Here is a 57,322-nt window from a genome sequence, read left to right as displayed (position 1 = left end):
GGAGCTGAACTCCGGGATAAATGAAATTTTTACTGAGCTTTTCGGACAGGACATGAGAAAAAGTGATGCTGAACTACTCATAATAATCCAGAACCAGCATAAAATTCAGGAAAATCTGGAAACTCAGCTTTATGAACTGACATTATTGCTTGGCCAGGATCTCCAAAACCCTGAACTGGCCAAGGTCCAGCATTCAATGATTGAAGGCCTGCACACCATTTTGGCTGTTGCAGCAGAGAGTGCTGAAAAAGCTGACCCACAGGATCTGCGCATGCTGTTGAATATGACTGGTGACAGAAGCGGACTTGTGGCTGGCATGAGAAAATCTTACCTGAGCGGAAGCGAAAACATCTCAGCACATTCCAGGTCAACCTTTCTGCACATGACTAATGTTTATCAGCGTGTTGTCTGGCTGCTTCACAGTTGGACCGAATCCCGGATCAAAGTTGTTGAAATGGAATGAAGATCAAGGGGACGGGTTCATATTGACATATCAGTTATTTATAGCCTGATTTCTGTCCAGGATTTACTGATTGCAAAGATTAAAAACTCGCAACACAGGGGACAGTATATTGCCATTTTAGTTATGTTGTCAGTTCCCTATAGGCAGCTTTACCCCGCCTGATTTTTCATCCGGCTGAAGCGTACGCTTGAACCGGAAGAGCCAAAAACATTCGCCCCTTTCACCAGCCTGAGGCTTTACAGGTGCGGCAGGATTGATGTACTGGAGATAGAAAATGCATCTTTGCCTTGCACCATTGAATAATGTGGGCTGTGCCCACAACCCAATTTAAACAAGGATCGTTAAGTTGGGGCGATAACCGTACTTTTCAGGCTGAAGGCTGAAGGCTGAAGGCTGAAGAATAAGGTTCCTGGCCATTATTGCTCTTTCAAGGTTAAAAAACTTTCTTGTTTTTTTCTACAGGATTGAAACGGTAAGTTACTAACTGGACAGTCAAAAGTTCTTGTGCAACCCCTTGGATTAATGACCATTTTACAAGCTTTAGATATCCAGACGTTTTTAAAGCCTAACCATTTGAAATCATAATGTTTTTTTCTTCAACTGATAACTTTTAACTCTCAAGTTACTAACTTCCAATCTGATTTTCCAGGCTTTCTTGCCTCTTACAGGAGCTTCGCAATGCCTGAGCTCAGGAAAACAAAAAATGCCCGGACTACTTAGAGGTTTTCAGGTGAAGTATTCAGAAATATTCCAGCGCAATATCGGCTTGTTCTCCCAGGAGCAGCAAGGCTGTCTGCAAACAGCTACCATTACCGTGGCTGGCCCCAGATCCCTGTGCTGCGTGGAAGCACTCACCCTGGCCAGATTCGGCATAAAAGATATCAGAATACTTATTCAGCGGGATATTGGCGGCATTCAGCAGGGCAAGATGAGCCTGATGCTGCAATGGCTCCCCCTGGGACAGCAGCGGATGCGAACCATTTTTCCTCCTCAGTGTTACGGGGAAATCGTCTCAACACTTTATAATTGCGTGGAAATACCTTTTTATATTGCAGACCGGAACACTAAAACGAACAGCGAAAAAGATCCTAAACTGCACACCAGCCGTATCCCTGAACTAAACGTAGGCATTCTCGAAATCGAAGACGTGGGGCCCCAATGCAGACAAAGCCTCCAACTGGGTCAAGCTAAATACCAGACGTCTTTGCCGCGAAAAACTGGACACCATCTATCTTTTCCTGAACCTGGAACATCCGGACACACCTTGCATAGCCGACGAATGCGTCCAATCGGGCTATGTCTTTGCAGGCATCTCACCCGATAACTTCCCCATGGCTGATGCCCTTGTCATGCAATATCTCAACCTCGCCGCCAACCCACTTGAGCACCTTTCCACGGAAGGTGAAACCGCCGAACTGCTGCACAGCTTCATCCGCTCTGAATGGAAAAAACGGGAGAATTTTGATTCTTAGCTCTTTGCTTTTATGTCAGGATTACGCTTTTAAGTCCAATTCTGAATCCTCAGAGCGCAGCTCTCTGACGTTAATATCTTTCCAACAGGAGGTACATCTCATGTTTACAAGGTTTTTCTATTTGCGGCTGGTGATCATCTGTCTTGTGTGCTTTTCTTTTTTACTGGTACTTTTCTCATGCGGGGGTGGTTCATCAGGGAAAAGCGATGAATCATATCTGTCATATTCTTTGATTCTGGACATGGGTCAGGAAGCTCTGGAAGCAGACCAGCAAGCAGCAATTTCCATTGCACTGATGTCTGATGGAGATATGCTATGGTCCCAAGAATTCGGTTACGCTGACCAGGCTGCCCAGATTCCGGTAACCAGAGAAACCAGATTCGGCATAGGTTCTGTGAGCAAGGTTTTTACCGCGGCAGCCATAGTGAAACTGGCTGACCAGGGTCTGGTTGTTGATTTGATTGCCAGGCCAATAGGAAGGAAAATTCTGAAACCTGATCAACCGAACAGGGCGTATGATATCATAGAAACAAAATTCAGGCGAGATCCTAAGGGCAATGTAAAAGGCTGGGGACTAAAAGTGTTCCCATAAAAAGCGAAAGGCCCCGGTATTCACCGAAGCCTGACGCCGACCGGGCATTCCCAGTCCACTTGATACATAATAATTTATATCTTGTATAAGGTGTTGTCAACATTTTTTGCCAAATAGCACAAGGCTAATGAAGATTTTAGCTGGAAGTGCCCTTGAAAGTCATACCCTTTTCAGAATTCCCTTGTAATCAACTTAAAACATTGGTTACCTGACCGGAATTTGATTCAAAAGGGCTTTTTTAAAGGCTTTTCTGATAATACCCAGGCAACAGGGTGGATAAGATTCCATTGGGTATATCTGAAAGATTTTACAGCGCCCATATTGAGGGCGGAACAGACGTTTTAAGGCAGAATAGCAGCCTGTTTTGGAGCGTATTATCTAAAAATTCAGTAGATTATCTCGGCATGATCCCAAACACGAATTTTGTTTATCGCTTGCAAATTTCTGTTTGAAATGTAAGAATGCATTGCATTATTACTTTACAAAAGGCGAAACGCATGAAATTTAATGGTAACAAGTTCATACCAAGGCTTCTGGCTTGCCCTGACCATTCCTTTTTTCTCTTCGGACCAAGAGGCACGGGAAAGACAACCTGGCTCAATCAGGTTCTTGGTGATTCCCTGCGCCTTGACCTGCTCGATTCATCGCTTCATCTGGAACTTATGAAGGATCCTCATCGTCTTGAGGCTTTAACCGGTCATCTGAAAACAGGACAATGGGTTGTGCTGGACGAAATCCAGAAAAACCCGGCGTTGTTGGACGAAGTGCACAGAATCCTGGAATCCAGGGGCCTCAGGTTCGCGCTGTGCGGGTCTTCGGCCCGCAAACTTCGAAGGGGCGGGGCCAATCTTCTGGCTGGAAGGGCATTGACCCTTACAATGGAAGGTTTTACAGCCCATGAACTGCGTGACAGGTTTGACCTTAGCCAGGCCCTGAACTGGGGACTTCTGCCCATAGTGTACAGAAACCCGGATCTGGCCCCGGATATACTTTCCGCGTATGTAGATACTTACCTTAAGGAGGAAATAAGGGCCGAGGGACTGATCCGTCATGAACCGCCGTTTCTGCGTTTTATGAGTATCGCCGGGCAGATGAACGCCCAGATGGTCAACTCCCAGGGACTGGCAAGAGATGCGGGAGTAGCCCGCAGCACTATTGATGGATACTTCTCGATTCTTGTGGATACCCTGCTAGGACACTTCCTTCCGGCCTGGCGTCCAGGCTTCAAAGTCAGGGAAACCGCAAGGCCTAAATTTTTCTGGTTTGATCCAGGTGTGGCCCGGGCAGCAGCCGGCTGGCTGCGTGACCCGATTGACAGGACCTGGCAGGGCGCGGCCCTTGAAACACTCGTGTTTCATGAACTCAGAGTTTTTAACCAGGTCAGCCGTAAACACCGCCCCATTTATTTCTACAGGACTCCGGCCGGAGTTGAAGTGGACTTCATTATCGAGACAGCAATACACAGCTCACACTCTTCAGGCCGAGTTGTGGCCCTGGAGGTTAAACGCTCTGACTCGTGGCGCAGGGAATGGGAATCTCCTATGCGCTCCCTGGCAGCTCAGAATAAGATTAAGGTGGAAAAAATGATTGCCGTGTATACAGGCCAGAGAGTTTACAGGTTTGACGGGCTGGATGTCCTGCCCGTTGAAAAATTTATCACCGCCCTGCATAAAGGAGAAATCTTCTGATAAGAAACGAAACTGGGTCATGTACTCTAAAAGAACCTGTATCGGTTTATAATGATGTTTTTGAGGGTAAAATGTTTACCCCACTCGCCGGGTTAAACCCCTAGCCCGTTTAACATTCTTCTTAAATGGGCTTCTTTTGCTTAACTTGGTGTAACAACGCAAAGAGTTCCTGCAAAGTTTCCCCCCTTAAACAGGGTACCCTATGGGTGTTTATGTGGGGCAAGGTTTCATCAGGGGGGCTTCTAAGCTCTGAAAACAGGCTGATTTGGGATATTCACCCGGTGAAATGTCGTAAAACGAGCCTGCCCTGACAGGATTTAACTGGGTTTATCCTGATATTTGAGTATGATGGTTAGGTCCGACCCCGAACACCGACAGATAACGAATAAACTGAGTTTTGCAATTTCCGTTGGCCCTGAGCTTGTCGAAGGGTGCTGGGGGTGCCGGGTAACCAGCATTCACGCTAAAAAATACCTCCCTTTAACAAACAGTTGAGCTGCGGATGAAAGAAAACTGTCCTCCACAAATATTTCAATTGGACACTTGGTCTTTTAAGCCCTGTGCAGGCATAGCATACAGACCGCCCAAGATTGATTATATTCATGCCCATCTCCCGCCTATAGGCAGGTGATGGGCTTTTTTTTTGTCTCATGACACACAGGAGGATCACAGAATAGAAAAGAGTATAGCTACCAATTTTTTGATTCGACTGCAAAAACCCTTTTTTGCAGTCGCAGGAGTCAGGAGACAGGGGTCAGGAGTCAGTAAAAACAAAGATTTATGAAGATACTTTTTGCCGAGTCGCCTCATTTCCTGACTTTTTGCAGGGAAATCTTGTTTGAGGTTGAATGCAAACTTCTGGAAATTGCCTCAATACCTTCCCTGGAAAAAGAATCTGCTTCACTGGCCAGCAATTCTGTTGAACCTACAATTCCAGACATGGGAGACCTAAGGTCATGGGCAATAATGGAAAAGAGCCTGTCCTTCTCAGCATTGTCTGTCTGAAGTATTGATGTTTATCCGTGAAAGAACCCTTGCAGCATTGTATATAGCCTGTAAACATCTTTCAAAAACTCAGGTATAACGTTGCCGATGCGGTCTGTGAACTTTGATATTTCCAGACCACATTGGCAACACAACCCCACTCTCAACATGAGGGTTATAGTCTGGATTTTTTGATTCCAGGGTTATTGGAATTTAACCGGCCCGTGTGGATAATTTTCCATAAAATAGGTGCTTAAAGAGTCTGCAGGTCGCGTAATGCTTTAGATTTTTATGAACTCAACCCTGCGGTTTTGGGCTTTCCCTTCAGGGGTGTTGTTAGGGGCAATGGGCCTGCTTTGACCATAGCCGGTAGAACGTAACCGCTCTTTGGCGATGCCCATTTCAATCATTTTCTCCGTGACCGCCCGAGCACGTTCTTCAGAAAGGCGCTGGTTGAGGTCGGTTGAGCCATCACTGTCAGTATGGCCTTCCACGCTGAAACTAAGCTCTGGATGCTGCTGCATCAACTGGACGATTTCGTTGATAACGCCCATGCTCTCTGGCCTGATAGTGGCTTTGTTCACATCAAAGCGAATACCGCTGGTAACGATTTTGCCGTCGGTAAGGAACTTGTCGTAAAGCGGCACTGCTCCTTTGGCAATGCGGATGTTTTTGATGTAGCCCTGATGCCCTCCGTTGGGATTATGATACGCCATTGTAATACCAAGCGGGTTGTAGTTCATATTTGGAATATTGAGCACCCTTGCGTCATCCAGATAAACTTTAAGTGCCCTTTGGTTGAATGAGATGGAAACGCGTCTCCAGCCCGCCAGCGACATGGTTTCATTTTGGCTGGTGTTTGAATTAAATCCTGGGTAATAGCCATAAGTTGAACCGAATACTGCAGAATTCTGGCTTACCCTTACCCGATCAGTTTGGGCATTACTGCCACGGTTGACATTATTATTTAAACGCCTCTGGTTTTTACCATCATAGAACAACACTCTGTAGGTTCTTCTGGGGCTGTCAAAATAGGCATCAAACTCAATGGTGAACTCATCGGGCAGGTAATCTCCATCACTATTGGCCAGCATTGGGACAATACCCCCATCGCTGTTGGTGTTGGTATTTAAAAACATGATAACGTTTTCGCCATTCAAAACTGCGTTTTCAACCGATCCATTGGCCAGATCCCACTTTCTGGGGAACTCTCCATTGCGTTCACCTTCCTGATTGTCTTCAAAAATAATGATGTCGCCGGGAACAAAATCGAATCGCGACCAGCTCAGTTCCGCCACAGGCGCTGCAACGACCTGATCCCGCACACCTTCAGAGGCAGCCGGATCAAGACGGTCATTACCACTTCTACTGCCAGGTCCTTCTTCAGCTGAATCCAAAACTTCGTTGACCTTCCGATCAATTATTTGATCCAACCGCCGTTCAACATTCCGCTCGGCCCGGTCTTGAGCTCGTTGCAAAAACCTGCCCGGATCCAGAGCCTCCACCTGCTCAGGCAACAGCAGTGCAGCTACAAACGCTGCCGCCAGCAGCCAAAAAGTCATCTTTCCTTTCTGCATGATCAACCCCTAGTGGTAAATAGTATGTGACAACATCTTCACAACACCGTTAAAGTTAACTAACTAAAGATCCGAAAATGGCCACAGGCCAGGGACTAGAGGATGATGGAGGTAATAAGTTGGAAGAACCTCCAGGAGCAAGTTACAAACTTTTGGCACAATAGACCATCATTTGGCTCCTTAGCCCCTGGCCTGAAGCCTATTGTCCCAAAGTTGATTTTACTCTGATGGTCCTTTATGATTTTCCTGCAAAAAGTCGGACAGAAACTTATTCTGCAAAAAACATCTCCATTACTCTTTGTTTAACTGACTTCTGCGACTGCAAACAGGTGTTTTTGCAGTAAAATCCCTTATGGAATAAGGATTGAAAATCAAACACTGATATATGAACAGGGAGAACCATCTATGAACAACTTTCTTTCTAACAGTTTGGTCAAAATTTCAAGCTCATTTATTTCTGCTAAAGGGATTTAACCTGACTCATGAAAAACCCACTGAATGCTCAGATGTAACCCGTTTAAATAAATGGTTGCTTAACCGAAATTTGATAAAACAGGTTTTTTTACTCTGGCTACCTGCTCTTGCAACGCCCATTTTGAGGCCGGAACGGGAATTCTTAGAAAAAATACCGATCTGTTCTGGAAAGTATCATTTGTTTTCAACAAAAGCATTTGCCATCATAGCCAGATCAAAGGGCAAGAGTCTGGACTTTCTGGACAGGCTGATCCAAGAGGATAAACACAAGGCCTACCAGGAAAGAGCTTGTTCTCTAGTCGAGGGCGTGCAGTCATATCAATGCATGGAGAGTGAAAGAGTCAGAGGAAAGCTGGTTCCCAATAGCTTTTCCCAGAAAGCCTGAAGGAAGAGCTCCGCAAGCGGAAGTTCCTTATCTCTGCTCCAGTCAATGTTAAAGTGAAGCTTGTCTGATGGACAACCAGGATTTGTTGGGTTCGACCTCAAACAGCACAGGATTCAACAATAAGCATAAAGGAGAGAAAATGGCAGTTTTTTCAAGCGAGAGAGGGAAAAAGCTTCAAAGTCGTTGCTCCAAGGTAGGCCTTGCCCCAGGAACCATGGTATTTATCGGCGAACAAAAGATCGAGTCTGCGCGCATTAATGTCATTAATTACAAAGGTAACAGCCTGAACGAACTACATGATGTTCCCCATGATCAATGCTGCGACTTGATCGAGGCCTCCGGAGTAACCTGGATCAATGTCATTTATTGCAGGCGTTTACGGGATGAATTTCGAACATATGCCGGAACTAAAGTGGCATTATGGATATTTCCTGGTCTTGGCCGTCATGCTCTCTGCTGCCATCGGCTTGCTCGGTTATTTTAAAATTAAGAAGTGGATATGAAACAGACCCCATGTTGGCGTCCATATTGAAAAGTCCTATTGCCTCTCAGGTAACGGTTGCCATATTGCGAGCATTTGTCTCCATGCACAGATTTGCTTTTACTTATGGCCAGGTTGTGGAAACCAGGGATATCAATAAATAAAATGAGGCTTCTAAGCTCTGAAAACAGGCTAATTTGGGACATTCACCCGGTGAAATTACTCCTTGCGTTCCGGGTTTGCTCGGTTTCACTGGGTTTATCCTAATATTTTAGTATGATGGTTAGGTCCGACCCCAACAACACACAAACGGCGAGATACTGGCTGTCCCTTGACGGAATTACTCCTGCCTTGCTTTGAGCCCAAAGGGTGGCTAAAATGTCGGTCAGGGCTGGTTAATGGGCGAGCCTGTGGGCACGATATTGAGGAACAGTTCTGTTAAGCAATAGATATCCATTGACCCTGAATTATATTGTGCATATACATGTACGTATTTTCAATACAAGGTGGGAGGTAAAGCTATGCCTTTAAGCATTCGAAATCCCCGAGCTGAAAGTCTGGCCCGGGAAGTTGCTGCACGTTGCGGAGAAAACATCACTCAAGCAATCATCAGTTCCTTGGAAGAACGTCTGCAAAGGATTGCTCATGCACAAAAAGGCCCGGACAGGGAAAAAGATATGCGGATCATCGCCGAGCGTTGTCAAACCCTGCCTGACATAGACTTACGGTCAGCAGACGAAATTCTGGGTTATGACGAACGTGGCATATGATTATGGTTATAGATACTTCAGCCATAATTGCCATTCTTTTTGGAGAGCCGGAAGCTGACGACCTGATCCAGGTGATTGCTCAGTCTCAGGAACCCAGGATGAGTTCATTTTCCGTTTTGGAAGCCGGGATTGTCATGCAGGCCAGGAAAGGTGAAGCTGGAAGCAGAGAACTTGATCTTTTCATCCAGAAGGCGGGAATCAAAATTGTTCCTTTAGACCTGGAACAGGCGAACCTTGCCAGGTCTGCATGGGACAATTACGGCAAGGGACGTCATCCAGCCGGTCTGAACATAGGAGACTGTTGTGCCTATGCCCTGGCGAAATGTATGGCCTTGCCCCTGCTTTTTAAAGGTAATGATTTTGACAAGACAGATATTCCGACATTCATATATTGATCACTTGTTCAGGACTCTATGGTGCTTTGAAAAACCTGAATATACGCAGATGCGAATTTTTTCAAACAAAATAGTTTCAAATATTGTCAGATCAGAATCAGGATGGGTGCCGTTAGAGAATTTAAATGAAGTTGCTGAGTAGTTTTCATCTGGCAAGAAAGTCCTTCTGGGTGGAGAAAACGAGTCGGGGTCAGACCCCTTGGGCCAAAAAAGTGCTGTTGTGGTGATACTTTTATCGGGTGGCGAAATAAGCTCTCAGCAGGTTGATATCGCCAAAGCCAAAGAAATTGCCAGGCAACTGGAGGTTTAGGTTATGGCCATTAAAACTACTCGCTGGGATTCAGCAGAGTATCTTAAAACAGACAAAGATATTGAACTGTATCTTGAGGCATGTATCGAGGATGCAGGTGACGATCCCGCATTCATCGTTCACGCGCTGGGTGTCATTGCGCGCGCCAGAAATATGAGTAAGCTTGCAAGGGACACCGGACTGACCCGCGAAGGTTTGTACAAAGCACTGTCTCCTGAGGGAAATCCCACATTTGCTACTGTGGCAAAGGTGGCCAAAGCACTGGGATTGCAGATTACGGTGCAAACCTCACATAAAGAACCTTTTAAACATCAAGCTCAGACGATCAGCTCTTCATGAACGTGAATATGGGTCTGCCTTTTTACCTTGTAATCCCCACAAAAAAATGATTACTTGACCGGAATTTGATTAAAAACAGGCTCTTTTATGATGCACCCGCAAAAATCCGGGAAATGAATAATTCAGAAATAAATAATCTTCGTAAATCTTTGTTTTTACTGCCTGCCCCGTTTAACAAACCGCAGGTATCCGTCGCAGACTGGTTTAACTGGGGACTACCGACCACTGACCTCTGACGTCTGTGACTGCAAAAATGACTTTTTGCAGTCACATCTTTCAAGGCTTTTTTAATAATACCCAGGGAACAGGGTGTGTCAGAATTCCACTGACCACCTGAAGACTCTTACAGTGCCCATTTTGAGGGGGAAACAGGCGTTCTAAGACAAAATAGCAGCCTGTTTTTGGAAAGTATCATTCTAAAATTCAGGGGATTGGTTGTGTCCGACCCCGATGAGATGGAGTAATTACATGTCCTTCTATCATCCTCGCGAAACCCGGATTCAGACCTCAGCCGGCAGTCTATGGCATTGTGTTTATGGTGGGGATAAACCAGGCATACCCTTACTGGTGCTTCATGGAGGTCCCGGTTTTTTAAGCATGCCGGAAACAGTTTGTGAGCTGGGAAATGAACGGCCGGTTCATTTCTACGATCAACTGGGCTGCGGACAAAGCGATAAGGCTTCTGACCCCTCCCTGTATACACCTGAAGGATATGTCCGGGAACTTGCTGATGTGCGCCAGGCTCTGGGTCTGGATGAGGTCTGCCTCATGGGCTTTTCCTGGGGAGCCATGCTGGCCGGCCTGTATCTTCTCAATGAAAAGCCCACAGGAGTCAAGGCTGCCCTGTTCTGCGGACCGCTTCTATCATCTCCGGCCTGGGAACGTGACCAGCGGGCCTATATCAGCCGAATGCCGCAAGAGGTACAGGAGGCCATCTTCAAGGGCGAGGAAAGCCATGATTTCGGATCTGACTATCAGGAGGCCATGATGGCTTACTACCGCCGTCATCTGTGCCGGCTTGATCCCTGGCCGGATTTTGTCGCCGATGCCTTGGAAAAGCTGAACATGGAAATCTATTTCAGACTCTGGGGACAGAGCGAATTCACCATTTCCGGGTTACTCAAGGAGTATGATCTCATGGGACGCCTGCATGAAATTGAGATCCCGGTGCTTTTGACCTGCGGAGATTTTGATGAAGCCGGGGTCGGGACGGTCAGGCACTGCCAGATGGCCATGCCCAATGCCGGCATGGCTGTGCTCCCGGATGCCTCGCACCTGCACCATATTGAAAAGTCCGAACTGTTCCTGATGATTGTCCGGAACTTTCTGGAGGAGAAATTATGATTATTCTGCTCAATGGCACTTCTTCAGCCGGAAAAACCACTGTTGCCAGGATTATGCAGGAAAAATACAGTGATGTGCTTCTTTTGTACGGAGTGGATTCCATGGTCCAGACCGCTTTTCCAGCCAAGTGCGATTATCCGCCCTTTGATCAGAAGGCCATCAGGCTTGAATCCTATGAAGTGGATGGCCATCCCCATGTCAGACTCATGGTCTCGTCTTACATGTACCCGGTGTATACTGCTGCTGTAAAATTTTATAAAATGCTCTCTGAGCAGGGGTACAATCTTATCGTGGATGAACTGCTGTTCGACTCCAACAGGATCAGACCCTATTTTGAGATCCTGGCCAGGGAAAAGGTATATTTCATAGGGCTCAAGCCCGAAAAGGAAGTGGTGCTCAGACGCGAACAGGAACGCGGCGACAGGTTCCCCGGGCTGGCTGCCGGGCTGTACCTGGAGGTGTACAACCCTCTTTTCACTTATGATTTGCTCTTGGACACAGGGAAAATGAGTCCTGAGGAAACCGCCGACAGGATTCTGGAATATATGGACGTCAACAAAGAACCAGCTGGCTTCAACACTTCCGCTGAAAGCTGGCTGCAACGCAGCTGATTGTTTATTTTTGGTTCCCCTGGACCCGGAACAGGGTGCCTTGCTCCTACGCGCCGAAGTCGCCGTAAACCGTGTTGTTTATGCTGGAGAACGGGGTTGTGTTTATCTTCATATTGGCTGGATATGCGGGAATGAAAAATATCTGTACTTTTAGTTTCAGGTTTCAATCAGCAGCCCGAGAATTCATGAATTTCTGGCTTTTTTTTCAGACGGAGGCTGAGACCCTGGCCAGGATTCAACACCTTAATTTCCCTTGTAATCCCCACCAAAAAATGCACCTTACGCGGGTCAGACCCCATGCTGAGCTATGACGCTGTTAAACAGGAATTTCTTGAACTGCCGCCTGAAATGCAGGCCCGTTTCTTCCGGATCGAAGAATTGATTGTTGCTCATGAGCTGCACAATGTAGGCATGCCTTACCTGCGTCATATCCAGGATGATATCTGGGAAATGAGGCTGGCAGGAAAAGACCGGATTGGCCGCGGCCTTTATGTGGCAGTGGAAGGAAAACGGGTGGTGATCCTGCGGTTTTTCATCAAGAAGACCCAGAAGACCCCGAGAAAAGAAATCAAAACCGCCATGGAAAGATTGAGGTATCTTAAAGATGAAACCTGTAAAAGAACTGAAAGAAAAGCTGCTGGAAAATCCAGAGGTCAGGGCTGAATATGATCGTCTTGGCCCTGAATTCAAACTTGCGTCCATGCTCATTGAGGCCAGGTCAAGGGCTGGGCTCAGCCAGAATGATCTGGCCAGGCGTATGGGCATGAAGCAGGCCAGTGTTGCTCGGATTGAGTCCGGCAAATTCAACCCAAGTATGGAAACCCTGCGTAAATATGCCGCTGCCACCGGGCATGAACTCAAGATTGAGATGCTGCCCAGAGCATAACAGCAGTTTCCCCGGCCTGGGCTGATCACCGAAAAGCAGGGCCTCCCACCCTGCCTGGCCGGAATTTGATTCAACAAGTTTTTTTTATAGACTTTTCTGGTAATTCCCAGGGGACAGGGTGAGGTCATTCCCATTGGCAACCCAGAATCTTACAATGCCCATTTTAAGGGCGAAACAGGCGATCTAAGGCAGAATAAAGGTCTGTTTTGGAAGGTATCGCTAGAAAATTCAATATATTAGCTCGGTCCGACCCCCAAACAGCCAGATGATAGATGTAAGAGAACATGCCCAGAGCAAACAGATATTTTCTGCCTGATCATGTGTGGCATAGATTTTTTGCAGGTTTACTCTGGATGGGTTCAGGCAGCAGTGAATGAGCGCACTCCCAGGCAATCCTGCTGGACTGAAAGTGTTGCTGTGGGCTGCATGGATTTTGTAGAAAAGGTCAAGGAAATGCTTGGCGGAAAAGCTTGTGGCCGCAGGGTCCTTGAAATAGGAAAGTCAGGGATGTACGCACTGAAAGAACCTGTATCGGCTTACAATGATGTTTTTGAGGGTAAAATGGGGCTTCTAAGCTCCGAAAACAGGCTAATTTGAGAAATTTATCCTGATATTTAAGTATGATGGTTAGGTCCGACCCCGATCGGACTGCTGCAAAACTTAACAAAAACATCAACTGCGCACCTGCGGTGCCGGAAGCTCTTTCGTCTCTCCGGTTATGTTGGCGTTGTGCGTAGAAGGAGGTTAATGCATGAATTCCAATGTTTTCGTTGACGAACTTAGAAAAAAATTTCAAGAACCGAACAATAAACTGCTGGCTGAACACCTCGGGGTATCATATGCAACAATTCAAAAGTGGCATACAGAGCCAAGAGAACTCACTCCTAAACAAGTAGTTACCATAGTGGATAAAGCAAAAAATAGAGGTGCACGTGAAGCGCATCTCGCAGGTGTTCGCCCTATTGCAGAATACTACCCTATAGATGCATCTGCTTCTCAACAAGGAGTCAAGTGGGAATTATTCAATGCAGAGGAGTCAGGAAACAAAAGGCAAGAAGGTCTGAAAGAGGTTCTTCAAAAATCTTATGGTATTTATGTATTTTATGACTCAAAAGGTTCGGCAATTTATATCGGAAAAGCAAAAGAACAAAGTCTATGGAATGAGATGAAAAACGCATTCAATAGAGATAGAAAAACGCAAAGACTAAAAATAGTACATCATCCTACAACAGGTACTGGTTATAGACCGGCATATGAAGCACCCAGAGATATTGTTAATACACATATTCTTCTGTCAGATATGGCAACATATTTTTCTGCATATGAAGTAGAGCTTGATATGATAAAGAACATTGAGGCACTTCTTGTGCGTGTTTATGCAAATGGCTTATTAAATGCGAGAATTGAGAAGTTCAACCATAACGCATAGTTTCAAGAGTAGCATAATAACAATACACATAACCAATAAGGATAGAGTCGACCAGTAAAGAGCTCGCCTAGTTTTCAGGGAGTATGGTCAAAGAATTTTTGGGGATGCTTCAGTAGGGGGGAAAATGCCCTGGAAATCCTTTTGCAACCTTCTTGGCCATGGGTATAATTTTACGCCAGATGCTCAAGAAAGGAGCCGTATGAGGTAGTTCCTCACGTACCGATCTGTGTGGGGGGTACCGGGTAACCGGCATTCCTGCCGCGACTTTGGCTTATTAGAGAACGATCCAATCCATATGAAATTTGAAGAGGAATGGGTATGAATTCTGATCTGGTTTTTTACAGCAGTCTCCTGAACGAGATCAAAGATCGTATACGTCAGGCCCAGATAAGAGCGGCTGTTTCCGCCAATGCGGAAATGATATTGATGTACTGGGACATTGGAAAGATGATTCATCAACGGCAACAGATGGAAGGCTGGGGTGCCGGAATTATTCCCGGACTAGCCAGGGATATCCGCAATGAACTTCCCGAGGTAAAGGGGTTTTCTGAACGGAATATCGGCTACATGGTTCGATTTTTCCGTGAGTACGGGGAGCTCCGAATTTCGCAACAGGCCGTTGCAAAATTGCCGGGATCACTCACAGAGGATGAATCATTATCTCAGGCCGGAGAAAAAATCGCGCCAAAGGGTAATCATCTAAATCTGCAACAATACGTTGCAAAAATTCCCTGGGGACACAATATCTTGCTGATGGAGAAGGTCAAAGACCTACCCATCCGCCTGTGGTACATACGGCAGACCATCGAACAGGGCTGGGGCCGGGATACGTTGGCAGCGATGATCAGAAGAAAGGCATATGAGCGACAAGGACAGGCGGTCAGCAATTTTTCAACCCGTCTTCCCGCGCCACAGTCGGAGCTGGCAAGCCAAATGCTCAAGGATCCCTACCTTTTCGACTTCCTGACACTTGAAGAACCTTTTCATGAACTGGAGTTAGAGACTGGGCTGATCCGGCATCTGGAAAATTTTCTACTGGAACTCGGGTCTGGTTTTGCCTTTGTTGGACGTCAGTATCATCTGGAGGTGAGTGACAAGGATTTTTATCTTGATCTTCTATTCTACCACCTCAAATTACGCTGTTTTATAGTCATTGAATTGAAGAAAGGTGACTTTAAACCGGAGTATGCCGGCAAGATGAACTTCTATTGCTCGGTGGTGGACGACCAACTCAGGAATGACAAAGATCAGTCCACCATCGGCCTGATTCTTTGCCAGACCAAGGATCGAATTCTGGCTGAATACGCGTTGCGCGACATTCATAAACCTATAGGCATTTCTGACTATGAACTGACCCGCGCCCTGCCGGAAAATCTCAAATCCAGCCTGCCTACAGTGGAAGAGATTGAGGCGGAATTGTCTTTGGACGTCAGCGGATGGGCGTCTTCAGAAAATGAGAATGATCTAAAAATTGCCGAACCAGGCGCTCCAGCGGATTTGAAAAAGCCGCACCGCTGATGCTGAGCGTTCAGCGTAAAAAAGTGGAGATGACTAGAAACAGCAGTAATCTTGAAGTATTTTGGGATGGGCCATTCAGCTGGCCGGGTTTTGAAGAGGGAAACGGGCTACCGGGCATTCCACACATCAATGGAGTTTACCTCCAGGCTTTCGACTACCAGGATGGTTACTTGATTTATGCTGCTGGGATAACGAGACGCCCGGTTCCTATCCGTTTCAGAGAGCATACCCGCAGCTATATGAATGGAGAATACAATGTGTTAGACCCTTTTGAAGTTCAACGCGGGGTCCGCAAAGAGATCTGGCATGGTTGGGGCTACGCCAAAGCGCACCGAAGCCAGTTTGAAGAAAGAAAAAGTGAAATCCAGCAAGCTGTAAAGAAACAGCTTGCCATGTTTAGGATTTTTGTAGCTGATGTCGGTAGCCATCCCCGGCTTCTTGAGCGAATCGAAGCTTCCATCATGAATCACTTGGACCAGCTGCCACCACCATTTTGCCATATCCCGGACCAGGGAATGATGCTGGCTCCGCGCTGGAGTGATGAAGAACCGATACTGATGAAAAGCCGTTCAACAGTTAAGGTACATGGTATCCCAGAATTTCTTGAGATATGAGATCAGGCTGTAAGACGTTTTCACTATTCCAACCTCTCAACCCTAAACAAAAAATGCCAAAAAAAACAAATATAAACAAAAAAACCAAGAGCTTTGAACAGACCCTTTGGGAGACGGCGGACAAGCTGCGGGGGACGGTGGAGTCCTCGGAATACAAGCATGTAGTGCTCAGCCTGATTTTTCTCAAGTTCGTCAGTGACAAATTTGAAGCACGGAAGCAGGAACTGATTCAGGAGGGGAAAGAGGCCTATGTCAACATGGTGGAATTCTACACCATGAAGAATGTCTTTTACCTGCCGGAGAACTCGCGCTGGTCCTATATCCAAAAGCAGGCCAAACAGGATGATATTGCGGTCAAGATCGACACGGCCCTGCATTCCGTGGAGAAGAACAATAAATCCCTCAAAGGGGCGCTGCCGGATAATTATTTTACACCTTGCGCAGGTCAGACCCCATGCCCCAAATGCCGTGACTTCGCTTACTGAGTAGACAATCCCGTCGGCAATCAAGCTTGTTACCGGTCTTGCTCCTGATCCACGGTACATTAGCCAGCACAAATGGATAACATTATGGAAGATCACAATACATTTATATGGAAAGAAGTCTCTCAATGGGGGGACTTGGTCGCAAACGGAGTCCTTCCCAATTTCCGAGGGAATGTGGTTCATGCGATTAAGCAAAATCCCAACCGGTTTAGGTATATCGATGACAATTAGCAACATCAATCGGACACGACAATCCTCAATATGAACAAAACTCCAGAACAAACAGCACGGGACAGCATTGACGCAATGCTTGAGAGGTCCGGCTGGGTGGTTGTTGATAAAGCAGCCATCAACTGGAGCCTTGGGCCGGGGCTTGCGGTTCGGGAATATCAGACTGACGTGGGGCCTGTGGATTATGTTTTGTTTGTGGATCGTAACCCCGTGGGCGTGATCGAAGCCAAAAAAGACACCGAAGGACATCGTCTGAGTACTCTTAAGCAGCAGGCTGTTTCTGTCCACAGGCAGACTTTTTTCACACTTGACAATAATTACCTTATGATGCAATGAAGAGATTCGAGTTGAGATATTTTGTCGCGAACAACTTGACTTCTCAAGAAAAAAGACCACATATTTATAGTTGGGAAAGCCGCATACAGCGGTTTGCTGAGTTTATCTCACCCAGCAAATACCTGGTCGGGAGAGCCGCATACAGTGGTTCGCTGGAGATAACCTCCACCCGGCTTTGATTACCATACCCCAGGTTGTTTAATCGCAACCTGGGGTTTTTTATTTTGGGAGCACCAATGTATATTCTGTACTTAGATGATTCCGGATCAATCCCCAATCCTACTGAAGATTATTTTGTCCTTGGGGGCATATGCATTCCTGAACGTTCAATGAACTGGCTTTCTTCACAACTGGATGAGCATGCCTCACGAATTGATCCTGCCGACCCAAGCCGGATAGAATTTCACGCCTCAGAAATATTCAGCGGTAGAACCCCTCCCTGGAACCAGTTCAGAAAAAAAGAACAGCGAGTCGATATTATCAAGAGTACTCTGAACTGCCTCAAATCAGCCAACCCGGATACTGTTGCTTTCGCCTGCGCTATCCATAAAGAATCTTATCCAAAGCTTGACCCCATGGAGATTGCCTTTGAAGATCTTTGCAGCAGGTTTGATATATACCTGAACAGAATTTATCACGAAACCAAGGTCTCTCATAAGGGGCTGATCGTTTTTGACAAAAGTATTTACGAGGGCAGCCTGCAAAAGCTATCAATGGAATTCAGACAGCTGGGTACGAGGTGGCGCGAGGTGAGAAATATCAGAGAGGTTCCTTTTTTTGTGGATTCAAAAGCGTCACGGCTGATCCAGCTTGCTGATCATGTAGCTTATTCGGTATTTCGGAGATACAATGCTGGAGACTTGACTTATTTTAATTGCATTGAAAGCCGTTTTGACAACTATCAGGGAATCATTCACGGACTGGCTCACAAGCAGTCTTATAACCAGGCCTGCACCTGCCCTGCTTGTCTGACAAGAAAAACATCCCAGCCAGGCTGATACATCAGGATAATACAAAGATAGAGTCTGTAACAATAAATTTTTCTCAACTATAAGGAAACAAACAAACCCATACATGAACAAAACTCCAGAACAAACAGCACGGGACAGCATTGATGCAATGCTTGAGAGGTCCGGCTGGGTGGTTGTTGATAAAGCAGCAAAATTCTCAAATATCTCCGGAAAAATGTGGGCAAACAGGTCACCAACGAAGAATTACGATATGTTTCAGGAAACAAAATGGAATGGGCAAGACGGGTCCGCGAGCTCAGGACTGAACTAGGGTGGCCCATAGTCACCAAGTCTACAGGCCGCCCGGACCTGGCAATAGGTGCCTACATGCTTGAAGCCGACCGTCAAGGTTATGAACACGATAGGAAGATACCAGACAATATTCGCAGGGAAGTGCTGCGGAGAGATGGATACAAATGCAGTGAGTGCAGCTGGTCACATGAAGAATGGAACCCCTCCGATCCAAGGCACCTCGAATTGCACCACATTCAATATCATGGGAAGGGTGGTAAGAATACAAAAGAAAATCTCCAAGCCCTTTGTACTGTATGTCATGACAAGATTCATAAGATTAAGAAGTGATGTTTTTGTAGCCCGTCCTTCGACAAGGCCAGATACACGGACTGGGACCGCCGCGACGATATCAAGGCCGAACTTAAGGCTGACCTGATCATCCTCCTGGCCGAGCACGGCTATCCCCTGGTGGACCGGGATGAGGTGTACAAGGAAATCTTTGAACAGGCTGAAAATTTTAAGAAATATCAGGAAAGGGCCACGCAGGATTTGGACAGGTCTGTCTTGTCATCATAAAGTCAGGGTATTAAAAATTTGATAATAAAAGTGAGTTCCACAATGGAGGATTTATGTCTGCTCAAGAAGAAATAAAAGAAAAAATTCTTTCCTTGAACGAAGTGGAAAGGATACGCATTGCCGAGTTCATTTATGATAGTCTGGACAAACCGGATGCCGATGTGGAAGCAAAATGGGTGAATGAGTCTGAAAAAAGATACCAGGCTTATAAAGAGGGTAGAATTCAAGGCATCACTCTCAACGAAATCAAATCCAGATCAAAAAATGAACATTATTCTCGTGCCTCCGGCTGATAAAGAACTTGATGACGCCATCAATTATTATAACGAAGAAATTCCAGGTTTGGGTGATGCGTTTTATGAGGAATTTTTAAAAGCGGCAGATCTGTTGTCCATGTTTCCAAACATCTGGCGAAAGGTGGGGGATAATACCAGAAGGGCATAGATTAAAAAGTTTCCATATTTGATTTTATATGTTGTTGAAAAAGGTGATATATTGATCACTTGTATCGCACATCAACATAGAGACCCACGGTATTATAATCAAAGGGTTTTTTAACAGTATAGCTGGGTAAGGACTTTTTCAACAAGCTGTTAGGAATGAAAGGTTAAAGCGGCGATCAGGCAAGATAAGGAAATGATGAGCTTCGTTTTAAGAAAAGAATATCTCACGCCCGGCCTGAAGCAGGCCTTGAGACACCGAGCAAGGCAGGAGGAAGAAAATTTAATATTCATATCCACCGAGCCGGTGGTTATGAATAACAAGCTCCCCAGCAGGGGCGGTAGAACCTTTTTCATTACTGCAACGCGCAGGAATGAAAAAATGACTTCTCTCTTCTCCCAAGCTCTGTGCCTCTACCGAGTCTTCGAGGGGGCGAAAGACAAAAATATCTTACTCCTTTGACCCATATTGGCATTAAAACTTGACTTTCGGTCCGAATATGGTACGTTATTCAGGCTGGAGGAAAAAAATATGAATATTACGAACGATATTAAACCGGTTACTTATCTAAAATCACGGGCGGCCGATTTACTCATGCAAATTAATGAAACGCATCGGCCTGTTATAATAACCCAAAATGGCGAACCTCGAGCTGTGCTTCAAGATCCTCAGAGTTACGAAAATATGCGTAATGCCCTCGGTCTGTTAAAGCTTGTTTCAATAGGGGAAGCCGATATCAGGGAGGGACGGACAAAGTCACAAGATGAAATGTTCGATGAACTGGAAGGTGAACTGAAAGAAAGCTGCAAATGAGCCGGACATACCATGTTAAATGGGCTGCTGTTGCCCAGAGCGATTTGAAACAAATAATTGATCATATTGCAGTTGACAGCCCGGACAATGCGCTGGGAATACTGAAAAAAATCAGAGAGGAAGCTTCAAGCCTCTACACCTTTCCTGATCAAGGCAGGATCGTACCTGAGCTGAAAGATCAGGGTATACACATCTATAGAGAAATAATTGTTCCACCCTGGCGGATTATTTACAGAATATCAGACACAAATGTTATTGTTTTATCCGTTATAGATTCAAGACGGAATGTTGAAGATATTTTGCTGGATCGATTCATGAATTCAAGAACAAGATTATAGACAAGCCTCTTCAGCACTGGAGCAGAGCTAACAATATCCAGCTGGCGGGGAAATACACAAAAAAAACCATCATCAGGGAGCAAACCCTGCCTATTTCAGCTGCTCAGCCATTAGTTCAGCAACATGTTTGACCTCAATATCAATTCCGGCCCTGGCCATCCCCCCGCGGATCTGCATTACGCAGCCTGGACAGTCAGTGCCTACCGCTGAGATCCCTCCGGCCCGAAGATTGGCCATTTTCCCGGCCAGAAGGGTTCTGGATACCGGCGGAAAATTCAGAGAATAACTGCCCCCGAATCCGCAGCAGACCTCTTCTTCAGCAGTGGGAACATATTCATGGACCAGATTGATGTTAGCCCTTGGAGCCTCCCGGACTTCAAGCCCCCGGCAGAGATGACACGGAGAATGGTACCCCACCTTTTGAACGGTTTTTCTAAAAAGCATGGGAGAAATGCGCATCACATCCCGGACAAAAGAACTGAAATCCATGACCTTGTCTGTAAAGGCTTTTAGCTTCTGCTCAAGCCCTTTTTCACCTTCAAGCAGCTTTGGATAACCATATTTAAGATGAGCCGCGCATGAAGCGCACAGGGTTACAATATAGTCACTCCCGGATGATGCAAAGGCTTCTATGTTTTGCCGGGCAGTTTCCCTGGCCGCGTCTTTCTCGCCCATCATCAGGGCAGGCAACCCGCAACAGGTCTGTTTTTCAGGATGATCCTGGGCAATACTTTTTCCTTTGGATATGACTTTGACTGCTGCCTCCATCTGTTCAGGATAAATAAAATCCACAGCGCAGCCTGAAAAAAGTCCCACCTTGAGTTTCGGCCGGGATACATTAGGTTTTACGGACTTCCATTTATCCCTGAAAGCAGTGGATGCCAGGACCGGCAGCTTTCTGAAGTCCTGCCCTTTCATGAAGATTGATGGCAGATGCCGGACATAACGGGCCTTGGCGTCGGCAAAGGGAAGCTGAGCAAAACGCATATTCCTGAGCAGCATGTGGAAAAGCCTGCGGTTTTTTAGGACCATGGCCAGCAGCTTTGATCTTGGAGGATGTCCTTCCTCATCCAGAATACGGGCATGGATGTCCTTGATTAACCCTGGCAGATCAATGCCGGCCGCGCAGACCTCCTTGCATGCTCCGCAGTTGATACAGTTTTGCACCAACAGCCTGGCCTTGTCCCGGCCATGAAAAAAATAGGTCGTTACCAGTCCGATGGCCCCGATATAGACATAACCGTATTTATGGCCTCCCACCAGACGGTAAACAGGACAGACATTGGCGCAGGCTCCGCACCGGATGCAGCGCAGAATCTGGGAAAAATTTTTATCTGAGGAAAGTTTCCTGCGTCCGTTATCCAGAAAAACAATATGCATGACCTTTTTGCCGTCAGCAGAACTCTTGCACTCACTTGGGCCGGTCAGCCAGGTGACATATGAGGTGATCTGCTGCCCGGTGGCGTTGCGGGGCAGGGCCTTGAGCAGAAGCAGGGCATCCTTCAACTTTGGCGTGAGTTTTTCAAGTCCCACCAGGGCCACGTGCACCCGGGGAAGGGTTGTGACCAGTCTGGCATTGCCTTCATTGGTCACCAGTCCCAGAGAGCCGGTCTCTGCCACCGCGAAATTAGCCCCGCTGATACCCATATCAGCCTGGACGTATTCCCTGCGCAGTTCCCGTCTGGCCACTTTAACCAGCTTGAAAATATCCGAGTCCTGTTTTTTACTTGTCACTTTCTCAAAAAGATCGGCCACCTGATACCGGGAAAGATGGATGGCCGGCAGAACCATGTGCGAGGGAGGTTCTTTGCGGAGCTGGATTATCCATTCACCCAGGTCTGTTTCCACTATTTTCATGCCTTCTTTTTCCAACGCGACATTCAGATGAATCTCTTCAGCAGTCATGGATTTGGACTTGACCACATTGCGGCACTGATGCTCCCGGGCGATGCCGGCAATGATTTCATTAGCCTGTTTCGCGTCAGCAGCCAGGTGAACATGGACACCCAGGGCTTGGGCTTTTTCCTTGAACTGCTGGTAAAGCTCATCCATTTCGGCCAGGGAATCATCCTTGGACCGGGCTATATCCTTGACCAGCCCTGGAATATCCATGCCGGAAAAAGCATTGGCTCTTCCTGTCCGGTAAGCCACGGCAAAGGTATCCAGGGTTTTGCGCTGAAAATCGTTTTGCAGGGCCTCTTCTATTTCACTTAAATATTCCTTGATATTATCCGCGTTAAGCATCAGTCATCCTCCCACAACAGGATATGCAGTTCCAGAGGACCATGAACCCCCAGAGCCAGAACTCTTTCAATATCCGCGGTCCGACTGGCTCCGGTTATAAAAGACAGGTACGCCGAGCCATTTTTCATCATGGCTGCAAGCTCTTCTTCCGCCTCATCCGTACCAGTCCTCATTCGGGAAACAGGCAGGACAAGAATGTTTATCTCGCAGAGCATGGTACTCAGACGCAGGTCTTCAGAGGAACATTCAAGCACCAGAGTTCCGGTTTCAGCCAGCCCCAGATCCGCCACAGCCAGTCCCATATCAAGACCTGAGGCGTACTTGCGCAAACCAGAGGAAACAACCTTGATATCCCTTTCCTTAGCCAAGGCCTGGAGCCCGGTCAGTGCATCTCTGTCCAGACCCGGAGCGGCAATGAACTTTTCTCCGCTGGAAAACTGGCACAGTTCGGCTGCAGAATTGGATACAGCAAGTTCACACCCGGCCAAAAGCAGCCGGCAGGCTTCTTTTTCATCACAGATCTTTACTGCATACTCCAGGGCCTGCTGCATATTGCTGACTTTCCTGACCACGGCAGAAACCGCTTCAGCTTTTGCTGTAAATGTATTCACCATTTCTTCTTGCATGCTGTGCTCCTTCGCCCTGAAAATTTCCTGATCAACTTACTCCCGGGCCTGCATATTCTATCTCCTGCCCTTTAATCCAGATCAGCATCAGCCGCAGTCCGCGCCCCGGCCTGGCTCATGCCCAGCAAGCAGGACTGTACCCCCACTTCTGGGATGCCAACTATCTTCACACTCCACTTTTTCATAATAATCCTGCATGGTTGAATGTTGGTATTTTTCATATTATACAGCACTACAAATAAAAGACATGGACCCCGGATCCGTCATCCCGGACTCGATCCGGGACCGGTATGACGGTTGAAGCAGGTGGTTGCCCTATTCCGTCACTGCGATGAAGTTTGTCCCGGGCTTGAACCGGGAGCCGGAATCCAGGGGATTTTAATGGGCTTATTGCAAAGATGGTGAACAGTTACAAATCTTCAACGTTATTTTAATCGATGATGATTGAATATGGATTCAGAAGTCATCCTTAACCTGCTTATTTGTTTTGCGAATTGATTTTGGCATCAACGCCAGCTTTGCTTTGGTTTGTTCGAGCTGGAACTTAAGTTGTGCATCATCCTCCATTCCAAACAGGGGTACTCCGACGATTAGGGCTACTTCGAATGTAGCACCAATCTCACACTTCAAATCACCTTTCTCAATACGTTGCAGCAGACCACGGGAAATTCCGGCACGGTCAGCAACCTCCTGAGCCGTCATTTTACGTTCAAGACGTCCTTCCCGAATCAGACTGGCCAGCAGCAGCATTGCGCTTTCAGTGTAGCGTGAATAGGTTCTATTAGTTGGTTTTGGCATGGCTCAATGGTTTATTAGTAGGTCTTAAGTGGGTCTTATGGTTTATCTATGAATCATTTTGTGTACAAACATAGATCTTTGTCAAGTATATAAGTTACACCTTCTGAGTAACTAATGTGGGCTGTGCCCACAACCCAATTTAAACAAGAATCGTTAAGTTGGGGCGATAACCGTATTTTTCAGGCTGAAGGCTGAGGGCTGAAGGCTGAGGGCTGAGGGCTGAAGAATAAGGTTCCTGGGCATTATTGCTCTTTCAAGGTTAAAAAACTTACTTGTTTTTTTCTACAGGATTGAAACGGTAAGTTACTAAAGCAAAATAGCAATAAATTCAAAGCATTATGGCCCTACCATACAGATTGCTTCGGTCGCTTAGAGTCCCTCGTGGGTGACAGGTTTAGAGCAACTACATCCCTGACAGCTCAGGTGTCATTGCGAGCGAGTCTTTTCACCTCTGAAATATCCTGCGTCTGTCTTTTCAGTCTGGCTTATTGTCTGTGGCTAATAATTCTTTATCAGATAAATCTGAGGTTAACCTAAAAATGTGATGAATCAATCATTAAATAGTTACACTTATTCTTTGTTACAGGTCTGCAGCGGCAAGTCACTAAGATGCAAACCGCCTTACTTCAAGCTCAATTCATGAGGTCTGATCACATTCTTCTGGATTCAATCATCCTGCCCAGGCCATCATCTAATTTTTTCTGCACCTGCTGCAGCCAGCGGTCAATGCCGGACAGCTCTTCTCTGAGATGCTGCAGGCTTTTCATTCCGGAAGGTTAAGCATATCGTTTGACGATGAGGAAACCGTGCAAAAAAAGAGAGTCAGATTAAAAGTTTACTACTCTATCATTACATGATGCAAGCAGGATTTGTCTGCGTTTGACAAATGAGTCATGTGCTAATACGTAATTAAATATTAAAGACAGAGACTGAACCTGCCCGTTGATTTCCCGCCTATACAACCTGGCTTTTATCTCCGGGTCTTATAATTATATACACAAAACATATCCTGATTGACCTTTATTCATGCTTCATCAAATCAACTTCCGGAAAATGCTGTCACTTTTATACATGCAATCCGTCAAGAGTCTTCACGCGTATTACTGTTTGGCAATGCTCAGGCACTGGTCCGGTGCAGATGGGCAGTCCCCGGGCAGATCAGATTTTGACCCCAGATATCACTATAGTTTTAGAACCTTTTTTTAAGTTTACAGCATCAACCCGGCAGATATTTCTTTCGGGAAGATCATATACGGCAGGCGAGGGAACCTGCTCATAATTTATCAGCATGTGCATTACAGGTGCAGGTTGCCCTCTGATTTTAAAAATCTATTGCAAAGGAGGAGAAATGAGTGAAAAAATGCCTAATGACAAAAAAAATGAACATCTTGACATGATACCGCCTGATGGTGAGGTTAATCCTGTCGACACTGACTACAAGATTGGTCAGGACAATATTTCATACAAATTCGGACCGTATGGTCTGGACATTCATAATCCTGTTTTTGGATTGTCTTCAGTAGTGATTGTTCTGTTTGTGGTCCTTACTCTGCTTTTTTCGAGTCAGGCAGAACCTGTATTCGGAAACTTGCGTGACTGGCTGACATCCAATCTTGACTGGTTTTTCATAAGTGCCGGCAATATCTTTGTGCTGGTCTGCCTGTTTCTGGTAATCTCCCCACTGGGAAAAGTACGTATTGGCGGTACTAAAGCCACCCCTGACTTTTCTTACTTAGGCTGGTTTTCCATGCTTTTCGCGGCCGGGATGGGCATTGGCCTTATGTTTTACGCGGTTTCCGAGCCTCTCGCCCATTTCAGCAGCGCTCTGGGAGGGACCACGTTAGAGAATGGAGTCCGCACTGACTGGGCCCCACTGGGGGGCGCAGCGGATGACCCCCATGCTGCAATGAGGCTGGGAATGGCTGCCACAATTTATCACTGGGCTCTTCACCCCTGGGCCATATACGCGGTTTTAGCTCTGGGTCTGGCTTTATTCAGCTTTAACAAGGGATTGCCCCTGACTGTCCGTTCAATATTTTATCCCATTCTCGGGGAGCGGGTCTGGGGCTGGCCTGGACACATTATTGATATCCTGGCCATTTTTGCCACCCTTTTCGGTCTGGCGACATCCCTGGGCCTGGGAGCCTCCCAGGCAGCTGCAGGCCTGGGTTATCTTTTCAACCTGCCTGACGGCGATACTGCCCAGGTGGTGCTGGTCCTGCTGATCACTGCCATTGCCATTGTATCTATTGTTGCAGGCCTTGAAGCTGGAGTGCAGCGTCTGTCTAAAATCAACATGACTCTGGCTGCCCTGCTGATGCTGTTCGTAATTATAGTCGGTCCGACTCTGGCCGTACTCACGGGCTTTTTCTCAAACATGGTCGCATACCTTCAGCATTTACCGGCACTTGCCAACCCCATTGGCCGTGAAGACAGTAATTTTGCCCAGGGCTGGACTTCATTCTACTGGGCCTGGTGGATTTCCTGGTCACCGTTTGTAGGCATGTTTATTGCCAGAGTTTCCAGAGGACGGTCTGTGCGGGAGTTCATAATTTCAGTACTGTTGATTCCTTCAGCAGCTTGTGTATTATGGATGACCGTATTCGGAGGCACTGCCATCAGCCAGCTTCTAAACGATGGTTATACTGGTGCTGCAGATGCAGACCTGCCTCTGCAGCTTTTTGCCATGCTTGATATTCTGCCGCTGGCTCAGATTACATCTTTCATCGGCATTGTCCTGGTGGTAGTGTTCTTTGTTACTTCTTCCGACTCCGGCTCCCTTGTTATTGATACTATTGGGGCCGGGGGCAAGGTTGAAGCTCCTGTGCCTCAACGGATTTTCTGGTGTACCTTTGAAGGGCTGGTGGCCATTGCCCTGATTCTCGGAGGAGGGCTGGTGGCTTTGCAGGCCATGGCGGTCTCCACAGGGTTTCCTTTTACCCTGGTCCTGATTGTTGCCTGCTGGTCGCTTATCAAGGGACTGTATTCTGAACCTCGATCCTAATAAACCCCTGAACAGGACAGGAAAAAATTCCTGTAGAAGGCCGGGGAGTAAAACTGCTCCCCGGCCTTTTTTTATGGACTGTGGGACAGCGCAGGCTTTGATGATAATAGCATTCTTGAGGGTTCAAAGATTCTGGTTCTTGGTTCTTGATTGATAAAGTAAAGTCAATTAGATTTGAATAGATATCTGGCCTGGTTTGAAATACATGCTGAGGTTCCTGTCTTTCCCTTGCTTTCCTTAGAAAAGGGCTGTTACAATAACTTTTTAAACAAAGGCTTATCAAATTTATGGAAGTGGAACATATTGAAATTGCAGATTATTTAAGCAGGTTTGAACCGTTTGAAGACATGCCGGACCAGGTTGTTCAGCATGTGGCTTCTAAGGTTGATGCTGCTTACTACAAGGCAGGGAGTGATATTCTGCTGTCAGGCCAGGAGATTCATCAGGTATATTTTATCCGCAGCGGAGCAGTGGAAATATTTCGCAAGAACGGCAAGCTTTATAACCGCCAGGGTGAGGGCACCATATTCGGACATATGAGTCTTATGATGAACAACAGAGTCCGTTTTCCTGCCAGAGCCATTGAAGATACTCTGGTTTACATTATTCCTGAGAATCTGTTTGTTCAGCTGTGTGACGAACATGAAGCCTTTGCTGATTATGTTGGACATGGGGAACAGTCTGGACTCAGACAGGCCGTTTCCAGGGCCCGCAGGTCCAATGATTTGATGCGTACCAGAATTCATAAGCTGATTTCCCGGGATATGGTAACCATTCACCAGACTGCCACAGTATTTGATGCTGCCTCCAGGATGACAGAACAGGGGGTGTCTTCTTTGTTGATTACAAATGATGAAAAACCCAATTCTGGAGTAGTAGGCATTATTACCGACCAGGATCTGCGCACAAGGTTTATTGCAGCTGCACTGCCATATGAAACACCTGTTTCATCCATTATGTCCCGGGATCTGATTACAGTCGATGCAGGGCAATATATATTCGATGCCATGCTGATCATGCTTCGCTACAATCTGCATCATCTTCCAGTGAATCGCTCCGGCAGGACAGTGGGGCTCATCGCGCTTTCAGATCTGATACGTTATGAATCTCAGAACAGCCTGTTTGTTGTGGCCAGAATACTACGAGCCCAGAATGTGCAGGAGCTATCAGTTTTGCAGGGGGAGATTGAATCCAGTTTTGCGCGCATGGCCAATGAGAATGCCAATTCTCATATGGTGGGCAGCGCCATGACCATTTTCGGCCGCAGTTTTACCCTGCGCCTGCTGGAACTGGCCCAGGAAGAACTGGGGCCTCCGCCCATTCCTTTCTGTTTTATGACCCTGGGCTCTATGGCCAGGGATGAGCTTCTTCCCGGAGGAGACCAGGATAATGCTCTTATTCTGGATGATTCCTTTGATGCTGCCATCCACGATGAATACTTCAGACAGATGGCTACGTTTGTTTCTGATGGACTTGCAGAGTGCGGGTATCCATACTGCAAAGGAGAGGTCATGGCCACTAATGAAAAGTGGCGTTGTCCAAAGCAGGTCTGGGTGGAATACTTTGATAAGTGGATGGACAGCCCAACCCGGGAATCACTCCTGCACAGCTCGATTTTTTTTGATCTTGATGGTGTTTATGGACAGGTTGAGTGGGTGGAAAAACTAAAGGAACAGATTGCTGCCAAGGCCCGCATGAGCCCGGCATTCCTGTCGGCTATGGCCAGAAATGCCCTTGGGAGGACGCCGCCTCTGGGTTTTTTTAAGGATTTTGTGCTGGAGCAGGACGGCAAGCATAAAAACTCATTAAATATTAAGCAAAGAGGAACAGCGCCTCTGGTATCCCTGGTCAGGGTTCATGCTCTGGCTGTTGGGTCCACTGCCCAGAATTCCTTTGAAAGGCTTGGAGATATCAGTTACGCAAAACTTCTTCCAGCAGGCCAGGTAGAGGCTCTGCGGGATGCAATGGAATTTATGTCCATGGTTCGCATCCGTCATCAGGCGGAGAAAATTATGCAGGGCACTCAAGTTAACAACAATATCAACCCTGAGGAATTGAGCCCGTTTGAGCGGCGTAATCTTAAACAGGCTTTTCAGGTTGTGAGCAATGCCCAGAAATTCCTGAAATTTAAACATCCTGGAGGCAAAGGCCACAAAGGGATGGGTTAATGCTGCACCTGTTGCGCAGAAAAACCGGAAATCAAGGTGCTGACTTCAGCTGGCCGGAAATTTTCAGACAACTTGAACATAGAGTCAGACACCCTTTGCTGAAGGATTTTTACCGTGCAGTTGTTGACGGTGAAACACCCTTAAATAAAGTCCCCCTGATGGCAATGGACTTTGAAACCACAGGACTCAATCCTTCTAAGGATGCCATAGTCAGTATCGGCCTGGTTCCCATGACCATTCACAGAATATTTTTCAGCAGGTCACTGTACTGGGTTGTCAACCCAGGAAAGCCCCTCAGGCACGGATCAGTGGTCATTCATAAAATAACCCATGCCGACGTCAAACATAGTCCAGGACCGGAAGAAATTATCCCCCAGCTGCTCAAAGCAATGGCAGGGTCTGTAATGGTGGTGCATTACAGGCAGATAGAGCGTCAATTTCTCAATGCGGCCATGCAGGAACATTTTCAGGAAGGTATTGTTTTCCCGGTTATAGATACCATGGATATTGAAGACCGCTGGCAGAGAAGAGGGTTCAGTGACTGGTGGGCCCGGATGCTTGGGCTCAGGAGAAGGTCAATCCGTCTTGCAGCAAGCAGGACCCGCTACAACCTGCCTGTATATCCTCCTCACCATGCCCTGACAGATGCCCTGGCAACAGCAGAGCTTTTTCAGGCTCAGGCAGCGTGGCATTATACTTTAGATACGCCATTGCATGAGCTCTGGAGATGAAAGAAAAGCAATGTTGACAGGAGCAATAATGCCCAGGAACCTTATTCTTCAGCCTTCAGCCTTCAGCCTTCAGCCTTCAGCCTGAAAAGTAAGGTTATCGCCTAAGCTTAACGATCCTTGTTCAAATTGGGTTGTGGGCACAGCCCGCATTAGACTGCCAAAACACCTTTTGCAGTTGCTGGAATCAGGGGTCAGGAGTCCGTAAAATAACAAAAAGTTATGGAGGTTTTTTTGCAGAATAAGTTTCTGTCCTACTTTTTACAGGAAAATCTGGTATATGGTGACATATGATTCCAGAGTTCAATTCTTTTTTGACCACACTTATCTCCATATCCCTGACCATAGCCCCATGGCTGCTTATAGGTCTTTTCGCCTCTGGCCTGATTAAAGCCTTCATGCCGGAACAGTTCTTAAAAAAGTGGTTAAGCGGACAAGGACCAACAGCTGTCTCAAGGGCTGCCTTCATTGGAGCTCCCCTGCCTTTATGTTCCTGCGGAGCAATTCCCGCAGCACTGACTCTTTACCGTAAAGGAGCGGGCAAAGGGCCGGCAATATCTTTTCTAATCAGCACGCCCGGCATTGGCGTTGACTCTGTATTCATTACAAATGCCCTGCTCGGTCCGTTAATGACTCTTGCCAGGGTGACCGGAGCAGTAGTTACAGCAGTATCCACAGGGCTCCTGGTTGCCCTGGCTGACCAGAATATACATGCTGTAGAAAAAATGACGTTTGCACAGAAGTGCTGTTGCTCAGAACCTTCATGCCGGAAAACGGACAACCATACTGCACCTGAACAGAAAAAAGGGCTCAGGGAGCGCCTTAGCTCGGGCATGAAATATGTCTTTTATCAGGTTCTAAACGATATTATCTTATGGATTGCCCTGGGAACTGTCATTGCTGCAGGCATCATGACCTTTTTTCCCCCAGAAACTCTGGCCAGTCATGGAAGCGGAATTGGCGTAATGCTTCTCATGGCAGTTGCGGGAATACCTTTATATATTTGCGCCACAGCAGTTACTCCCATAGGAGCAGCTCTTCTCGCCACAGGAGTTGCACCGGGTGCAGTTCTGGTACTACTGCTGGCAGGTCCGGTTACAAGTATGGCCACCCTGGGAGTCATCCGCAGAGAAATGGGCAATACAACACTGATCTGTTATGTCGCAGGGATTATTTGTTCCACAATGCTGCTGGGAATAGCCCTGGAACTGATGGTCAGCCAATGGGTACCGGACTTGTCTTCAGTAACCGCAATCTCCAGGGAGCTACTCCCGAAATGGCTGGAATGGTCATCACTTGCAGTGCTGTTTTTTATCTTGCTTTTTCAGAAGATTTCAAAGGTAGTCTTACCCCTGTAGCGGCACTTTTAGTGCTTTTAAATGATTGAGACCTGCACGAATTTGCTATATTTTTATGTCAGGAGAATATATTTGTTAGCTATCAGACTGCCTGGAGACATTGAAAAAAGACTCGTTGATCTGGCTGAACAAACGGGAAGAACAAAGACTTATTATGCCCGTGAAGCAATCATTGAGCACCTGGAAGATCTGGAAGACTATTACCTTGCGGTACACAGGTAAGAGAACCCGCCTGAAAAGACCTGGTCCTTAGAAGAGCTGGAGCAGAAAGTTGATCTGGAAGGTTGAATTTGACGATCGAGCCAGAAAAGAACTGCGCAGGCTGGACCGGCAGGCCCAGAGGGGTATCCTTGCTTACCTGAGGAACCGGATTGCAACACATGAAGATCCACGCCGTTTTGGTGATCCTCTTCGGAAAAATCTGTCAGGATTCTGGAAATATCGCGTTGGGCAGCGGGACAGGCACTCCGGGACCCACTTGAGCATCAGTTTGTGCTCAAAGTGACTCATTTTTGGCACAAGTGGGTCCCGGAAGAGCCAGTCCCCCTCCGGGCTGTATGCCTCCGGGCAGGAAGCCGTGCCACATCCAAAGCGCTAAACAGATACAGAAATATTATGAAAGCATGTCCAGCAGAGAATTATGGGCTCTTTGAGTTGACTTGTCACGCCCTGGCGCGATTGAATTCGTAAGCACCTCGAAGAGGATTTAACTGGGGCGACTCTAGCGATCCCGCTTTTAGCGGGAGAGCGGGCGAGAGATAAAAAGACTTCTTCTTTCCAGCCCAAAACCCCGATCGGGAATATTTGCTTGCAATTCAAAGCTTCATAGGCTAATTCGACCCGATCAGGAATATTTTGATCTTAAAATGCTCGTGACAAACAATCTATTCCCCATGGGGATAAGCGAAAAACATCATGACCCAACCAGTTGAAGATGCCAGGAAGATTGGCCGGATAATATCCGAAAAACGAAAAGCTGACGGACTGACTCAGGCCCGGCTGGCCGCACTTTCCGGGGTAGGAGTGCGTTTCGTGGGAGAGCTGGAAAGAGGAAAACCCACGGCCCGTCTGGACAAGCTGTTTAAAGTCCTGGATGGCCTTGGCCTGTATCTGGATGTGAAAAAAAGGGGCGAATAAGCCATGGATGAGCCCCTGCTGGTCTATTTTAATGAAACCTTGACGGGAAAACTATGGCTGGACGAAAACAGGACGTACCATTTCAGGTACGACCCTGAATGGCTCCGGGATCCTCACTCAATACCTTTATCTGTATCTCTTCCTCTGCAGGATAAAACCATGTCCGGCGATGCGGTGAGATTTTTCTTTGCCAACATCCTGCCTGAAGGCTCTGTCAGGGACAGGATTGCCGCAAAGCTTGGCCTGTCCACAAAAAATATTTTCGGTCTGCTCAGGGAACTGGGAGGTGACTGTGCCGGGGCGATCAGTCTGTACCCTGAGGGGGCTCTGCTGTCGGAAAGACAAAAAGCCTACCGGAAGTTGAGTGCCCTGGAACTGGAAAAAATTGCTGCCGACCTTCCAAAACGTCCTCTGCTGGCAGGCGAGGACGGCTTGCGACTTTCCCTGGCAGGAGCCCAGGACAAGCTTCCCCTTCGCTTTGACGGCAAATCCTTCTACCTTCCTGCAGGTGGAGCGCCAAGCACTCACATTCTTAAACCTTCCATCCCCCATTTGAAACGTACGGTTTTTAATGAGGCTTTCTGCATGGCTCTGGCAAGAGCGTCCGGGCTTCCTGCTCCTTTGTGTACTGTCTTAAATTTAGGCAGTAACCATGCTCTGCTGGTAGCCCGGTATGATCGCCTGGTGGACCATGAGGAAATCCGCAGGGTGCATCAGGAGGATTTCTGTCAGGCACTTGGCCAATCGCCCGAGATCAAGTATGAGGCTGAGGGGGGGCCGGGCCTGAAAGACTGTTCAGACCTTTTGCGCAGACACAGTGCTTCTCCTGCCAGAGACCTGATGCTTCTTTTAAGATGGACTCTTTTTAATGTCCTGCTGGGCAACGCGGACGCTCACGCCAAAAACCTTTCCCTTCTCTATGATCAGGGAAAGGCGCCAAGGCTCGCCCCGTTCTACGACTTGATTTCAACCCTGATGTACCAGGAACTGAGCCGGAAGATGGCCATGAAGATCGGAGGAGAGAACAGGCCGGAATGGTTGATGAACAGGCATTGGTGCAGAATGGCCCGGGAACTTGATCTTAAACCAAAGTTCGTCCTGGATGAACTCGGTCTTTTTTGTCAGGCCGTCCGGGAGGCTGTTGATCCGGCACTTGAAGGGTTTGCCGAGCATTCTTCTGCGCATGCTTTTCTGGACAAACTGGCTGGTGCGGTGAAAGACAGAACCGAGCGGAACATGAAGGAAATTAACTGAATATACCAAACCGTTCAAAGTGAAGACCTTTTCTCACCACGGAGAGCAGGGAGTTCCAGGGAGGGGAAGAAAATTATGGCCACTCAGATAAATCTTCTCCCAGGCAAGTTACCGGGGAAGTTACCAGGCAAGTTACCGGGGAAGTTACCGGGGAAGTTACCGGGGAAGTTACCGGGGAAGTTACCGGGGAAGTTCAAAGACTGCTTAAGATCATAAACGGTGAACTCTCCAGGGTGGAAATGCAGCAGGCACTGAACCTGAAGCATGAAGATCATTTTCGTAAAGTTTACCTGACCCCGACCATTAAGGCAGGACTTGTTGAAATGACCATTCCAGACAAGCCGAAAAGCAGCAGACAAAAATACCGGCTGACTCAAAAAGGGATGATCTTGTTGAAAAGCATATAACCTCTTTTAAATATGGTAGAGGGATATGAAGCATTTTGTGCTCGTGTATGATTCATAAAACCGGTGAAAGCGTATTTAGCCGGAAAAAGGCTTAACGCCAATGATTATGCCGGCTCCGACTCAGACGTAAGACATTTTGGCTCTCGCCCGCTCCAGGAGTCGCTAGAGACGCAGAGGGCGCTGAGAAGAGAAACCATTTTTGCATTTCTGCGAAGCGCAGTAACGCAAAAGGATCTCGCCCCCCGGGCGGGGAGCATATTATCCATATCCACCGGCTCGGTGGATACGAATATTAAATTTCTTCCTCCTGCCTTTCTCGGCCTGCCGTTTCTCGGCCTGCCCAGTGAAATATTTACCCCGTGAAATACTGCCCTTGGCAGTCCAGCTATGCTGGATTTCATTGGGGGACGCAGTCTCAGCGAAGTTTACCCGGTTTAATTTCCGTCATTTAACTGGGCGGATTTCACCGGGGCGGCTCTAGGCCTGCGTAGGCCGGGCGTGAGATATCCTTTTTTTTTCGCTGCCTGCCGACTTCCGATTCCTGATTACTGATTCCTTCTTCCTGACCACTGAATACTGACTACTGTCCCCTGTCCCCTGTCCCCTGTTCCCTGACTCCTGATTATGGCTTGATTTGTCCTGACTTTTCTGTTCAAACTTCACAGGTAAGAAAAAGCGATATCTGGATGAGTTTTGTTCTGCGAAAAAATATTTTTCTTTGCTGAATATAATTATTGCATTTTCTTTTATCAGCGTAAATCAGCGAGATCAGCGGTTCAATGTCTTCTGCTTTCATATCAAAAGCAAAGAAAAGAATTTTAGCCGCTGATTGCGCAGATCTCCACAGATTAAATGAGACTTTTATCAGCCATAATCAGTGTTATCAGCGGTAGCGATTTTTGTCCGAGAAACAAATATCAGTGGGATAAAACCAACAAGCGTAACACTTATATTCGTGACAAACCCTGGGCAGCGTCCGGGGGCATAGATCAAATGAAAGATGGCACTTTAAGTGTTTTTACATGATTGACGACCTGCACGAATTTGCTATATTTGTATGTCAGGAGAAAAAATATGTTAGCTATCAGACTGCCTGGAGACATCGAAAAAAAACTCGTTGATCTGGCTGAAAAAACGGGAAGAACAAAGACTTATTATGCCCGTGAAGCAATCATTGAGCACCTGGAAGATCTGGAAGACTATTACCTTGCGGTACACAGGTTAGAGAACCCGCCTGAAAGGACCTGGTCCCTGGAAGTTCTGGTGGAAAAACTGACCCGTGACATTGCCGCTGAAGGCCGAACCGTGAAGGCGGTGGGCAGCGTAGTCGCGGCCCTGTACTGACAGGAAGGAGATGGATCATGCCCGAAGACAAGCAGTATTTCGTCGAACGCTTTGCGGCCGACCCGTTGACGGCGGACGTGGAGCAGGAGGTTGCGCTCAGCCTGTTCGCCCCGGGGGACGAAACCGGCGTGGCCCGGCTCTACCACGCGGTGTACGGCGACGCCTATCCCGTGGAGGACTACTATATTCCGCGGCGGATTCTGGAATTGAACCAGGAGCAACAGCTCAGCTCCGTGGTCTGCAAGACCGAGGACGGGGTGATTGTCGCCCACGGAGCGCTCTACCGCAGCTCGCCGCCCTTTGCCGGGCTGCTGGAAGTGGGGCAGTATCTGGTGCTGAAAAGCCACCGGAGGCGAAACATCGCCGAGATGATCAACACGTACGTCCACGGACCCCTGGCGGAAAGCCTGCCCGTGGAAGGGATTTACGCTGAGCCCGTGACCAATCACATCGTGACCCAGCTCTTCGGCATCCAGGCGAACATGGCCGACTACGCCGTGCAGCTGGGCCTGCTGCCCCCGAGCCAGGGCTGGGACGGGGCCTCGGGCCGGATGTCCTGCTTCCTGCAGTTCAAGACCGTCCGGGACCGACCGCACAGGGTCCACCTGCCTGAGAGGCACCGGGATATTCTGGATTTCATCCTTGCGGACCGGGATTTTCAGCGCACGTTTGCCGAGGCGTCCGATACCCTGCCGACGGGCGGACAGACCGTTCACCAGGTGCAGGTCTTTCCCGGCACGGGCACGGCCCGGTTCCAGTTCCCTTCATTGGGCGCGGATTTTCCCCGTGTTCTGGAAGGGCTGGAAAGCGAGGCCCTGCGGGAAGGGTGCGTGACGCTCCAGGCATTCCTGAACCTGGGGCAGACGGAGGTGGGCGGGGCCGTGGAACGGCTGTGCGCCGACGGATGGTTCCTGGGCGGCTACCTGCCGCGCTGGTTCGACAGCGACGGGCTGCTGATGCAGAAGATCCTGGAGCGGCCGGACTATGCAGCCATCAGGCTGCATAATGACAAGGCCCGGGCCCTGCTGGAGCGGATCAGGGCGGAGCAGGAAAAAACAGCTCCTCTCCCCCAAGGTTGACGCGGTCACGCACCAGTTCGATTCAGGACGAGGCTTCATGCCGCTCTCGCGCTCGGTTTGTTTGTTGACAAGCTGGCCGGCAGCCATTACAGGCGATAATTGTCGGTTTTGTTTGGTAAATTGCACGGGGTTGTCGTTGATGCCCCGTTTTTTTGCCAGGGCAGGAAAAAGCAATTTCTTGTCACCCGCGCCGCCCTGCTATCAGCAGACAGGAGCGAAGTTTCGCCCATTGGCCTCCTTGTCCTTGCGCTCCGAACACGACACCAACAGATTCCAGACATCTTTCGGATCGCCAAGAATCCTGGCAGTGCTAACTAAGTGGGCGCAAACAGCACGGCTTTGAACAGTTGGCACTTTCATATAACATCTTGGATTCGTGCAGTTTTATATATGGCATGGATCGTGCTGAAAGAGATGCAAGACCATAACGGTCCAACCTCAACAGGAGAAAAAATCATGAAAAAGCTTTACGCGGTTGCAGCTATGGCGGTTATGCTTTGCCTGGCCGGATTTGTTATGCCTGGGGTGACCTTTGCCCAGCAGTGCTTAGACAATGGAGATGGGACAGTAACAGACTATAATAGTAGACTGATGTGGCAAAAAAATATATCTGCTGGCAATTGGACTCGCGCAAATCATACTGCTGATATTACAATTGGTGGTCATTCTGACTGGCGATTGCCGAGCAAAGGAGAATTATTCAATCTTTACAATTCAGTTTGTAAATCTATGATGGTTGTAAAAAATGAAGGTTATTGGTCATCTGATTCATATAACGATTCTGCTGCATGGGTCGTAGATTTCAGCAATGGCAGTATGCGATATGAAGTCGTTTTTAATAATCATTTTATACGCTTTGTGCGTAATGCACATTCAAATACCAAGTCAAATACCAAGGTTATAAGGAAATTCTAGTGTTTTCGTAACTATTCACCACATACGGAATATGGCTATTCAACGGCACTGGATTCCGGCTTTCGCCGGAATGACGAATAGGTAGAATCATGGTAAATGAATTCAAATGGTTAAGAGAACTTTTGACTGTTTTGCCCCGAAATTCGCCGTCATTGATCTTTTGAAAATGGCGCTTGAAATTGTTGATGTAACGACATCTAACACAAGCATTCCAAAAGAAATTGAGGCCTGATGAACGATTCCTGGTTCAGTCAGATATTCGATCCTTCCCTGACAGGCAAACGACAGGAGAGCGCACATGAGCGAAGAACTGATGAAGAAGTGGCGTAATGCGCCCAAGGCGGAGCTGCATATCCACCTGGAAGGCAGCATCGGCCTGCAGACCCTCAACCAGCTCACCGAGAGAAAAGGGCTGGTGCCGATACGGAAAACCCCCTATGTGTTGGACCGATTCGAAGACTTTAACACGGTGTTCCGCTTTCTCTCCAGCCTGCTCAGGGAAGATTGTTTTTTGGGGTCTTGTCAGTCAACATGAATGATGAAGCTTTTTTTCAGGAAACTTTACGCTGTCTCGTTGACGGCCGGCAGGTGGTAAGCGCTGTAATCTGCTCCAGAACCGGATCGGCTCCGCGCAGTCCTGGAGCAAGAATGCTCATGACCCGTGATGGGACAGTAATGGGCAGTGTCGGCGGCGGGGTGCTGGAATCTGAGGTTATTGCCTGCATGAAAGAGATCCTTGAACATGGGCAGGCTGGCATAAGACATTTTTCCCTTTCCGCGTCTCAAGCTTCAAAAGAAGGGCTAATCTGCGGAGGGAACATAGATGTTCTAATGGAACGTATTGACCCTGAGCTTGACTCTGTGGTCCTGTATGAAGAGATTTTAAAAAGACTGGGCCAGGCCAGGGATGTCCATTTCATTACGGTACTGGATAAAAACAGCATTAGACGCATGCTTTGGCCAGGCAATTCTGGAATTCCAGATTATGTTCTTGGGGCCATTGACAGGCCTTATAATACAAAACTATTCTGGAAAGACGATCAGGCCTGGGTAATGAACTGCTTGAGGGCCCAGCCTGAATTATTCATTTTTGGAGCCGGCCATGTGGGACGACATACAGCTTTACTGTCTGCTCAAGTGGGTTTTGAGGTCACCATCCTTGACGATCGGCAGGAATTTGCTGATCCAAAACAGTTTCCCTCCCAGATAAAAGCTTGGCACATCTCAGAATTCAGCCATTTTTTAGAAAAAATCAGTATATCGCGGTCTGCTTTTGTTCTTATTATGACCAGGGGGCATGCACATGACGCGGAAGTGCTTTCCCAGGTCCTCAAGACTCCAGCCTGCTATATCGGCATGATTGGAAGTGTTCGCAAACGTGATGCAATTTTTAGCTCTCTAAGCCTGGCTGGAGTAAAGCAAGAGAACTTGAGCCGGGTGCATTGTCCTGTTGGTCTGAGCATCGGGGCAGAAACTCCGGAAGAAATCGCAGTAAGTGTTGTGGCTCAGTTGATCCAGGTCCGGGCAAAGCTTCAGAGGCATTTGCACAGTGACTGAGAAATTTGCCGCTATTATCCTGGCAGCTGGAAATTCAACACGCATGGGGACCTGCAAACAACTGCTTCCCGTAGAAGGTGTTCCCATGCTTGACCGCTGCATTCACCTGATGCAGGCATGTCTGATACATGACATTATAGTGGTTGTCAGAGACAGTCATGAAGCTGTTATTCAGCGAGTAAGGAATATAAATGCCTTGCCGGTAAACAATCCTGATTCGCGCAACCAGGATATGTTCAGCTCAGTCATGGCAGGGACTTCAGCCTTGCCCTCTTCTGCTACTGCTTTTTTTGTTCTTCCCTGCGACATTCCTTTGATTAAACCTCAGACCATAAATATTTTAAAAGAATGCTGGGTCAGGTCTGGAAAGAATTTTTCCGGAGTACTAAAGCCGATGTATAGAGGAAGAAGCGGTCATCCACCGCTGATCCACAGAGACCACATTTTTAAAATGAATACCTGGAACGGACAGGGCGGCCTGGGTGGATATTTCAGAGAACTGACGGCTTACGGGTTAGACAAAGTAATAAATGTCCAGGTTAATGATCCAGGCATTATGTTTGATATGGATACTCCTAAGGATCTGGACCGGGCAAAAGATTATATAGATGTTGAAAAAAACTTTATCCTGCAGGCTGATGAATTGAGAGGCCTATAGCATGTCCAGGAAAATCTCTTCTAATTCAGCCAGTTCCCTGCTTACCTTTGAATTTGTTGCCTTAAGCAGCATCAGCTTCCTGGCTTTCTGCAATCTGTCTCTTTTTTATGGGTTTAATTCATATCTGGAAGGGATAGGCGTTCCACCGGCCTGGCGTGGAATATTGATAGGCCTTGAACCAGGAACGGCATTTTTACTTCGGCCCATCATCAGCCCATGGCTTACACCCCGGAACAGTGTCCGGGGCATGGGTCTGGGTCTGATTCTAATCATGCTTGCTTTGCTAAGTTACTCACAGGCTCAGAGCCTGTGGGTTCTGGCATTGGTTCGAGTCCTTCATGGAGCGGGGTTTGTGGTAATGATATCAGCCTGCGTGAGCCTGCTGGTCATTTTTATCCCACCTGGTCGGACCGGACAGGGATTCGGGGTGTTCTCCATTACCAGTCTTTTGCCTTATGCAGTGTTGCCGCCCCTGGTGGAACCGCTTTTAAGCCGGGTTAATGATGCTTCATATGTGTATGCATTTTTTTCTCCCCTGTTTATACCTGCACTGTTTCTGCTTCCTGTACTATCCCGAAGGATTAGACATCTCCTTGCTGATCTGCCTGCAAAAACTATGGAGCGTCCGAGTTTCAAAGAAATCTCTGAGGACTTGCTCATTCCAGGAGTAGCCAGGCTACTGGCAGCCAACCTGCTCCTGTTCATCAGTACCACAGTGGTCTTCTTCTATATGAAGGATCATCTGTTAGCATCAGGATCCGGCAATCCGGGACTGTTTTTCAGTATTTCTACTGGAGCAACCATCCTTGTAAGAGTTGTGTGCGGCAAGCTTTTAGACAGGGTCAACCGGGCAGCCATGTTGTCTATTTTTCTCTTTATCCTTGCCCTGTGCTTAGTTTTCTTCAGCCTGACAGGAACAGTAAATTTTATTCTTGCTCTGGCCGGGCTTTACGGTCTTTGTCTTGGTTTTATCATGCCTCAACTCAATGCGGCTATGTTTGACATATCTCCGCAGCATTTGCGCGGCCTGAATACAAATATGATGCTTTTCACCATGGACGCAGGCTTCTGGATGGGGCCTGTATTGGCGGGAATGCTGCTGACCATGGGCTCGGACTATGGAAAAATGTTCCTGATATTTTCCATCCTGCCCCTTATGGGATCTGTTATCAGTCTGACTTTAATTAAAATGTCGAGATCTGATACTGCCCGAAGAAATTAATCTGGAATACTGTAAAATCCGGGATAGACACTTTTGCTGTGAAAAATGGTTAAGCAGCTTTAAAATCCCGGCCATAAAAAAGACAGTCCATGGGTGAGTCAATGTATAGATATCGCTGTTGAGTTATTTTTTTGCTGGTATTAAGCTCAGGCGCAACATCAGATTCCCGGCTGCTTCACGCCTATATTCAGCTGTTGCCCGAATGTCGCTGATGGGATTAACAGCTTTACTGATCAGGCCTGCGGCATGACGCAATGCACTTATGCTAAGTGTTCGGCCTACCAGGGCATCTTCTGCCTCTTTTGGGCGAATCACTGTGGGACCGACACTGCCCATGGCCAGCCTCGCCTCCTTAATTATTCCTCTTTGACCTGTTTTGATCATGGCAGCCAGGCTGACCATGGCTATGGCCAGGGCCTTTCGTTGCCCGATTTTTTCAAAATGGTGGATCTGAAAACCCTGATCTGACGGTATATGCACCTGGGCCAGAATCTCGCCAGGCTTCATGGCCGTTCGCCCTGGTCCTGTAATAAACTGCTCCATGGAAAGGGTGCGCTGTGTATTTCTGGAAAGCAGCAAAATCTTTGCTCCCAGCACATGCAGGGCAGGCAGACTGTCTCCTGCAGGAGAAGCAGTACAGATATTGCCGCCAAGAGTACCCATGTTTCGGATCTGCGGACCCCCAAGGTGAGTCAGGGCACGGGTTAGAACCGGGGCATGGTGCTGGATCATGTCTGAATCCAAACAGGCCCTGTGGGTAACACAGGCCCCAATGCTCATTATATTTTTTTCAAGGCTGATACCTTGAAGTTCAGACAAACGTTCCAGACAGATCAAATTTTTGACCGGTTTCAGACCGGCCCTGCGTTGAACCAGCAGATCCGTACCGCCGGCCATAAGTGCGGCATCCGGATAATCATTTAGAACGGACCAGAGCTCATCAAGGGTTTTGGGTAAAAAAATTTGATTCACTTTGAACCCCCTGAAGGATCTTTGTCCTCGTGAGAGCACTTATATAAGTTCCCTGCCTCGTGGATTGCATCCACAATTTTCTGATAACCAGTGCAGCGGCAGAGATTCCCGGAAATGGCTTTACGTATGGTTGAACGATCAGGGTGTGGATTTTGTTCAAGAAGATTTGCTGCAGCAACTACCATCCCGGGGGTACAGTAACCGCACTGTACAGCCCCGTGCTTTGCAAAGGACTTCTGAACAGGGTGAGGTGCTTCAGGAGTGCCCAGCCCCTCTATTGTGGTTATGCATCGATCCTCGAGCTGGGCTGCCAGCATGAGGCAGGACAATTTGGGAACACCGTCCACCAGTATTGTGCATGAGCCACATTCACCGCTTCCACATCCTTCTTTACTGCCCAACAGCCTTAGATCCTCACGCAGAAGATCCACCACCCTCTGGTCAGGTTCAGCAGACAGTTCTATTTTTTCTCCGTTTATGGTACAATTTATGATCATTTTTTTCTCCTGGTCAGGACAAAAAGGACCCGTTCCGGGGTCAGGGGGGCGTGAAATATATTGGCTCCACAGGAATACAGGGCATTGGCTACTGCCGGCAATGGACCGTTCATACCCACTTCGCCTACGCCTTTCATGCCGAAAGGACCACTGGATTCCTCTACATCACAGGTCCAAGACTGTATTTCAGGCACATCAACGGCTGTGGGAATAATGTATGTTGCCAGTGAAGAAGCATGAACCCGGCCATTGTTTATCAGCATGTCTTCACTCAAGGCGTAACCCAGGCCCTGGGCTACAGCGCCGTGAACCTGCTGTTCAAAGGATTGGGGATTGAGAACTCGTCCGGCCTCGGTCACAGCAAGGTAATGGCAGACTTCAACCTGACCGGTCAGCTCATCTAATTCTATAAATGCGGCGTGAGCTGCATGGGCAAAAAGCAGATGGGGAAAGCCAATCTGAAATTCCTTACCCCCGGACAGATTATCTTTGGCAGCGGGCATGAAGGCTTCGCCCATGGCCTGACAATCGTCCCGGGAGAAAAATGATCCAAGCCTGCTTAAGGGCAAATCCCTGCTGGTTGGAAGATGACGGATGTTTCCATGAACAAGCACAAGATCCCTTGGTTCTTCCAGAAAAAAGAACATGGCTGCCCTGGCCAGCAGCTTGTCTTTCATATTGTGACAGGCTTTAATCAGTGCGTTGCCGAAAGTATAGGTAGTCCGTCCGGCTGAGGAAGATCCTGAAGGATGACAACGACTGGTATCCGGCTGGACCACGGTAATATTTGAAGCATTCTGGCCAAGAATCTGCCCTGCAATCTGGGCGTAGGCAGTGGCATTCCCCTGGCCCATATCTGCCACAGCACTGTATATGCAAAATTTTCCATCCGGAAGAAGTTCTATTTTGGCTATGGCTGAATCAGGCAAACCCCGTCCATAACCCATTGCATTGTGGACCACAGCCAGACCAACCCCGCGGCGTTTGAACCGGCCAGCCTCTGCTGTCCAGGTATTTCTCTCCCGCCACAGGGGGTTGCTGGACAATTTCTCCAAACAGTCTGCAATCCCGGTGGATCCAGTCAAGGTCACGCCGCATGGATTGCGATCACCTCTGTGCAGAGCATTTTTCCGGCGCAGATCAAGGGAATCCATACTCAGCTTTCTGGCCAGAATATCCATGATCCGTTCCATGCCGAAACTGACCTGGGCCACGCCAAAGCCGCGCATGGCTCCGGCCACAGGGTTGTTGGTATAAACAGCCCTGCCTTTAATGTAAACGTTAGGTATCCTGTAGGTACCTCCGGCATGTTCCATGCCCAGGGCCAGAACCTCGCCTCCAAGATGGGCATATGCCCCTGTATCCAAGTCCACATGGCAGACAAGGGCCATCAGTTTTCCGTTCCTGTCCGCTCCCAGCTGGTAACGCATCCTGGCTGCATGACGGGTGTATCCGCTCTGAAAACTTTCCTCTCTGCTCCAGCACATTTTTACTGGCCGCCCGTTTGCATGCATAGCAGCCAGGGCCAGCAGGCATTGCACAGTAGCCCCGTCCTTGCCGCCAAACCCGCCGCCAAGATACGGGGCTTGAACCCGAATGCGCGTGGGGTCCAGCCCCAGAGCATGAGATATTTCAAAACGGTCCCTGAAGGGAGCCTGAGTGGAAACAATCATGTGCAGCGTGCCATCAGGATCCTGCCAGGCCACTCCATTTTCATTTTCCAGAAAAGCATGGCGCTGGGCAGGGACAGTAAATTCTGCACTGACCTGTACCGGACAATCAGCCATGGCTGCCTTTCCCTGGCCGGTGATTATGGATGAACCAATGAGCAGATTGCCTTGTTCACGTCCATGGTGTATCAGCGAGGCATCTAATTCCAGAGCCGAATCAATGTCAAAAATTCCAGGCAGAGGTTCAAGACTCATTTCAATGACATCTATAGCCGCACTGAGAGCCTCCCTGTCCTCAGCCAGGACCAGAGCCACCGGTTCTCCAAGGTGGCGGACCTTGGTTCCGGCCAGTACTGGCTGGTCCTTGTGCATGATCCCCTGACGGTTTGTTCCGGGTACATCCCTGCGGGTCAGCACCCGAACCACACCCGGCCTTTTTTCAGCAACGGAAATGTCAATGCCTGTAATACGGGCATGGGGAACTTCGGCACGCTTTACACCCGCCCAAAGCATTCCGGCCGGGTATTCGTCCACAGCGTAACGTTCAGTGCCGCACGCCTTTCCTAATCCGTCAATGCGGGGAGTAGGGCGACCGATTTCCAATGCCCTGTCAGGGGCCCAATCTTTGTTTTCGTTTTTCATTTCCTCTCCTGCAATGATTTCCCTGCAAAATGGCGGGCAGGAACTTGTTCAGCAAAAAACTCCATAAATCTTTGTTTTTACTGACTCCTGAGGCCGCAAAAAAGATTTTTTGCAGCCGAATAATATATTATTGGGAGTTTTTCAGGCTGTTAAGATTAATGTAAGGCTGCGACAATGTTTTCAACAGCCTGTACTGTTTTGCCTTCACCGGCAATGTCTCTGGTCAGGGTTTCAATCATGGCTTCAATGGATTGTTCATCATCATTCCAAATTAATGGACGATCATTTGTTTGTTTGAAATTTAAGACATTCAGAACTGCATCGTACAGAGCCATGCCGGCAGGTGCAAGAAGTTTGTGCGGATTATGGCTGCCGGACATCTGAGCTGCACGCAGTGATACAGCCTGCACCCCGAAGATCAAAGCCATGGCAGTATAGGACTGCATAAGCCTGATGGATTTTCGAGTCAGAATTGCTGAATTAAAGCCCTGACTGTTGATGTTCTGGTTGAATTGTTCAGCATGGGTTGGAAACCGGTCTGCAATGGATGAGCCATGATAGGATAATAGAGGCATAATTGAGTTGGCTGCAATCTGCAGGCCCTTGAGCCCCATATTCACCTTGCGGTCAGGGTTGCCCACCAGAGATGCAGGCAGACCTGCATTAAATTCAGGGGCTGATAAAAGGGCGATCTGAACATCCATGTGTTTGGCGGCAAGACCAAGATAATATCTAAGATGATCCATCCAGACAGCCACGTACTGACCAAGAAAATTTCCACTGTGCAGACTTAGAAAATTGTCGCTGTCAATGAGCGGGTTATCATTGGCTGAATTCATCTCGGTTTCTACTGCTGTTGCGGCCAGACGGATTCCGTCCAAAACCGGACCCATGAACTGTGGCAGGCAGCGAAGAGAATATCGATCCTGAGCCGGCTGTCCATCCAGTATCTCATGATGTCCGTCCAGCTCGTTACGGCACATGGATGATCCATCCAGAAGTCTGAGCATCAGTTCAGCAGCCCGGACCTGGCCGGGATGGGGCTTGAGCTGCTGAATAAAAGGATGAAAAGACTGATTGGATCCGCGCAGAGACTGGATGACCATGGCATGAAAACTCAAGCACAATGCTGTCAACCTGCGGGCATCGTAAAGACAATTGGCAGCAATACCAGTCATTACCGAGGTTCCGTTAACCATGCCCAGTCCTTCCTTGGGTCCTAAGGGAAAGGGCTTCAGCCCAAGGCGATTCAGGGCTGTCAGGCAGCTCATGGTTTCTCCATTCATGTCCACCTGAAAACACGAATCAGTCCCAGTTAGAGCTCCTGCAATGGTGGCCAGAGGGGCCAGGTCTCCGCTGGCTCCGATGGAGCCCATGTCACGGACCAGTGGGGTTACGCCGTTATTCAGAAAAATTAGAGTACGTTCAATGAGTTCCCGACGTATGCCCGAAGCCCCCTGTAAATGAGAGTTTACCCTCAGGAGCATAGCTGCTCGAACGTCTTCTATGGGCAGATAGTCTCCGGCGCAGACATTCAGAAAGCGCAGCAGGTTATTCTGCAGGGCGCACAGATCACCTTCAGCAATGGCCACATCAGCCATGCCGCCAAATCCGGTGTTTACGCCATAAATAGGCTCTCCAGTACGCACAGCCCACTCAATGAAAGAAGCCGATGCTTCTACACGGGTCATCACCGACTTGTCTCTGGTCAGCAGAACAGGCTTTGCATGCCTCGCTACAGCAACTACTTCATCTACGGTCATTCCCTGACCGGAGATCACCACCTCATTTATATCTTTTGCCTTGATCCTGATTGTGTCTGAAACTGGGATCTGTAAAGGTCTTTTGGTCAAAGATGAGCAGGCAGGATTGGACTCGATATCCCGCATGGTCAGATCCAGAATACGGTGAGCTCTCTGGGAATAAAGTTTAATGGAATCGAGACTGGGCATATCCAGAACTTTTTGCATCAGCAGTCCGTCTGTCTCAAACCATCCCGGCAGCAGTCCTCCCATAAAATAGCCCTGTTTTCGCAGGATGGTTATTGCTTTCCCGCACCATGCTTCGCCAAGATTGACAAATACCTGAAGTACTCTGGCCCCTGATTGTCCAGCACCTGCTCTGATCTCCGGTTTACATGCCTGAGCCTCAAACCCGGCCAAGGTCCGTTCAAAATCTGATCCCATAGTCAGAACATGCATCCGGGCCACCTGAGCGAAGGCAAAGTATTCCGTGGAAACACGGGTCACAATACTGGCAGGAGGCTGGTCTTCGGCGGGAAGTGCTATACGTTCGAGTTCAGTTCCTTGAAGAAGATACTCCAGGGCATCCTGGTAGATTTCCGGGATGTGGATCCTGTGCTTTTGTTCCTTAGTGCGGCCAAACAGCAGGAGCATGGAGACACGATCATCAGGAAAGTCCGTCGCTCCGTATGCTGATCCAGGCATAAGCCCGATTTCCAATGCAGTTTCCTTCATGCCGCTCATGGCCGCAAATTTCAGGGTGGCTACCTGATGGCAGGGAGCTTCGCTGAAAAAAATCTCAACACTATGTTTGGGAATCAGTGAACTCCTGATATATTCCTGCAGATCAAGGGCCACCCGGGTTTTACGATATGCAGGATGGATTACATGGGAGCCAATTTCATAAACACGATGATGTGGAGCTGAGCTGCGGAAAAGACTGCCATAGCCGACAATATCCCCTGCGGGCGTCCTGGCCACAGCACTGTGAACCAGATTCAAGCGGTTTTCTTCGATGAGCCTCTCGGGAATATAATATGTCTCAAAGGGAAAAGATTTCTCAAATACATCATAGAACAGCCTGGCAACTCCCCAGGCATCGCGCATGTTGTCATCCCCACGCAGGGCATCCACGTTAAATTTCTGTCCAGCTTTAACCTGGTGCTTTTCTGATTCAAGTCTGTCCAGGGCGAGATTCAGGGTCATGCCCACAGAGCTGGTATCAATGGTCCAGTCGGCCGGCTTGCCGATCTCGTTTTTGGGTAACTCAGTGCCGAAGGTTATGGCCCCTGGACGTTCAACTCTGTACAAACGCTCTGCAAGGTAAACACGCAGGGTGTCCCGCATTTTTGCATCCGCTGGAAATCCATCCCTGAGAACAACAAAGGCCTTCAAACGTGTGCCTTCTTCCGGCCGCATCAGCCGCACGGCACATTCTGCGACAGCTTTATGAGAAAGGATCATCTCCATTACCCTGGCTGGATAGACATTGATCCCGGTCACCTGTACTGCACTGTCAAGACGCTTTTTAACGAAAAAACGGGTTTCATCCAGCCACTCCAGAACATCCTGAAAAACAAAGGGCTCAGAAAAGCTGCCGTCTTCACGTTCACGGACAAAGCTGTCAGTACTTAATCTTTTCCATGTGTCCATCAGGGTCAGAGGATCATCAGGATTGGAGCGATAGCCCATGGCCCCGCTTTCAGAAGAGCCATATATCTCAAACATCACCTGAAGTCCTTGACGTTTAAGTGTACGGATGATTTCCGGCGGACATGGGCCTGTGGACGTCACCCCGATTACCCCGGCAGGAAAACGTTCTTTGGTTTCAGAGCAGAGTCTCCAGATATGGGGAAAGCCAATGATGGCATCTCCAGGAGCCAGTTTACTGATAATTGCTTTAGGTCTTTTGAAACGCAGATCTATGAGTTTCGCTCCCAGGACCTTAGGTATCAGGACGGTATAAATGAAGCCGTAAATATGATGAGGAGGCACAAGTCCTAAAAACCTTTTTGTTCCCTGAAGCATCTTGGCCAAATGCGAGGCATCCTGCTCCAGAAAGTAATAATCACGGATAATGGGCTTAGGTTCTCCTGTGCTTCCGGATGTAAAAAAAGTAATGTTTTCTGGACACGGCCCTGTATGTTCCAAAAGATATTCAGCCCATTGTCCCAGGGTGTTCAAGTCTGACAAACCTGTAGTCCTGTCCCCGGCAAGGCCGAAAAATCTGCATACTTTATCCCGGATTAAACCTGACTGATCAGGCAATGCTGACAAAGGCTTCTCTGAGAAGGAACTGGAAGGTGTGAGAAACAATTCATCGCCAAATACATCGGGCACTTTATGTATTTTTTTAATCTCTGAGTAAACAATTGCTCTGGTTACATGAAAATAGTCTTCAAACTCAAGGTTTATCCTGTTCATTGATTATTCCTCCTGGATGGAGCATACAGGTTAGTAAATTCAAATAATTTATTTCAAATGCTTATCTGAGTGTTGAAAAAGTCCTTATCCAACAGTCCGTTCAAAAATTTCAAGTGCAAGGAGCAAAAAAAGTTCAAGGTTGAAGCGTATTTATTCATACGTGAGAGTTTGAATTATTTGCAGCGACGCAGCAATTGGGAGTTTTTCAACGGGCTGTTATAGTCACTTTTAATGAAATCCAGAAGAGTATGTGCTTCTTCAGGGAAAAGTTTAATCAGAGAAAAATCAGGTTTTTTAGAAAGTTTTTGCATCAGCAATCCATCCTGATCATACCAGAGCGGCAGCAATCCGCCCAGGAAATACCCCTTGGTCCGGGCCGCGTCCACTGCCCCGGTGCAGCCCGGACGCCCCAGGGGCAGCACGATCTGATAGACGTGACGTTCCGGGAAGTCCTGTTCCATCCGGGCCAGGACGGCGCAGAAGTCCGTCCCGATCCGGTCCACGGTCATTTTGACCAGATCAGCCTTGTCCATGGGCTGGATCGCGGCCTCGGTGGAGCCGGTCGGGCCGGGGTCGTCGCGGAATTCGCGATCCAGGTCGCGGCTGGCGTAGAGGGCGCGCAAGACATGGGCGTAGTGACGGGGAAGATGCACGGCGTGGGGCCGGTCCCGCAGGATGATGAACCCGTCCAGCAGGCTGATCCGGCCGGAGCCCGGTCCAGCAGAGTCCGCTGGCCTGGGCGGCATGGCCTCGATTTCCAGGGCGCCGTAGAAGCTGTTGTATTTGATGCCCATTTTCTGGGTGGTGACATGGTCGCAGACGGTCTGCCCGTAAATGACGTCCACTCCCAGGCGCTCGGGCGGGGCGGTATTAATCCTGGCGACCAGACGCATGGCCAGGGAAGAGGTGCGGTAGGCCGGATGCACGATCCAGGATCCGGCCTCCATGATCCTGTGTCCCGGAGGGTTGCGGAACAGGGCGTACAGGCCGACGATATCGCCCTTGTCCGTACGCCCGAGCATCTGGTACAGATCCGGCCCGGCATTGAGCCGGACCAGCTCCTCCGGATCATAGACATAATCCACCGGAAACATCTCGCCGTACACGGCGTGGAACAGCCGGGCCACGCCAAGTCCGTCTTCGGGCCGGAACTCATCCACCACGAATTTTTGACCCGGTTCAATGATATGTGGTTTGTTCCGTAAAGATTCAAGGCATTCTTTTCTGGACAGGCTCATGATTTTCTCCACTAAAAGTTTGATGAAAAGTTAATTGCCGCATTTTGATAAATTTTTCAGCAGCTTTTAACTCTATCATTCAAATTTCATTTTCTAAGAACTTCAGTTAAGGCATTACAGAACTCTTCCATCACCGGGAGCTGGACCAGACTGACCCTTATCCAGTCAGGGAATCTGAATCCAGTCATGGTCCGCACCAGAATCCCTTTGTGGGCCAGTTTGCGATAGATCAGGGTGTCAGACATTGGAACCTTGACCATCATGAAATTGCCCTGTCCGCACAGATAGTTAAGGCCAAGCTTTGAAAATTCTTCTTTGAGCAGTTTTTTCCCATCAGCCACCATGGTCCGGGTATCATCAATAAAATCAGCGTCATCCTTGAGTGAAGCTGCAGCTGCTTTCTGGCCCAGACTGTTTACCGAATAGACCACATGAGTTCTGCGAATAATATCCACTACGTCTGACCTGGCACAGAGATATCCTATTCTCAGGGCAGCCAGGGCATACATCTTGGAAAAAGTCCTGAAAACCACTACATTGGGATATTCTTCCATAATGTTCATGCCGTCGGGAAAACCAGGTTCCTGGACATATTCAAAATAGGCTTCGTCTATTACTACAATGCATCTGTTGTCCACACTGTTTAGAAAGGACCTCAAAGTATCCAGGTCCCAGTAGGTGCCGGTGGGGTTGTTGGGGTTGCAGACAAAAATAATCTTGGTCTGGCCGTCAATGGCGTCTAACATGGCCTGGGGATCGAATCCATGCTCGCGCAAAGGAATAAGCCGGGCCTCAAACCCGGAAAACTCAGCTATCCATTCGTATACAGCAAAGGTCTTGTCTGCTGTGACAATATTGTCTCCACGCTGGCAAAAGGCCTTGACTACGCTGGCTATGACCTCGCATGATCCATTGCCCACCAGGAATTGATTCTCTGACTTGCCGAACTTTGCTGCCAGGGTCTGGCGCAGGTCAAAGCAGTCTCCGCTGGGATACACTGGAGCCAGGTCAGGGTTGAACTGCTCAATAAACCTGCGGGCATTTGGAGGCGGCCCCAGAGCGTTTTCATTATTATTCAGGCGATGCAGGTGATCCACCCCGAACCGGCGCATGAGCTCATGGTCTGGACGACTGGGAGTATAGGGTTCAAAGGCCTGGATATAGGCGGGAACCAGACTGCTCAGGGATATATCAGACATATTCAAAAACCAGTATGTCGCCCATGCCTGCATGGGGAAGAACCATCACCGGGCTGAAGCCCTGTTTAAGCAGTGTCCCTCCAAGATGTGCCTGCCATCCATGGGCAAGATCAATTCGAAAAACAATACGGCTATATCCGTCTGCAGTCAGGGCATTAATATGGCGCTGAATATTTTCTTCATTGTCCTGACCATCTAAAAGAGGGGTCAAAATTGCTTCTTTTTTCTCAGGATTCAGCTCAGCAGAAAACAGGGAACGATCATAGGTATGGCATCCGGAATCAACGGTCTTCTGGATGGTGCGGGCAATATACAGGCGATCATAGGATTGCTGCAGAAAAGAAGTGCATTGGGGATGACTCCAGATGCAAAGTCCTTCATCTTCACATAGGTGGCGAAACCATACTTTACGCTTATGTGTTTCAGATGAAGAAGCTATTTCAGATAATTGTTCAAAACCGTGATTTTCCAGCTCCACAAAAGGGTTGACCCTGAGATCACTGAACAGGCAGACTGCCCTGGACCTGGCCAGCGAAACAATCAGATGTTCCAGAAGTATGGAAGTACATTGTTCACCTCCTCGAAAAACCCAGGGACCGGAAAACATCACGCTTTTTTCTGAAACATGCTCCCAGCAGATAAGACCGCAGACCCTGCCCTTTTCATCCATGGCTGTGGCTGCGTACAGTTCTTCAGCCATTATTAGATCCACGCCCTTGCCTGGTGTTGAAAACCAGGCAGGAACCTGTTCCAGGGGGAAAATTCCCAGGGCCTGGGCACAGGCATTAGAAATCAGATTCGCATCCCGGGTAGTTTTGACGGTCAATGCAGGAGAGTAATCTTTATCAGGAGAATCAGAATAAACAGGCTCAATACTTGGATAAACATGCTCCTGGAGCAGAATCAGATGAATATCTTTGCCCTCTCGAATTACGCTGAGTCCATCGCTCATCCTTGATGCCAGAAGCAATGACAGGTTGTTGTCAGCAGCTGCATCTGAATCATTGCCTGCAACCACATTCATGGCTGACAGGTCAGTTGAGTCTGCTGTCAGGACAAACCTGGCCTGAACACGGGAGATGCACTGTTCCAGAAAAATGCTCACTGCTGCGCCTGGTTGTTCCTGACTCAGATACAAAGTCACTTCTTCCACACCCATGGTCAGACGCAGAGATTTTTTGTCATCAAGTCCGAACACTTGAGCAGCTGTTTGAGCAGCGCATTGAAGCAAAGGCACCCAATTCTGGTTTGCAGAAACAGTCAGGCTGATGGATTGTTTAATCTTTTGCATTGTTGCGGAACTCCCCTGATAAGATCAGATAAAAATGGTAATTATTTATCACGCGCTAAGGCTATTCCCTGTGCTGACTGTTGGTTCCTCGACACAATGAGTGGATTTGAACAAAATCCACGGCTAACGTCGAAGAGCCTGACTGTTTTTATTTGCTGCAACCTCCGGAAATGATTTCATACGCACAAATCATTCAACATGCCAGAAAATATATTTGTCTTTCATGGCCTGATCAGGAGTTTTCTGCCAATATTGTAAACATTTATATATTATACGTTAATATTATGGAGTTTACAATTGATTGACAGTGTGTTTTTTTGGGTAGCAAGGAGACTGTTTTTATGAAGCTTGACCCTGTGTTGATCCGCAAAGTTGCCGGAATCCTGATGACCTGATGATCCTTGTTTTAATTGAGCCGGGAAATGCAGAGTCAATTATTGCCGGCGACCACTACATGCTGCTGCCGGGCAGTCAAAAAAATCCCAATTGTTACTCCTTGTGAATTCCTTGAGCAGGAAAGGAGTATGCTTGTATATAAAAACAGAAAAAGGAGTTAAGGTATGACATTTTCTCCACCTGAAAGAGACTGGAAGTATATACTTAAAATTAAAAATGATTTGCTTGCTTCCCTGTGCACACGCATCAACCATGAATCCATGGATATCCTCAGAGAGGGCAAGGGTTCAGAGTATGATAGATACCGCGCCCTTTACCGGCATATTGAAAAGTCAGACCGGATCATTGGTGATTGTTTCAATGATTTCAAGCGGTCAAACCTTTTGATGAAGCTGATACATCTTCAGTTTCACCAGATACTCAAGGATGAGCATGTTGCGAATTTATCGCCTGAGACCAGGGCAAAACTTGAAGCTTTAGCAGCGTTTTGAAAAAGTCCTTACCAGGCAGGCTGTTTAAAAATTCCAGGTCCAGGGAACAAAATAGTTCAAAGTCAAAGTTCACCCCGTGAAACCTTCTTTCGTTTCACTGGGGCGTAACAACCCTTAAACGTGTTGACCAATCTCTACTGCCGGAGTTTCCTGCAGGGCATCAGTAAAGCTGCAAACCATAAGAGAGCTGAGTTATGCTGAAATACCATCTTTTTCTTTCCTCCTCTCCCCATCTGTATCTGACCACCAGGCACAAACTTAAATATGTTTCCGGAAAAATGAAGCCTTCTGCCGCGGATAAGAAGTCTGGAAAGAGGATATATCTTAACCGCTGTCTGCTGATGGATGACAACTCAGGCTGTCTTTATCTGGAATACCTGCCGGACAGCTATACCTGCAGCCTGTACCCTTATCTGTACCGGGCCTTTGCAGACAAAGGGCCGGAAAAGAACATCCTGTCCGGCATGCCGGATACGCTAATTGTGCCCCGGCCCAGGCAGAATGCGCAGCTGGTGAATTTTCTGCAGGGCCAGGGTATCGGGGTTGAGTCTCCTGAGCCGGGATTCAGAAAAGGCAGTTCCGTTCTCGGGGAATTAACCAGATATGAAAACAATTATGAAGATGACGGCCTGTGGATGGCTCCAAGCACAGAATGGCCTGTGGAGCTGGCTGACCTGAACCGGTACATGATGTCCTTGCTGAAGCTTTTTCATAATGATCTGCCCGTGGGCAGGAATCCCATGAGCAGAGCCGAGGTGTTTTATCAGGCCGGGCAGGAACTGCGCTTTCCCGGTGAAAAAAAAGATTACCTGGCCATGCTTGACCAGCAGACCAGACAGGAAGTGGATGATTTTGAAAATACTTTTTCAGCTTCAATCCGCAGACAGTCCCAAAAAGTATTTACTGAAAAAGAGTGGTTTAAAGCTGATGAAGTCTTTGATGAAGGCATGGAATATAACTGGTCAGGCCAGGCTAAAAAGGCATTGCAGTTATACAGACGCGCCCTGGAAATTCATCCCGGACATGTGGATGCCCATGTGCATATTGGGAACTTTCTGACAAGGATTGGCCGCTATGCCCAGGCCAGGAAGTCATATACATCGGCTGTTAAGCAGGGCAGGCAGCAGCTTGGAGAGATTGAACCGGGAGATGCCTGGCTTGATATTGATACCAGACCTTTTATGAGAGCTTTGCATGGCCTGGGGCTGGTTCTGGAAAAATTGCAGGAACGAAACAAGGCCCTGGAATGTTACCTTGAATTGTTAAAGATTGATCCTGATGATCATATTGGGATCCGCTATCTCATGGGCCGGGTTTATCATGAGCTGGGAGATTTTAAACAGGCCGAAGAAAGATACAAAATAGCCAGTGACTGGCCTGATGGCGCCTGGGGTCTGGTCTGGCTGTACCTTGAACAGAATGAGCTTTACAAGGCATCCCTGGCCGCGGTCAAAGCCCTTGAGTCCAATGCTCATGTGCCTGCTGTATTTCTTGAATACAGGTACCTTATGGGTGATCGAGTGACCCATTGCTCCATGTACAGTCAGGAGCAGGCAGTTGCCTATTATCAGGATTACAGTTTGTTTCTGTTCCACCGTAAAATCAAGTGGCATGAATTTCTGAAGGTATTTCTCTCAGTGCCCGGGATAAATGAAAAGATCAGGGAAATGAAAGAAGCGAGGCTGCCCCCGGAAATTCCGGATCATGAGGCTGAGGCCCTGGCTGCCATGGTGGCGGAAAAGCTCGGCCAGGAAATGGATGGATAGATGACTGCAGTTTCATGAGCAGTAATTGTACTGATTCACGGGGAGAATCACATCTGAGGATGCTCAATACTTGTCACCCTGGGCCAGCTTAATACCTATGTCAGCTGGTACAAAAAGAACATGATGTCTGGGGGCGACAATCCGCCAGTCGGCATTTTACTCTGCACCCAAAAGGATCATACCCTGGTAGAATACGCACTGGCAGGCATGGACAATCATCTGTTTGTCTCTATGTATCAGCTTGAATTGCCCGGGAAGGAAGAGATCCAGCGCTTTCTGGAAGAGGTGTTGCGGGAGGTGTGATGAGTACACACGAAATTTAACATCCTTGACTATTTTTATTTTGCAAACTGAAGTGTTTTTACATGATTGACGACCTTCACGAATTTGCTATATTTGTATGTCAGGAGAAAAGAAATGTTAGCTATCAGACTGCCTGGAGACATTGAAAAAAGACTCGTTGATCTGGCTGAAAAAACGGGAAGAACAAAGACTTATTATGCCCGTGAAGCAATCATTGAGCACCTGGAAGATCTGGAAGACTATTACCTTGCGGTACACAGGTTAGAGAACTCGCCTGAAAGGACCTGGTCCCTGGAAGAGCTGGAGCAGGAAGTTGATCTGGAAGGTTGAATTTGACGATCGGGCCAGAAAAGAACTGCGCAGGCTGGACCGACAGGCCCAGAGGGGTATCCTTGCTTACCTGAGGAACCGGATTGTCACACATGAAGATCCACGCCGTTTTGGTGATCCTCTTCGCAAAAACCTGTCAGGATTCTGGAAATATCGTGTTGGACCATACAGGGTTATCTGTGAAATTCAGGATGGTGCGGTCATGGTCAGGGTTGTGCGCATAGGCCACCGTAAAAATGTTTATGACTAATACCCCCCGTCCTTATGAGCACCCACTTCTACCACACCCACGCCCTTGACTACTTCAACCAGACCATAGAAGTTGGGCTCTTCCACGTTAGCCGTGGATTTTGTTCAAATCCACTCATTAGTGTCCAGGAACCAGAATTAATATCTATACCTCTCTTATCAGCGTAGATCAGCGCCATCAGCGGCAAAAACTCTTTATCTTTGCCTTGATGCTTGAAGAATCAAGCTAGAAGAATTTTACCGCTGATCTCGCAGATCTCCGCGGATGGGAGTCGCTTAATGCGGGGAAAGATTTTTATGCTGCGTGGGATGAAGGTCATGCTGGATCGCTTGCCCTGTTGAATCAAAGAATTATGGGACCGCAACATAAGGGACAGGTTCTTTAAGTTGCACTGCAAAGCCGACCGCATTTCATCGGCTATCCCATCAATCAGGATACGGAACTGGCCGGGTTTTACGAGTGGTACAAGCAAAGCGGGCTCTACGAGGCTGCCATGAACAATGTGGGCGATCCTTACAAGCCCAGCTCCCTGCTCTTGAACAGCCATCCCTTTGAAAGGGATGTCATCGACTACTTTGCCCCCCGGTTCGGGTTCGACAAGGACTATTGGGGTTTTGTCACCGCCAGCGGGACCGACGGCAACAGCCACGGCATGTATTTCGGCAAGAAGGTTTTGCAGGCTCAGTCCGATCTGCCGCCCGTCGTTTACGTCTCAGAGGAGGCCCATTATTCCATCAAGAAGCTGGCCGACGTTCAGGGTATGGAACTGCGTCTGATCAAGGCCGACCCCATGGGCCGCATGGACCTTGCAGAATT

At 48.0% G+C, this 57,322-nt stretch carries 62 protein-coding genes and 2 pseudogenes (1 of these 64 cut by a window edge); 51 read left to right on the top strand and 13 right to left on the bottom strand.

Going from position 1 to position 57,322, the window contains the following annotated elements; translation table 11 throughout:
* The 5 genes from LZ23_RS00305 to LZ23_RS00290 form a co-directional block, all read left to right on the top strand.
* On the top strand, positions 1–463 hold the 3' portion of the coding sequence (locus LZ23_RS00305) for a Na/Pi symporter (RefSeq protein WP_045210569.1). 2,036 nt of this gene lie to the left of the window's left edge; only the last 463 of its 2,499 coding nucleotides appear in the window; the start codon falls outside the window, past its left edge; its stop codon occupies positions 461–463.
* Between the two features lie 703 nt (positions 464–1,166).
* Positions 1,167–1,787, top strand: coding sequence for a hypothetical protein (locus LZ23_RS00300; RefSeq protein WP_045210567.1), 621 nt, complete (start codon positions 1,167–1,169; stop codon positions 1,785–1,787).
* Between the two features lie 7 nt (positions 1,788–1,794).
* Positions 1,795–1,935 carry a hypothetical protein gene (locus tag LZ23_RS24460; protein ID WP_198145859.1) on the top strand — a complete coding sequence of 47 codons (141 nt, stop codon included), beginning with the start codon at positions 1,795–1,797 and terminating at the stop codon, positions 1,933–1,935.
* Positions 1,936–2,035: 100 nt separating this feature from the next.
* Entirely contained in the window at positions 2,036–2,527 is a 492-nt protein-coding gene (locus LZ23_RS00295) for a serine hydrolase (RefSeq protein ID WP_045210565.1), read from the top strand.
* Positions 2,528–3,024: 497 nt separating this feature from the next.
* Complete coding sequence (locus LZ23_RS00290; protein WP_045210563.1) at positions 3,025–4,215, top strand: ATP-binding protein; 1,191 nt, start codon at positions 3,025–3,027, stop codon at positions 4,213–4,215.
* 806 nt (positions 4,216–5,021) lie between these two features.
* Here the strand turns inward: LZ23_RS00290 and LZ23_RS25445 are convergent.
* Together LZ23_RS25445 and LZ23_RS00280 are read right to left on the bottom strand one after the other, a co-directional pair.
* Positions 5,022–5,156 (bottom strand): hypothetical protein, encoded by a 135-nt coding sequence (locus LZ23_RS25445; protein WP_084590821.1) that lies wholly within the window; start codon positions 5,154–5,156, stop codon positions 5,022–5,024.
* A 324-nt stretch (positions 5,157–5,480) separates the two neighbouring features.
* On the bottom strand, positions 5,481–6,776 hold the full coding sequence (locus LZ23_RS00280; protein WP_052506985.1) for an OmpA family protein: 1,296 nt from the start codon (positions 6,774–6,776) through the stop codon (positions 5,481–5,483).
* A gap of 652 nt (positions 6,777–7,428) precedes the next feature.
* Here LZ23_RS00280 and LZ23_RS00275 point away from each other — a divergent pair.
* The 23 genes and pseudogenes from LZ23_RS00275 (at position 7,429) to LZ23_RS00165 (ending at position 20,796) form a co-directional block, all read left to right on the top strand.
* Positions 7,429–7,635 carry a hypothetical protein gene (locus LZ23_RS00275; RefSeq protein ID WP_045210560.1) on the top strand — a complete coding sequence of 69 codons (207 nt, stop codon included), beginning with the start codon at positions 7,429–7,431 and terminating at the stop codon, positions 7,633–7,635.
* Between the two features lie 356 nt (positions 7,636–7,991).
* Positions 7,992–8,138: a CorA family divalent cation transporter gene (locus tag LZ23_RS23155; RefSeq protein ID WP_084590819.1), complete on the top strand. Its 147-nt coding sequence runs from the start codon at positions 7,992–7,994 to the stop codon at positions 8,136–8,138.
* Positions 8,139–8,637: 499 nt separating this feature from the next.
* Positions 8,638–8,886 carry a type II toxin-antitoxin system VapB family antitoxin gene (locus LZ23_RS00265; protein WP_045210557.1) on the top strand — a complete coding sequence of 83 codons (249 nt, stop codon included), beginning with the start codon at positions 8,638–8,640 and terminating at the stop codon, positions 8,884–8,886.
* A 2-nt stretch (positions 8,887–8,888) separates the two neighbouring features.
* The gene (locus tag LZ23_RS00260) at positions 8,889–9,281 is read left to right on the top strand and encodes a type II toxin-antitoxin system VapC family toxin (protein WP_045210780.1); all 393 of its coding nucleotides are present in this window, start codon (positions 8,889–8,891) and stop codon (positions 9,279–9,281) included.
* 313 nt (positions 9,282–9,594) lie between these two features.
* Positions 9,595–9,930 carry an addiction module antidote protein gene (locus LZ23_RS00255; RefSeq protein WP_045210555.1) on the top strand — a complete coding sequence of 112 codons (336 nt, stop codon included), beginning with the start codon at positions 9,595–9,597 and terminating at the stop codon, positions 9,928–9,930.
* A gap of 468 nt (positions 9,931–10,398) precedes the next feature.
* A complete protein-coding gene (locus LZ23_RS00250; protein WP_045210554.1) occupies positions 10,399–11,274 on the top strand; it encodes a proline iminopeptidase-family hydrolase in 876 nt (291 codons plus the stop codon).
* Entirely contained in the window at positions 11,271–11,885 is a 615-nt protein-coding gene (locus LZ23_RS00245) for a phosphotransferase-like protein (RefSeq protein WP_045210552.1), read from the top strand. Before LZ23_RS00250 ends, LZ23_RS00245 begins: the two co-directional genes overlap by 4 nt.
* Positions 11,886–12,182: 297 nt before the next feature.
* Positions 12,183–12,548 (top strand): type II toxin-antitoxin system RelE/ParE family toxin, encoded by a 366-nt coding sequence (locus tag LZ23_RS00235; protein ID WP_045210549.1) that lies wholly within the window; start codon positions 12,183–12,185, stop codon positions 12,546–12,548.
* The gene (locus LZ23_RS00230; protein WP_045210548.1) at positions 12,490–12,771 is read left to right on the top strand and encodes a helix-turn-helix domain-containing protein; all 282 of its coding nucleotides are present in this window, start codon (positions 12,490–12,492) and stop codon (positions 12,769–12,771) included. The genes LZ23_RS00235 and LZ23_RS00230 overlap by 59 nt, the downstream gene beginning before the upstream one ends.
* Before the next feature lie 318 nt (positions 12,772–13,089).
* A complete protein-coding gene (locus tag LZ23_RS00225; protein WP_232300321.1) occupies positions 13,090–13,368 on the top strand; it encodes a hypothetical protein in 279 nt (92 codons plus the stop codon).
* A gap of 154 nt (positions 13,369–13,522) precedes the next feature.
* Positions 13,523–14,200, top strand: coding sequence for a GIY-YIG nuclease family protein (locus LZ23_RS00220; RefSeq protein ID WP_045210546.1), 678 nt, complete (start codon positions 13,523–13,525; stop codon positions 14,198–14,200).
* Between the two features lie 312 nt (positions 14,201–14,512).
* Positions 14,513–15,718, top strand: coding sequence for a PDDEXK nuclease domain-containing protein (locus tag LZ23_RS00215; RefSeq protein ID WP_198145858.1), 1,206 nt, complete (start codon positions 14,513–14,515; stop codon positions 15,716–15,718).
* Positions 15,719–15,747: 29 nt separating this feature from the next.
* Positions 15,748–16,332, top strand: a complete 585-nt coding sequence (locus LZ23_RS00210) for a hypothetical protein (protein ID WP_045210777.1) — start codon at positions 15,748–15,750, stop codon at positions 16,330–16,332.
* A 53-nt stretch (positions 16,333–16,385) separates the two neighbouring features.
* Complete coding sequence (locus LZ23_RS23150; protein ID WP_084590838.1) at positions 16,386–16,817, top strand: type I restriction-modification system subunit M N-terminal domain-containing protein; 432 nt, start codon at positions 16,386–16,388, stop codon at positions 16,815–16,817.
* A gap of 261 nt (positions 16,818–17,078) precedes the next feature.
* Positions 17,079–17,384: a hypothetical protein gene (locus LZ23_RS00200; RefSeq protein ID WP_052506983.1), complete on the top strand. Its 306-nt coding sequence runs from the start codon at positions 17,079–17,081 to the stop codon at positions 17,382–17,384.
* Positions 17,385–17,620: 236 nt separating this feature from the next.
* A complete protein-coding gene (locus LZ23_RS23145; protein WP_084590817.1) occupies positions 17,621–18,382 on the top strand; it encodes a DUF3800 domain-containing protein in 762 nt (253 codons plus the stop codon).
* A gap of 165 nt (positions 18,383–18,547) precedes the next feature.
* The gene (locus LZ23_RS23140; protein ID WP_492207389.1) at positions 18,548–18,976 is read left to right on the top strand and encodes an HNH endonuclease; all 429 of its coding nucleotides are present in this window, start codon (positions 18,548–18,550) and stop codon (positions 18,974–18,976) included.
* Between the two features lie 36 nt (positions 18,977–19,012).
* Positions 19,013–19,204: pseudogene (locus LZ23_RS25440) on the top strand (type I restriction enzyme endonuclease domain-containing protein); the annotation flags it as partial.
* 53 nt (positions 19,205–19,257) lie between these two features.
* Positions 19,258–19,497: an addiction module protein gene (locus LZ23_RS00180; RefSeq protein WP_045210537.1), complete on the top strand. Its 240-nt coding sequence runs from the start codon at positions 19,258–19,260 to the stop codon at positions 19,495–19,497.
* Positions 19,469–19,648: a type II toxin-antitoxin system RelE/ParE family toxin gene (locus LZ23_RS23820; protein WP_157493053.1), complete on the top strand. Its 180-nt coding sequence runs from the start codon at positions 19,469–19,471 to the stop codon at positions 19,646–19,648. The genes LZ23_RS00180 and LZ23_RS23820 overlap by 29 nt, the downstream gene beginning before the upstream one ends.
* A gap of 192 nt (positions 19,649–19,840) precedes the next feature.
* Complete coding sequence (locus LZ23_RS00175; RefSeq protein ID WP_157493052.1) at positions 19,841–20,107, top strand: hypothetical protein; 267 nt, start codon at positions 19,841–19,843, stop codon at positions 20,105–20,107.
* Between the two features lie 69 nt (positions 20,108–20,176).
* Complete coding sequence (locus LZ23_RS00170; RefSeq protein WP_045210534.1) at positions 20,177–20,458, top strand: type II toxin-antitoxin system Phd/YefM family antitoxin; 282 nt, start codon at positions 20,177–20,179, stop codon at positions 20,456–20,458.
* Positions 20,455–20,796 (top strand): type II toxin-antitoxin system RelE/ParE family toxin, encoded by a 342-nt coding sequence (locus LZ23_RS00165; protein WP_045210532.1) that lies wholly within the window; start codon positions 20,455–20,457, stop codon positions 20,794–20,796. Before LZ23_RS00170 ends, LZ23_RS00165 begins: the two co-directional genes overlap by 4 nt.
* Positions 20,797–20,886: 90 nt before the next feature.
* On the opposite strand, the gene ldhH is transcribed toward LZ23_RS00165, so the two are convergent.
* The 4 genes from ldhH to LZ23_RS00150 form a co-directional block, all read right to left on the bottom strand.
* Complete coding sequence (gene ldhH, locus LZ23_RS00160; RefSeq protein WP_045210531.1) at positions 20,887–23,040, bottom strand: L-lactate dehydrogenase (quinone) large subunit LdhH; 2,154 nt, start codon at positions 23,038–23,040, stop codon at positions 20,887–20,889.
* On the bottom strand, positions 23,040–23,666 hold the full coding sequence (locus LZ23_RS00155; RefSeq protein WP_045210530.1) for a lactate utilization protein: 627 nt from the start codon (positions 23,664–23,666) through the stop codon (positions 23,040–23,042). The genes ldhH and LZ23_RS00155 overlap by 1 nt, the downstream gene beginning before the upstream one ends.
* 71 nt (positions 23,667–23,737) lie before the next feature.
* Positions 23,738–23,887 (bottom strand): hypothetical protein, encoded by a 150-nt coding sequence (locus LZ23_RS24885; RefSeq protein ID WP_157493051.1) that lies wholly within the window; start codon positions 23,885–23,887, stop codon positions 23,738–23,740.
* A 235-nt stretch (positions 23,888–24,122) separates the two neighbouring features.
* Positions 24,123–24,464, bottom strand: a complete 342-nt coding sequence (locus LZ23_RS00150; protein ID WP_045210528.1) for a helix-turn-helix transcriptional regulator — start codon at positions 24,462–24,464, stop codon at positions 24,123–24,125.
* A 1,348-nt stretch (positions 24,465–25,812) separates the two neighbouring features.
* On the opposite strand from LZ23_RS00150, the gene LZ23_RS00145 reads away from it, so the two are divergent.
* The 17 genes from LZ23_RS00145 to LZ23_RS00070 all read left to right on the top strand — a co-directional run bounded on the left by LZ23_RS00145 (position 25,813) and on the right by LZ23_RS00070 (position 41,295).
* Entirely contained in the window at positions 25,813–27,468 is a 1,656-nt protein-coding gene (locus LZ23_RS00145; RefSeq protein ID WP_045210526.1) for a BCCT family transporter, read from the top strand.
* A 287-nt stretch (positions 27,469–27,755) separates the two neighbouring features.
* Positions 27,756–29,636 (top strand): putative nucleotidyltransferase substrate binding domain-containing protein, encoded by a 1,881-nt coding sequence (locus LZ23_RS00140; protein WP_045210524.1) that lies wholly within the window; start codon positions 27,756–27,758, stop codon positions 29,634–29,636.
* Entirely contained in the window at positions 29,636–30,367 is a 732-nt protein-coding gene (locus tag LZ23_RS00135; RefSeq protein WP_045210522.1) for a 3'-5' exonuclease, read from the top strand. The genes LZ23_RS00140 and LZ23_RS00135 overlap by 1 nt, the downstream gene beginning before the upstream one ends.
* 287 nt (positions 30,368–30,654) lie before the next feature.
* Complete coding sequence (locus LZ23_RS00130; RefSeq protein WP_045210521.1) at positions 30,655–31,722, top strand: SO_0444 family Cu/Zn efflux transporter; 1,068 nt, start codon at positions 30,655–30,657, stop codon at positions 31,720–31,722.
* Positions 31,723–31,794: 72 nt separating this feature from the next.
* A complete protein-coding gene (gene relB, locus LZ23_RS00125; RefSeq protein WP_157493050.1) occupies positions 31,795–31,944 on the top strand; it encodes a type II toxin-antitoxin system RelB family antitoxin in 150 nt (49 codons plus the stop codon).
* Positions 31,945–31,993: 49 nt separating this feature from the next.
* The gene (locus tag LZ23_RS00120) at positions 31,994–32,227 is read left to right on the top strand and encodes a type II toxin-antitoxin system RelE family toxin (protein WP_045210519.1); all 234 of its coding nucleotides are present in this window, start codon (positions 31,994–31,996) and stop codon (positions 32,225–32,227) included.
* Positions 32,228–32,637: 410 nt separating this feature from the next.
* Positions 32,638–32,859, top strand: a complete 222-nt coding sequence (locus LZ23_RS00115; RefSeq protein WP_045210517.1) for a helix-turn-helix transcriptional regulator — start codon at positions 32,638–32,640, stop codon at positions 32,857–32,859.
* A gap of 3 nt (positions 32,860–32,862) precedes the next feature.
* Entirely contained in the window at positions 32,863–34,113 is a 1,251-nt protein-coding gene (locus LZ23_RS00110; protein ID WP_052506982.1) for a type II toxin-antitoxin system HipA family toxin, read from the top strand.
* A gap of 200 nt (positions 34,114–34,313) precedes the next feature.
* Positions 34,314–34,520, top strand: coding sequence for a Fic family protein (locus LZ23_RS23810; protein WP_332308250.1), 207 nt, complete (start codon positions 34,314–34,316; stop codon positions 34,518–34,520).
* A gap of 852 nt (positions 34,521–35,372) precedes the next feature.
* Positions 35,373–35,546: a hypothetical protein gene (locus LZ23_RS23805; protein WP_157493048.1), complete on the top strand. Its 174-nt coding sequence runs from the start codon at positions 35,373–35,375 to the stop codon at positions 35,544–35,546.
* 48 nt (positions 35,547–35,594) lie between these two features.
* Positions 35,595–35,864 (top strand): type II toxin-antitoxin system RelB family antitoxin, encoded by a 270-nt coding sequence (gene relB / locus LZ23_RS00105; RefSeq protein WP_045210516.1) that lies wholly within the window; start codon positions 35,595–35,597, stop codon positions 35,862–35,864.
* Positions 35,865–35,881: 17 nt separating this feature from the next.
* Positions 35,882–36,943: a hypothetical protein gene (locus LZ23_RS00100; protein ID WP_052506981.1), complete on the top strand. Its 1,062-nt coding sequence runs from the start codon at positions 35,882–35,884 to the stop codon at positions 36,941–36,943.
* A 390-nt stretch (positions 36,944–37,333) separates the two neighbouring features.
* Positions 37,334–37,858, top strand: a complete 525-nt coding sequence (locus LZ23_RS22060; RefSeq protein WP_084590814.1) for an Lcl C-terminal domain-containing protein — start codon at positions 37,334–37,336, stop codon at positions 37,856–37,858.
* A gap of 298 nt (positions 37,859–38,156) precedes the next feature.
* Entirely contained in the window at positions 38,157–38,393 is a 237-nt protein-coding gene (locus tag LZ23_RS00085; protein WP_045210512.1) for a hypothetical protein, read from the top strand.
* Positions 38,390–39,415 carry an XdhC family protein gene (locus tag LZ23_RS00080; RefSeq protein WP_052506979.1) on the top strand — a complete coding sequence of 342 codons (1,026 nt, stop codon included), beginning with the start codon at positions 38,390–38,392 and terminating at the stop codon, positions 39,413–39,415. The genes LZ23_RS00085 and LZ23_RS00080 overlap by 4 nt, the downstream gene beginning before the upstream one ends.
* Positions 39,408–40,073 carry a nucleotidyltransferase family protein gene (locus LZ23_RS00075; protein WP_052506978.1) on the top strand — a complete coding sequence of 222 codons (666 nt, stop codon included), beginning with the start codon at positions 39,408–39,410 and terminating at the stop codon, positions 40,071–40,073. The genes LZ23_RS00080 and LZ23_RS00075 overlap by 8 nt, the downstream gene beginning before the upstream one ends.
* A gap of 1 nt (position 40,074) precedes the next feature.
* Positions 40,075–41,295, top strand: coding sequence for an MFS transporter (locus LZ23_RS00070; protein ID WP_045210510.1), 1,221 nt, complete (start codon positions 40,075–40,077; stop codon positions 41,293–41,295).
* 123 nt (positions 41,296–41,418) lie between these two features.
* On the opposite strand, the gene LZ23_RS00065 is transcribed toward LZ23_RS00070, so the two are convergent.
* The 7 genes from LZ23_RS00065 to LZ23_RS00035 form a co-directional block, all read right to left on the bottom strand.
* A complete protein-coding gene (locus LZ23_RS00065; RefSeq protein WP_045210508.1) occupies positions 41,419–42,267 on the bottom strand; it encodes an FAD binding domain-containing protein in 849 nt (282 codons plus the stop codon).
* Entirely contained in the window at positions 42,264–42,764 is a 501-nt protein-coding gene (locus LZ23_RS00060) for a (2Fe-2S)-binding protein (RefSeq protein WP_045210506.1), read from the bottom strand. The genes LZ23_RS00065 and LZ23_RS00060 overlap by 4 nt, the downstream gene beginning before the upstream one ends.
* Positions 42,761–45,076: a xanthine dehydrogenase family protein molybdopterin-binding subunit gene (locus LZ23_RS00055; RefSeq protein WP_045210504.1), complete on the bottom strand. Its 2,316-nt coding sequence runs from the start codon at positions 45,074–45,076 to the stop codon at positions 42,761–42,763. Before LZ23_RS00055 ends, LZ23_RS00060 begins: the two co-directional genes overlap by 4 nt.
* 155 nt (positions 45,077–45,231) lie before the next feature.
* Complete coding sequence (locus LZ23_RS23130) at positions 45,232–49,242, bottom strand: aromatic amino acid lyase (RefSeq protein WP_084590812.1); 4,011 nt, start codon at positions 49,240–49,242, stop codon at positions 45,232–45,234.
* A 173-nt stretch (positions 49,243–49,415) separates the two neighbouring features.
* Positions 49,416–50,480, bottom strand: coding sequence for a hypothetical protein (locus LZ23_RS00045; RefSeq protein WP_045210502.1), 1,065 nt, complete (start codon positions 50,478–50,480; stop codon positions 49,416–49,418).
* 86 nt (positions 50,481–50,566) lie between these two features.
* Positions 50,567–51,679, bottom strand: a complete 1,113-nt coding sequence (gene hisC, locus LZ23_RS00040) for a histidinol-phosphate transaminase (RefSeq protein WP_045210501.1) — start codon at positions 51,677–51,679, stop codon at positions 50,567–50,569.
* Entirely contained in the window at positions 51,672–52,970 is a 1,299-nt protein-coding gene (locus tag LZ23_RS00035; protein WP_045210499.1) for a hypothetical protein, read from the bottom strand. The genes hisC and LZ23_RS00035 overlap by 8 nt, the downstream gene beginning before the upstream one ends.
* Positions 52,971–53,530: 560 nt before the next feature.
* Between LZ23_RS00035 and LZ23_RS00030 the strand changes: the two genes are divergently transcribed.
* From LZ23_RS00030 to LZ23_RS23800, 6 genes and pseudogenes are all read left to right on the top strand, one after another.
* Complete coding sequence (locus LZ23_RS00030; RefSeq protein ID WP_045210498.1) at positions 53,531–53,857, top strand: hypothetical protein; 327 nt, start codon at positions 53,531–53,533, stop codon at positions 53,855–53,857.
* A 194-nt stretch (positions 53,858–54,051) separates the two neighbouring features.
* Positions 54,052–55,623 (top strand): tetratricopeptide repeat protein, encoded by a 1,572-nt coding sequence (locus LZ23_RS00025; protein WP_045210496.1) that lies wholly within the window; start codon positions 54,052–54,054, stop codon positions 55,621–55,623.
* A 66-nt stretch (positions 55,624–55,689) separates the two neighbouring features.
* Positions 55,690–55,926: a PDDEXK nuclease domain-containing protein gene (locus LZ23_RS00020; RefSeq protein WP_332308249.1), complete on the top strand. Its 237-nt coding sequence runs from the start codon at positions 55,690–55,692 to the stop codon at positions 55,924–55,926.
* Between the two features lie 114 nt (positions 55,927–56,040).
* On the top strand, positions 56,041–56,256 hold the full coding sequence (relB, locus tag LZ23_RS00015; RefSeq protein ID WP_045210493.1) for a type II toxin-antitoxin system RelB family antitoxin: 216 nt from the start codon (positions 56,041–56,043) through the stop codon (positions 56,254–56,256).
* On the top strand, positions 56,240–56,506 hold the full coding sequence (locus LZ23_RS00010) for a type II toxin-antitoxin system RelE family toxin (protein ID WP_045210491.1): 267 nt from the start codon (positions 56,240–56,242) through the stop codon (positions 56,504–56,506). The genes relB (LZ23_RS00015) and LZ23_RS00010 overlap by 17 nt, the downstream gene beginning before the upstream one ends.
* Positions 56,507–56,999: 493 nt before the next feature.
* Positions 57,000–57,322, top strand: a pseudogene (locus LZ23_RS23800) (hypothetical protein); the annotation flags it as partial.

Source organism: Desulfonatronovibrio magnus (assembly GCF_000934755.1).
GTDB lineage: Bacteria > Desulfobacterota > Desulfovibrionia > Desulfovibrionales > Desulfonatronovibrionaceae > Desulfonatronovibrio > Desulfonatronovibrio magnus.
This window is presented reverse-complemented; position numbering and strand designations above follow the sequence as displayed.

Coding starts and splice junctions, on each gene's coding strand:
- LZ23_RS00300 (WP_045210567.1), top strand. CDS start 1,167: ATGCCCGGACTACTTAGAGGTTTTCAGGTGAAGTATTCAGAAATATTC.
- LZ23_RS24460 (WP_198145859.1), top strand. CDS start 1,795: ATGGCTGATGCCCTTGTCATGCAATATCTCAACCTCGCCGCCAACCCA.
- LZ23_RS00295 (WP_045210565.1), top strand. CDS start 2,036: ATGTTTACAAGGTTTTTCTATTTGCGGCTGGTGATCATCTGTCTTGTG.
- LZ23_RS00290 (WP_045210563.1), top strand. CDS start 3,025: ATGAAATTTAATGGTAACAAGTTCATACCAAGGCTTCTGGCTTGCCCT.
- LZ23_RS25445 (WP_084590821.1), bottom strand. CDS start 5,156: ATGTCTGGAATTGTAGGTTCAACAGAATTGCTGGCCAGTGAAGCAGAT.
- LZ23_RS00280 (WP_052506985.1), bottom strand. CDS start 6,776: ATGCAGAAAGGAAAGATGACTTTTTGGCTGCTGGCGGCAGCGTTTGTA.
- LZ23_RS23155 (WP_084590819.1), top strand. CDS start 7,992: ATGTCATTTATTGCAGGCGTTTACGGGATGAATTTCGAACATATGCCG.
- LZ23_RS00265 (WP_045210557.1), top strand. CDS start 8,638: ATGCCTTTAAGCATTCGAAATCCCCGAGCTGAAAGTCTGGCCCGGGAA.
- LZ23_RS00260 (WP_045210780.1), top strand. CDS start 8,889: ATGGTTATAGATACTTCAGCCATAATTGCCATTCTTTTTGGAGAGCCG.
- LZ23_RS00255 (WP_045210555.1), top strand. CDS start 9,595: ATGGCCATTAAAACTACTCGCTGGGATTCAGCAGAGTATCTTAAAACA.
- LZ23_RS00250 (WP_045210554.1), top strand. CDS start 10,399: ATGTCCTTCTATCATCCTCGCGAAACCCGGATTCAGACCTCAGCCGGC.
- LZ23_RS00245 (WP_045210552.1), top strand. CDS start 11,271: ATGATTATTCTGCTCAATGGCACTTCTTCAGCCGGAAAAACCACTGTT.
- LZ23_RS00235 (WP_045210549.1), top strand. CDS start 12,183: ATGCTGAGCTATGACGCTGTTAAACAGGAATTTCTTGAACTGCCGCCT.
- LZ23_RS00230 (WP_045210548.1), top strand. CDS start 12,490: ATGAAACCTGTAAAAGAACTGAAAGAAAAGCTGCTGGAAAATCCAGAG.
- LZ23_RS00225 (WP_232300321.1), top strand. CDS start 13,090: ATGTGTGGCATAGATTTTTTGCAGGTTTACTCTGGATGGGTTCAGGCA.
- LZ23_RS00220 (WP_045210546.1), top strand. CDS start 13,523: ATGAATTCCAATGTTTTCGTTGACGAACTTAGAAAAAAATTTCAAGAA.
- LZ23_RS00215 (WP_198145858.1), top strand. CDS start 14,513: ATGGGTATGAATTCTGATCTGGTTTTTTACAGCAGTCTCCTGAACGAG.
- LZ23_RS00210 (WP_045210777.1), top strand. CDS start 15,748: ATGACTAGAAACAGCAGTAATCTTGAAGTATTTTGGGATGGGCCATTC.
- LZ23_RS23150 (WP_084590838.1), top strand. CDS start 16,386: ATGCCAAAAAAAACAAATATAAACAAAAAAACCAAGAGCTTTGAACAG.
- LZ23_RS00200 (WP_052506983.1), top strand. CDS start 17,079: ATGAACAAAACTCCAGAACAAACAGCACGGGACAGCATTGACGCAATG.
- LZ23_RS23145 (WP_084590817.1), top strand. CDS start 17,621: ATGTATATTCTGTACTTAGATGATTCCGGATCAATCCCCAATCCTACT.
- LZ23_RS00180 (WP_045210537.1), top strand. CDS start 19,258: ATGTCTGCTCAAGAAGAAATAAAAGAAAAAATTCTTTCCTTGAACGAA.
- LZ23_RS23820 (WP_157493053.1), top strand. CDS start 19,469: ATGAACATTATTCTCGTGCCTCCGGCTGATAAAGAACTTGATGACGCC.
- LZ23_RS00175 (WP_157493052.1), top strand. CDS start 19,841: ATGATGAGCTTCGTTTTAAGAAAAGAATATCTCACGCCCGGCCTGAAG.
- LZ23_RS00170 (WP_045210534.1), top strand. CDS start 20,177: ATGAATATTACGAACGATATTAAACCGGTTACTTATCTAAAATCACGG.
- LZ23_RS00165 (WP_045210532.1), top strand. CDS start 20,455: ATGAGCCGGACATACCATGTTAAATGGGCTGCTGTTGCCCAGAGCGAT.
- ldhH (WP_045210531.1), bottom strand. CDS start 23,040: ATGCTTAACGCGGATAATATCAAGGAATATTTAAGTGAAATAGAAGAG.
- LZ23_RS00155 (WP_045210530.1), bottom strand. CDS start 23,666: ATGCAAGAAGAAATGGTGAATACATTTACAGCAAAAGCTGAAGCGGTT.
- LZ23_RS24885 (WP_157493051.1), bottom strand. CDS start 23,887: ATGAAAAATACCAACATTCAACCATGCAGGATTATTATGAAAAAGTGG.
- LZ23_RS00150 (WP_045210528.1), bottom strand. CDS start 24,464: ATGCCAAAACCAACTAATAGAACCTATTCACGCTACACTGAAAGCGCA.
- LZ23_RS00145 (WP_045210526.1), top strand. CDS start 25,813: ATGAGTGAAAAAATGCCTAATGACAAAAAAAATGAACATCTTGACATG.
- LZ23_RS00140 (WP_045210524.1), top strand. CDS start 27,756: ATGGAAGTGGAACATATTGAAATTGCAGATTATTTAAGCAGGTTTGAA.
- LZ23_RS00135 (WP_045210522.1), top strand. CDS start 29,636: ATGCTGCACCTGTTGCGCAGAAAAACCGGAAATCAAGGTGCTGACTTC.
- LZ23_RS00130 (WP_045210521.1), top strand. CDS start 30,655: ATGATTCCAGAGTTCAATTCTTTTTTGACCACACTTATCTCCATATCC.
- LZ23_RS00115 (WP_045210517.1), top strand. CDS start 32,638: ATGACCCAACCAGTTGAAGATGCCAGGAAGATTGGCCGGATAATATCC.
- LZ23_RS00110 (WP_052506982.1), top strand. CDS start 32,863: ATGGATGAGCCCCTGCTGGTCTATTTTAATGAAACCTTGACGGGAAAA.
- LZ23_RS23805 (WP_157493048.1), top strand. CDS start 35,373: ATGAGACTTTTATCAGCCATAATCAGTGTTATCAGCGGTAGCGATTTT.
- relB (WP_045210516.1), top strand. CDS start 35,595: ATGTTAGCTATCAGACTGCCTGGAGACATCGAAAAAAAACTCGTTGAT.
- LZ23_RS00100 (WP_052506981.1), top strand. CDS start 35,882: ATGCCCGAAGACAAGCAGTATTTCGTCGAACGCTTTGCGGCCGACCCG.
- LZ23_RS22060 (WP_084590814.1), top strand. CDS start 37,334: ATGGCATGGATCGTGCTGAAAGAGATGCAAGACCATAACGGTCCAACC.
- LZ23_RS00085 (WP_045210512.1), top strand. CDS start 38,157: ATGAGCGAAGAACTGATGAAGAAGTGGCGTAATGCGCCCAAGGCGGAG.
- LZ23_RS00080 (WP_052506979.1), top strand. CDS start 38,390: ATGAATGATGAAGCTTTTTTTCAGGAAACTTTACGCTGTCTCGTTGAC.
- LZ23_RS00070 (WP_045210510.1), top strand. CDS start 40,075: ATGTCCAGGAAAATCTCTTCTAATTCAGCCAGTTCCCTGCTTACCTTT.
- LZ23_RS00060 (WP_045210506.1), bottom strand. CDS start 42,764: ATGATCATAAATTGTACCATAAACGGAGAAAAAATAGAACTGTCTGCT.
- LZ23_RS00055 (WP_045210504.1), bottom strand. CDS start 45,076: ATGAAAAACGAAAACAAAGATTGGGCCCCTGACAGGGCATTGGAAATC.
- LZ23_RS23130 (WP_084590812.1), bottom strand. CDS start 49,242: ATGAACAGGATAAACCTTGAGTTTGAAGACTATTTTCATGTAACCAGA.
- LZ23_RS00045 (WP_045210502.1), bottom strand. CDS start 50,480: ATGAGCCTGTCCAGAAAAGAATGCCTTGAATCTTTACGGAACAAACCA.
- hisC (WP_045210501.1), bottom strand. CDS start 51,679: ATGTCTGATATATCCCTGAGCAGTCTGGTTCCCGCCTATATCCAGGCC.
- LZ23_RS00035 (WP_045210499.1), bottom strand. CDS start 52,970: ATGCAAAAGATTAAACAATCCATCAGCCTGACTGTTTCTGCAAACCAG.
- LZ23_RS00030 (WP_045210498.1), top strand. CDS start 53,531: ATGACATTTTCTCCACCTGAAAGAGACTGGAAGTATATACTTAAAATT.
- LZ23_RS00025 (WP_045210496.1), top strand. CDS start 54,052: ATGCTGAAATACCATCTTTTTCTTTCCTCCTCTCCCCATCTGTATCTG.
- relB (WP_045210493.1), top strand. CDS start 56,041: ATGTTAGCTATCAGACTGCCTGGAGACATTGAAAAAAGACTCGTTGAT.